This is a genomic window from Kastovskya adunca (assembly GCF_059505785.1).
The window spans coordinates 1-56,728 of sequence record NZ_JCACLG010000002.1 but is presented as its reverse complement, the minus strand read 5'-3'; the positions used below and the strand labels follow the sequence as shown (position 1 = coordinate 56,728).

Sequence of the window (56,728 nt, the reverse complement as noted above, 5' to 3'; positions counted from 1 at the left end):
AACCAAACCCCATAGTATGAGTGTAGTTAGCCAAGTTATTCTCCAAGCCGACGACCAACTCCGTTATCCCAGCTCCGGCGAACTCAAAAATATCCAAGAGTTCTTGCAAACTGGGGTGCAGCGGATGCGGATTGCGTCCACGTTAGCGGAAAACGAAAAAAAGATTGTTCAACAAGCCAGCAAACAGCTTTGGCAGAAACGCCCGGACTTTATTGCTCCGGGGGGGAATGCCTACGGCGAACGTCAACGAGCCTTGTGTCTGCGTGACTACGGCTGGTACCTCCGGCTGATCACCTACGGACTCTTGTCTGGTGACAAAGAACCAATTGAAAAAATTGGTTTAGTTGGCGTGCGGGAAATGTACAACTCCCTCGGCGTCCCTGTAGCTGGTATGGCTGAATCAATCCGTTGCTTGAAAAATGCTTCTCTCGGTTTACTAAGTGAGGATGAGGCTAAAACAGCCGCACCTTACTTCGACTACATTATTCAAGCCATGTCGTGATATCCTCCCCCACCATAATCTCTGATTTGGTGGGGGATTCCCTGGAATTACTTCTAGGGTTTCCTGGTTACTCTCTGGCGAGATTGCGCCACTTCCCACATCAAATAAATTTCCTGCTTGTGCTTGCGTATGTTTGATCTTCAGCGATACCGCTGGAGTCTCTTTTTTTTGGGGAGATTTATTTCCTCAAAGACAAATGCTAACAAAAAACCGACAGTCTCTTGTGCAGAACCTGTCGGCTGGTTGTGTGTTCCCTATTGATGACTCGGCTAGAGTTCAGTCGCCTTTTAGTATGACCACATGGTAAGGATCTGATGGAGATCTAGATCAGTAAGTCAGTGTGAATCCGATCACAGCCAAAAAAGAGGTGATTTTTCTCCCATAGCCATCCTCGATGAGTTAGGAAATATCTAGGGTTGCGGTGTAGGGGTGTATAGCTATATGCCCCTACCCAAGAGTTTGCCAATGATCTAGAACGGCTATAGTCTCTAGTGTTCCTACTATTTTCTTCTCAATACAGGCAACTTTCCTCTTTCTCTGTTTTACAACTTTTGAAAATGGGTTGATTTCGATGGCAACAATCTGTACAAGTTAGGTTGTGGTTTAGTGGTGAGAACGCTTATTGCCCACCAGCACCGCAACAAATGGCATTTATCAAGAACCTGCCACGATTTTCTCTAATACTGCTCCTGTTTACGTACAGTATCTTTGGTTGGTTGTTATCCGCTGTCGAAGTGTCTCCTTGGACATGGTTGATGGGTGCGGTGTATGTTTTACTGATTGCCTCAGCGCTAACGGCTCCTTTAACACTGATGAAAAGCGTGTTTGGGGCTTGGCTAGAGTCAGATACTAGAGCGTTTCTTTCTATAGTCGTCGGGGCACTGATTAGTGTAATCATCCTCAATTGGTTTGAAGTGTTTATGCGTATTTTGGTTTTAATTGCCGCTAGTACCCTGGCAAGACTAGATATGCAGACCGCTGGATATAAGGAATGGCCAGCTTTCTGGGTTTTAGCCATTGTTTCTATAGCTGGATTTGGATTAGGTATAGTGCTCCACCAGCTTGTTAATTTTTATCATTTGGCTAATTACCTACCGCAGATCTTTTTCTCGTCCTCCCAAGTATCGGGGGGGTGAAGGTTCTAGAATGCGGCATCAACTGCATCAGGGACGATAACTTGGTACGGTAGCCAAAAGAGGAGGCGATCGCTACAATACTTAATCGGTCTGGGGAAGTCGAATTTTCACGGTTCCTTCTGGTGTCGTAATTACTTCTCCGCCCAGTTCCTCTACCTGATTAATCGCAATCTGGCGCGATCGCTGATCGGAAACATTACTTAAAACCATTGTCCATGCACTAATTTGAGCCGACTTACTGTCAGGATTATCAGCGAGAAACTCAGCCGTTCGACGCGATATAGCGGCAATTGTCTGACTTTCTTGATCGGGATGCGTACTTGCCCACTCTGCTGCCTTTTCAAAAGACTGCCTTGCCGCCTCAGCATCACCCAAGAACAGCAATTCATCAATTGCCTTTTGCCGCCAAACAATATAAGACTGTCGAGGTGCTTCGGGAGAAAGGGACTCTAGTCCTTTTTCCATGAGTGCAATCGAACGTTCTGGCTTCGCTGCATATAGGGAACCACTGGTTGAGAGATAGAGGTAAGCGTCTAAGAAGTGGGGATCTTGCTCGACAACGACTTCAAAGTATTCTGGGCTGAGTCCGTATCCCGTAACGGCGCGCACTGGCTCATCCCCAAAGTACTGAAGAAAATTTAGAAACGCCCAGTCTGCCAGCAGATTGTCAAAACCAAAGCTGGGAATGTTTTGTAACACTTCAATACGGAGTTTTTCTGCCTCAACGTCTTGCTGGAGATCTTCAGGCGAAGCCGTACTAGCTCGATTACTCAAACGATGGAGCTGCGGCACCTGTAGCAGTCCCACCGCCACAATACACCCCAACGCCACAAGGGATGCCCAAAGGGACTGATTGAGGCGTTGAGTCAACGGTAAAGGCTTTGACATGTTACTGAGGTATCGACTTAAGTTGATTGATATCTTCCCGCCGCCAATTCGGAGTAGGGAATATAGCGGGGGATTCCCAAAATGACGCTTTGGGTTTCCTCTTTCCACGACTCGGCTTGCATTGAGGAGTTGACTCACTCCTTGCAGAGGTCGATGTCTCCAGAAGGGTTAGTTCCTGTGGGGCACAGGGTAGGAAGTGCTAATTTCAGGATACACACACTCTCTCTAGTCTTGTGAGTTTTGGGAAGTTTACGGCACAGGCGTTTAAGCGCTTTCTAAGAGGTTCTGGATTTGACCGGAGTCCCGTGAAAAAGTCAGTCCTACGCTGGCGGCGAACCCGTTGATGAAATTTCTGGAGATGTTCCGGCGGAATGTCTCTACCAGAGATAAATTGTCCTCAGCGATGTGTCTACGGCTATGACGACGGCGTCTGGGGTAGGGATTTGGTGTCGAAGCACCACCATCTGAACCATCTGAGGGAAAGTAGAGAGATATCCCCAGGCAAAACTGTAAATCGTGGTCACGTACCCCCGGCTGAAGCACGGGGGCTGGAATAAGCTCAAGCCATAGAGCGATGTCAGGTTAAACGCGAGACTAGACTACGCCATCAGGCAAGCTGAACGACTTAGCGCGTGGCAGCGCCACCAACGCTAGAGACACCTCCCTCATCCCTAGCCTCTTGAGTCGTTAGCGTCAAAGGGAAGTACATAGTTAGGCTTATCGCCATGCCATCTGTACCTGTTGTCGATAAAAATCAGCGTCCCTTGATGCCCACTACGGCAGAACGCGCAGAGCGCTGGATTCAAGCTGGCAAGGCAACGCCATTTTGGAAACGCGGTGTATTCTGCGTTCGGTTGAATGTCGAGCCGTCATCGCGGTTCACCCAGCCCGTTGCGGTGGGAATTGACCCTGGCTCAAAAAGAGAAGGGTTTACCGTTAAATCTCAATCTCATACCTATCTCAATGTACAAACTTATGCCGTGGATTGGGTCAAAGATGCCGTTGAAGCAAAGCGCCATATGCGACGTGCAAGACGATTTCGTAAAACTCCCTGCCGCCAACCTCGATTTAATCGCCAGCGTGGCGGGCTTCCGCCTTCGACTAAAGCCAGATGGCAATGGAAACTGAGAATTGCCAACTGGCTCACAAAGCTATTTCCGATTACAGCTTTTGTGGTCGAAGACATCAAAGCTCCCACGTTCAAGAAGGGGTGGAAGTGGAATGTGAGGTTTTCCCCGCTTGAGGTTGGGAAGAAATGGTTTTACTCCGAATTAGAACGATTTGCCCCCGTTCATAAGCTGCAAGGACACGAAACCGCAGAGCTTCGCAATCAGCTGGGACTGAAAAAGTCGAAGCAAAAGTTATCCGACAAGTTTGAAGCGCACTGTGTCGATAGCTGGGTGTTAGCCAACTGGTACACCGAAGGTCACGACAAACCGGATAACACCCGATTAATTGTCATCATTCCGCTTCGGTTCCATCGCCGTCAGTTGCACCGATTCCAGCCGGGTAAAGGAGGAGTCCGCTCGCCCTATGGCGGAACGATATCGGCAGGATTTAAGCGGGGCGGAATCGCCAAGCATCCGAAATACGGCGTTGTCTATATCGGAGGTGCATCGAAAGGAAAGGTGAGTTTGCATTCCCTGGAAACGGGGAAACGGTTGTGCCAGAACGCCAAGCCTTCAGATATCAAGTTTTTGTCGTTTAATTCATGGAGAACAATACATGCTGCGAACTAGACGGCGGTCACTGAGCCGGGTCGAAGTGCGGTTGAAACCGTGGTCGTTGACTTGTACTGAGCCTTGTCGAAGTAGCCTAGCCGAAACGCACGAGTCGATGCACCTCCGCCACATCAATGATGGCGGTTTCCAAGCTCCCGGAGGTTCGTGATGAGCTTTTTCGACAAATTAAATGCCGCGATCGCCCGCAATCAATCCTTACTCTATGTAGGACTTGACCCCAATCCCGAATTAATGCCGGAACGTTACTGTTCTGGTGAAGATACTACCCGGCTGATCGATGGGTTGTGGGAGTGGCTGCAATTTATCATCACCGAAACCGCCGATCAAGTCTGTGCCTACAAGCCCACTCTGGGCTTTTATGAAGCTTTGGGCGTTCCGGGACTAGAACTGCTGCACAAGACACTAGCCGCTATTCCTACGGATATCCCGGTGATTTTGGATGCCAAACACGGGGATATAAACACCAGTACTGTCTTTGCCAAAACAGTTTTTCAACAGTGGGACGTTGATGCAATTACCCTCAATCCCTATGCCGGACAAGACCATGTTGCGCCATTTTTGGTTTACCCTGGCAAAGCTGTTTTTATTCTGTCCTGCACCTCTAGTCCGGCGGCTGTCGCGTTGCAGCAATACCCCAATCCTGAAACTCCCTTTTACTTGCAAGTCGTTAATGAAGCTAAAAACTGGGGTACTCCCGAACAAGTCGGCTTAGAAGTTGGCATCTCCAACCCGGAGGTGCTCGCCCGCATCCGTGCGGTTGCGCCTGAGCGAGGGATTTTGGCACGGAGTATCTGGACAGAAGGAGGGAGCGACCTAACGCAACTTTTAGCCGCAGGCTTAGATAAGAATGGGGAGGGACTGCTGATCCCGATTTCTCCAGAATTTTTAGGTAGCGATCGCTTATCTGAGAAAGTGCGATCGCTGCGAGAGCAGGTCAATCAAATTAGACAGGAGATCGTCCGCGAGAGTGTTACCTGTAACTTGTGGATGTCTGATGTCTGTTTGTTAACTCAACACCGCCACCAAGACTTGATTCTGCAACTCTACGACATCGGCTGCATTCTCTTTGGTAGCTTCGTCCAAGCATCAGGAGCAACATTCCCCTACTACATCGATCTCCGCAAAATTATCTCCAATCCCCAAGTTTTCAACTTAATTCTGCTCGCCTACGCAGATATCCTCAAAGACCTGCAATTTGACCGCATCGCCGGGATTCCTTACGGTTCTTTACCCACCGCTACTGGGCTAGCACTGCGCCTCAATTACCCGATGATATTCCCCCGTAAGGAAGTCAAAGCCCACGGCACTCGCAGGCTAATTGAAGGCAACTTTGAGTTGGGGGAAACCGTGGTGGTAGTCGATGATATTCTCATCAGTGGCAAAAGTGCCATAGAAGGTGCAGAAAAAATCAAATCGGCGGGCTTAAAGGTCGAGGATATTGTGGTGTTTATGGATCACGAACAAGGAGTTAAAGACCGATTAAGAGCCAGTGGCTACCGTCCCCATTCCGTCTTAACAATTTCTGAAGTCACAGAAATCCTCTATCAAGCCGGACGGATTGATGAAGAACAGTTTACATCTATGGCCAAATTGTAGAACTGATATTACAACAGTTGTTCGGCTTACTAAAAATATCACATCTTTCTTTTGTTAGATTCACCTAGCTATTTTTCCCAGTAAATCTCTATCCTTTTGCAGAAGAATTTCAGTCAGCCTTACACCTTTAATCTTTAGGGGGAAGATGTTGCTGAAATTATTAGCCATTTATCCTTGATGATTGGCTCTACTTTTAAACTGGTATTTAACAGATTTGGCTCAAGAAAATAATTGTTATTTTTTGGTTGTCAAGTCAAATGTTAATCAGTCTAGAAAACTTCTATCCCTAGAACGGAACTCAGAAGAATAGAGCCAAGCATGTAAAGCTGCCCTCAATTTACAGGAGAATATCTGTGGCAACAAATACCGTCAGCCAAGTTGTAACTTCATTTAAAACCTTATCAGAAGCCGATCAGCTAGGGGCGATGGCGTTAATCTTTCAAGAAAAAGCGAACGACATCCCTACAGAAGTGAAAAATGCTTCTGTTATTCCTGCTGAAGTGATAGCACAAATGAAAGAACTGGCTCCCGAAGAACAGCTTAAACAATTGAGCCTGCTTCTGAGTAATGATATTGGCATAGCTGAATACAAATCTCTAGATGCGGCTTCTAAGCTCACCATTTGGACTCAGATTGCTCAAGAATTAGGAAATACCTTTCCGGCACTTACAGATGACTATAGACCAACTGCACCAACAATGGATGTATTGAATGCGGTGAAGTCATTTGATCGTGAGCAATTTCTTTCTTTTCTCAGCGATGTGATCTAAAAATTAATTGCCTTAACTATTAAGTGATGCTAGCCCTACCTAGGCTTACCACTTTGTAGTTAGGGTGATTTTAATAGCGAAATATTTGACTTGAAATAAACCGCGAAGACGCTAAGTTGCCCAAAAAAGAACATTAAGAGAGTTTTCTTAAGCAGGTTTCATCCGATCGGAGTTTGAGACAGACTCTAGCCTATGGGAGCCTGAGTGAGCTGAACAAAGGGTTAGAAAAATCGGGATAGCTTGAGCTAAGGTGACGCGAACTGCTAATCTATTGCTATTCAATAGCGTCTAATGCCCTGAAAAGCCAGATTGACCAATCTTTACGCTCCTCAAAAGCTGAAGTGCGATCGCTCCTGGGGGTCTAAATTCCCAGGGCGAAGATTCTAGTCTGGAGCGGATAAAAAATGGTAACGCTCTAGCCACTCCAGCTTGCTACGGCAAGACAGGTGGGGTGGCTAATGTTTTGGGTTGCCATCAAACCCAAAGTTCAGTATCGATCACTTATGTCTCATAACTTAATTACTGCCGGGATTATTGATCCCACTCAATTCCCTTTAGATCGGGTGCAACGGGAAGTCGCGGTTTGGCTCAGGATTTCCCTCTACAAAATCGAACGTCTGGAGTGCTGGCATCACCAAGCCTGGGTGAAAATTGTTGGCGTGGGTGTCAAGTTTGTCAGTTATCGTTGCTTGCCAATTTGGACAGAACTGGGGCTAGATGCGATCGCTGACTGTAGTGATCGCCCCAGCTTGGAGGAGTTGGGTGAGATTTTGGCGACGGAAACGAAGCTTTATAGCGATCGCTATCAGCCCAAAACCTTGCAGCAATGGCGGGACGCCTGGGCAGAACAATCCCAGAATCTGCGAGAAGAAGCTGCCCTGAAAGCCGCAGAAGAAGAACGCCTCAAGCCATTTCGCGCTCATCAGCAGGAGGGGTTAAAGTGGCAGGAAAGTTGGCAGCATGTATTGCGCTACTGCCAAGATTGCAAGTCCCTGGAGTATTTAGCGCCAGAAATTAAGCGGCAAAGCGAGACGTTTGCTGATTTGCCGGAAGTCATTGGGGCAATCCAAACGCGATGGCATCAACGCTGGCACGAACTTAGTCAAGCCACTGCCTAACCTTACTTACAGAAGCCCTCAGTCTGTCTAGATCTGGGAAGGCAATAGCCCCAGGCTGACAACCTGTGGGCATTTTTGTAGCTATCTTTCCTGTACTTCCCAGCGCAGAAGTCGTGGAAGCTGTGCCAAATCTAAGGCATAGTTTCCAATCCACAGCACAATTTCTACTACTAATAAATACCGTACCCACATCAGTTCGTTTCCTGGACTGAGAATTGTCCAGCCCTCATACAACTGCCAAAAACGGTAAGGCAGGTATAAATAAGGAACCATCACCCACACGACTGAACGAAATCGCCTCAGGGTTAAACTCTCTGAAAGAATTTGCAGCGCCAGCATGATGAAGTAGGGAATAAATACCGTCAGCACGCTGGTATAACCCTGCCACGCACCCCAGACTATTGCCACTAAAGGAGGTACGACTCCTATAAATTGCACCGTTCCAAACCAAATACGAAACCAGCCGGGTAAATGTTCAGGAAGAGTGTAAGGTTTTGCCTGTCGCCATGCCCAACCCACAATTGCTAAAAAAGCGGTTGCCAGTACAAAGAAGATGAGGTTTTCTAGGAGCAGGTAAGTTTCGGTGTTCAAGGAAGTCATTTAGAGTACTCTCAGACTCTGGTTTTTCCTATGTTCTCAGGTTGAGGGCAAGATCATACTGATTGGGTGGGAGATGGGCTACGGTGTACACACAAGTCCGACGAGACGGCTTCGCCTCATAGATATCCTCTCTAACCTCCCTTGAAAAATGGGGAACAGAAATCTTAGTTCCCCTCTTGATGCTTTCTGATTCGGAGGAACCGGACGTGTCCTAGCAGACGCTCGTAAACTCGCTACCGCTTCGCTAACGCTTTTTAAGGGGGATCGAGGGAGATCAGACAACCTTTTGCATCGGTTAATTTTCCTGACTGAAGGAATTATCGCTGTCAATCTTATTCGGAGAGTAAGAGAGATAGCTAATGAGTGACCTGAGTCTGCTGACTGTTGCTGTCTTAACAGCCGGAAAAACGTCTCCCCTAGAAGCGCTGCCACCTTTTCCTAATCTGCCAGTGAACTCATTCCCCGACTCATCTGAGGATGAATTATCACAACGGGAGTTACCGAGTGTAGAGGCAACGATACCGGAATTTAGCGCGATCGCGTTTAGTTCTGAGTCTCTGCAATTAGAACCAGCAACATCATCGAACTCTACTGAGATTCCAGGTTTTCAGGATACCCGCGATCGCGTCTTGGGTTCCGACGAGGAACGTAAGGCATCAGTACCTGTAATAGCGATCGCTAAACCGATAACAGAAGAGCAACCCACACCGGAATTTTCTTCCTCGCTTACAGAACCGAAGGCGGCGATGGCTCAAGTTACCTCCATAGACCAATTATCGGATGTGCTTCCCACTGACTGGGCTTACCAAGCCCTCCAGAACCTTGTCAAACGCTATGGGGTACTATCCGGCTATCCTGACGGGACATTCCGGGGCGATCGCCCAATTTCTCGCTACGAGTTTGCCGCCGCTTTGCAAGCCACGCTAGATACGCTTTCTAAAATCATTGCCGAACAACAGCAAACCCAGGTTTCCCAAGCAGATCTACTCGTTCTGGAACGTTTGCAAGCCAACTACGCCATCGAATTAGCAGATTTAAAAAGTCGAATTGATGGTGTAGAAGCTCGCACTACTCAACTAGAAACGCAGCAGTTTTCCACCACTACTCGACTATTTGGTCAAGCGATCGTTGGTTTACAGGGCAGCAATCAAGTAGATGTAGATTTGTTTCCCAGAGATGGAGTGCCAGAACGTTCTGGCGAGGCACAGCTCAATTTAGCAGGTAATGTTCAGCTATCTCTGGCAACCTCGTTCACAGGACGCGACTTGCTGCTGACGGGGTTACAAGCGGGGAATCTTGTCTCTTTTGCACCGCTTGTCTTTACTAATATGGGGCGCTTATCGACGGAGTTAGATAGCGGTAATGACTTGGTTTTGAGCGATTTATCCTACCGTTTTCCCCTTTCTCCTAACTTCGGCGTTATCGTTGGCCCGGCGGGAGTCAATGCTATCAATACTTTTCGCGGTATTAATCCCCTAGAAGGAGCTGGGGAGGGGGCGATTTCCTTATTAGGTCAGCGCAACCCGATTTTGGGAATCGGGAATGGTACGGGCGGTATTGGCTTAGACTGGCAAGTTAACCGACGCTTGAGCGTACAAGGGGTATATAGTGCCGAAAATCCCAGTCGTACAGGCATTTTTAGCGGGAGAACTACTGCGGGGGTGCAGGTAGCGATCGCTCCTACAAATAATCTCGACCTCGGCTTACACTACCTCTACTCTCACTCTCCCGATGGCTTTCTCAGCATCGGTACGGGCGATAACCAACTACTCTCACCCCTAGCCCCCATCATCTCGCCTGAGACATCCTTTGCCTTCAATACTCACGCCATCGGAGCCACCTTAGCGTGGCGTGTCAACCCTCGCTGGACTATGGGAACTTGGGGAGGCTGGACTCACTCCGCTCCAGTCAACCTTTCAGGTGCTGTGGAAACCACTAACTGGATGGTATTTTCTGCCTTTCCTGACCTATTTAGTAATGGCAACATGGGCGGAATTTTATTCGGACAGCCGCCTAAAATCACCTCCAGCACCTTGCCGGATGGCTTCAACTTTCCCAACTTTTTACGCGACTTAAGTGGGACACCAGGAGGGCGTGCGGATACAGCCTTGCATCTAGAACTTTTTTATCGCGCCAGAGTTACCAACAACATTTCCCTGACTCCAGGTGTTTTAGTGATTTTCAATCCCGACCACAATGCCGCTAATGATGCTTTAGTGATCGGGACACTCAGAGCCTCATTTCAGTTTTAAGCCAAATCGTTTTTCCAGTTTCCGGTTTGGGCGCATCTGCTCGGTAGATCTAAATCGAAGGCAGATAAGGAACATCTAGCAATGCAGCCGATTTCATCCCGAACCCAACTAGGCTTGAGAGTGTTGGCTAGCGGCAGTTTCGCTGCCACGATTCTGAGCTTGGGGACATCAGGGGCTTTTGCCCAGATCATTATTAACGGCACTGGCACGGTAACGGGTACATTTACGCCTCCACCTGGCAACCCAAATTTCAATCGAAGCACGACAAGAGTAGACACGAATGCCGCAGGTCAATATTTCCGCAACGGTGTTTTGGTTTATTCTGCCCCCGATCCTAGTTATGTCGGAACGAGAGCCGATGGCAGGCACTATGTAGACTTTCGGGGAATCCCTGTTGTCTCTACGAATGGAACGATTACCTCTGATGTATTTACTAGCGGTAATCTTCAACCCCGCACCCGCACGGGACAGGCAGGAACCACATTATTTGGGACAGTTCAAGACGAGTTTGTTGCCAGAGGCTACTGGGAAGGGATTGTGACTGATCCAGCCACAGGGCAACAATATCAAGGTGTATTTGAGTTTCGGGGACAAGGCCCACGATACAGCGATGCCAATGGGGGTACTAGTCCAACGGTGTTTGATTTTGGCTCTGAGTACAATTTTGCTAATGGGCTACGTCCCACAATGCCAAATCCTCTCCCTTCATTTACTATCCCTGCGAGTGGGATGCCTGTGAGGTTACGGGTAACGGTGCCTGCGGGGGTTAATCCGGTTAATCCAGTTAATCCTCCTGTTAATCCAGTTAATCCGGTTAATCCTCCGGTTAATCCGGTTAATCCGGTTAATCCTCCGGTTAATCCAGTTAATCCAGTTAATCCTCCTGTCAATCCGGTTAATCCGGTTAATCCTCCTGTCAATCCGGTTAATCCAGTTAATCCTCCTGTCAATCCGGTCAATCCGGTTAATCCTCCTGTCAATCCAGTCAATCCGGTTAATCCTCCTGTCAATCCAGTTAATCCGGTTAATCCTGGAGGTGTTACCAGCCCTGAACCTGTCACGGGTGGGGGTGCTATGGCTCCGGCACCGATTGCAGGTGGAGGTAATATGGCTCCAGGAGGCGGGAACGTAACGCCGCCAACTAGCGTTGATGCGCCTGTTTTCAGCAGTAATGGGACATTGAACGTTAGCCGTGTTGTTCTGGATTATTCCGCTTGTGCGTCTTTGCCACCGGATAAGGCAGAGGAAAATAATGCTAGTTGCGGGATTGAGCCACCTACAGATCAACCGATTGTTGGCCCTCGCAGTCGGGTGCTGTTGCGTTGAGCAAATCGCCTAAAAAAAAGGATGTCACCCGACAATGGTGACATCCCTGTTAAGTTTTCCGGACAGGTGTAAGACTCATCTGTGTGAGGTGTCAGGATAATTTTAAATGCTGCTTTAGTCGAGGCGAAGGTAGCTGGCTTCTGCTTCTAGCTGCCGGATCAAGGATTCGTCACCATTGGCTCTCGCTACTTCTATGCGGTGCTGCAAGTTTTTCCGAAGATTCTCGCGATGGGCAGTGGCAGCTATTTGTGCTTTGTTATGCAGATTTTTGTTCACGGTAAACATTCCCTCGCTTTTAATTCAGATATAGTCTCTATCCCAAATTAACATGGACAGAATTAGGCTGTGTAGAGCAACTGTGTTATTTGATACAGAAATTAGCAAATATTTAAGTATAAGCGATCGCTACTGATTTATTTCGCCACAGGTTGAATGAACTGAGTCTGTCTGGTTGACTTTGGCAAAAAGCCGATTAGATATCCTAAGGTGAAGCGCCAAGCATGACAACTGGCGATTGGCGATCGCTCTAATCCTTACCTGCAATAATGCCCAAAAGTACGATTCTCACACTTCTAAGTGACTTTGGTTTAAGCGATGTTTATGTGGGGGTGATGAAGGGAATTATTGCTCAAATTAACCCACAGTTAATGGTTATAGATTTGACCCACCAGATTCCGCCTCAAGATTTGGCAGCGGGTCGATTTTGTCTGATGAGTGCCTGCCCATACTTTCCAACGGAGACGGTGCATGTGGCGGTTGTCGATCCGGGTGTGGGGAGTCGTCGTCGAGCGATCGCGCTGCAATTGGAATCCGGTTTTTTTGTCGGCCCTGATAATGGTCTTTTTAGTGGTGTATTGAGTCAAAGTTCAGCTATCGCTGTGGTGGAGTTAACTAATTCCCAATACTGGCGCTCCCCTACCCCCAGCACCACGTTTCACGGTCGAGATATCTTTGCCCCGGTAGGAGCGCATCTTGCTAGTGGTGTTCCTCTAGAAAAACTGGGAAAACTTATCGCTCCAGACTCTCTAGTTCAACTAGAAATTCCTGTCAGGAAAGTCACACAGACAACAGTTACAGGTTGCATTCAGTACAGCGATCGCTTCGGTAATTTAGTCACAAATATTCCGGCGGCTGATGTGGCAGGAAAGACCTGGTCAGTTGCCATCGGCGATCGCCTCATTCCCAGCGGTCAAACCTACAGTGAAAGCCAAGTGGGAAGCCTGATTGCCTTAGTGGGTAGTCACGGCTGGGTGGAAGTTGCTGTTCATGGCGGTAATGCTCAATCCCAGTTGCAGCTCAATTGGGGTGCAGCCGTTGAAGTCGTGTTGACCACAGCCGAGGAGTATTGAAGCTAAAGTAAAAAAAGACCTAGATAATGTAGAAACATAACAGGCTACGCCTCTACATTTAGTAATAAACGACGATTAGAAGTAGGAATATACGACTTTTTATGACATTACAACAGCCGTTGCAACCAGAAGTTTACCAGGGACAATTTGGGGAATTTACGATTACCGATCGCGATCGCCAGGGCGTGATCATCTACCGCGCGGCTCTCATGGTGGCGGCGTTAAGCTTCGCCTTGGGTAGCGCTTTGGTGCTGGTGCAGGGAAACAATCCAGCCGTTTTATCAGCTCTGACTCCCCTCTATGTGGTGTTTTCTCTGGGGTTAGGGGTGAGTTTGCTGACGATTCACATTTACATGGCATCCCTGCATCGACTGCTGCAACTCTTCTGGCTGATTGGCAGTGTGGCAGCTGTGGTAGTGGCGTTGCAGAGCCGCGAACCGTTGGCGTTGTATGTGTACGAACACCCTTTAACCATTTTAGGTATCGGCTTTACTTTTGCTACCTTGACAGGCATTTACTTCAAGGAAGCCTTCTGCTTTAATCGCTTTGAAACTAAGTTTCTCGCTCCCTTAGTACCCGCGTTGCTTTTAGGACATCTCGCAGGTGTCTTACCCCCAGCATGGGGAGCAAATTTATTAGGAGCTTGGGCAGTGCTATTTCTAGTGTTTGCCCTACGCAAAACCGTGCAACCGATTCCACCGGATATTGGTGATAAGTCGGTTTTTGCTTATCTTAAAGAACAGCAAACGGCTCATTCTTGAGGAGAAATCATGAGTTTGCAGGGGAAGGTGGCAATTGTCACCGGAGGTGGACAGGGAATTGGCAAGGCGATCGCGCAGCGATTTTTGATAGAAGGGCTAAAAGTCGTTATTGCTGAAGTTGACGAAGCAGCCGGAGAGGAAACCGCAGCGGAATATGAGAATTTAGGAGCGATCGCTTTTATTCCTACAGATGTTTCCGATCAGGAGTCTGTTAAAAACTTGGTGGAAAAAACCAGCAATAAATTTGGCGGCATTGATATTTTAGTCAACAATGCGGCTCTGGCAAATCCTGAAAATCCTCCGATTACAGAACTCAGTTTAGAGGATTGGAATCAAACGCTTGCGGTTAATCTTACAGGCGCATTCTTGTGTACAAAACACGCGGTTCCTTACTTGAGAAAAAATAAAGGCGCAATTGTTAATATTGCTTCTACAAGAGCGTTAATGTCAGAGCCGGATACTGAAGCTTATGCTGCCACAAAAGGTGGAATTGTTGCCCTAACTCACGCTTTGGCAATTAGTTTAGGCTCAGATATCCGCGTCAACTGCATTAGCCCAGGATGGATAGAAGTTAGTAACTGGAAAAAGCAATCCTCTAAACAAGAACCACAACTGAAAGAACAAGATCATCAACAACATCCAGCCGGAAGAGTCGGGACACCTGAAGATGTGGCTTCCCTGGTGGTTTATTTAGTCTCCGAGGAAGCAGGATTCATTACGGGGACAAACATGATCGTTGATGGAGGCGTGACGCGGAAGATGATTTATGTCTAATCTTCTTACCCCCTCTCAAACAATCAGCCCAATTGTCTAGCAATCGCCACATAGGTTAGGACATTCCTGATTCTCTAAAAGCAAGTGCTAGTTGAATCTTAAACTCACTGACTCAGGACTTTGTTATAAAAGTTAGTTTCAATGCCATAAAAAAAGGAAGAGAACTGAAGTCTCTTCCCTTATTTTTATGGGGTTTGTCTGCTTTTTCGCTCTCTCTGAGCTTTTTACGCAGCAGTTGAGTTTGTTTCTTGAGCTGTCGCTGTCTCGCCGAGCCGCCTTTACCTTTATCGTTTCGCCCCTGGCGACGAGGAGATTCCCACCGCTTGAGTCGCTGTGTCATGGTAGTTTTTTCTGAATTGGAGTGGGCGGGGAGAGACTCGAACTCTCACGACCAAAGGTCGCCACATTTTGAGTGTGGTGCGTCTACCAATTCCGCCATCCGCCCTTGTTTTCAACCTTCTCATTATAACCGATTGATTGCTGTTGTAGCAAGGATTGATAAGCGGGAGAACTTGCCCAGCGATCGATTTCTCTTGCCCGGATTACGGGGACGGGGTGGGTGAGTTGGGCCGTTTGGGCAGATTTGAGCATTTGTCCTAACTCCGTTTGGCTGATGTCATCGTAAGCGCGAGCTTGCTCAATGAACGCATCCAAATTGAGTTGGGGGGCGAGGGTGGGGGAACCGCCAGCGAGTTTCATCAGCACTGACATCACAACTCTGGGATTTTGCGTTGCCAAAAGTGCCGCGCGATCGCAACTAAATTCTGCACAACGTATCCATTCCAGCATTTGCCCTTGGATGCTTTGAGCGATAACACTACCCCAGTTCGGGATTAGATTGGCTGCCAGAATCAGGATATTGATTGGCGTCAGATAAACACTGTGTTCGCACTTCAAGTGTCCCAACTCATGGGCAATTACCGCCTGAACCTCTTCTGGTGTCAGTATCTCGATCAAAGAGGTGTGAATCACAATAAAAGGCTGCTTTCCTCGCATTGCAAAGGTGTAAGCATTGGGGGCTGGATGCTGCTGCACATACAACTGAGGCGGATCTAAATCCAAGGTTTTGCAGGCTTCCAGCAGGAGTTTATGGAGGTGGGGAAGTTGATTCTCTCCAACTAAGACGCTAGAGGCAATATTGTTTAAGTAAAAAAACTGTTCTGCCAGAGGGCCTAGTAAATTTCGCACCATCAAGTCCAACCCTGGTATCTGCTTGAGAGACTGGGTGGCTTCCAAATCTAAGGGATGACGAAAGCGATCGGCTTTTAGACCAACTAAGGGAGGTTTTGAAAATTCCATGCGGGCAATAATTTTAGGTTAAATGAGGGGATTGAGCGGTGCTGTTGAGAGGAGCGGCTCTTGATCTGCGGCGGTAATAACAAGGATGGCTTTGCCGCTATCTCGCTCAGTAGTGCTGATAAAACCACTATATCGAGAACCACTCAATGTCTGCCGGAATTTGTGGGAAAAAAAGTCCTGAGTCCTGAGTCCTGAGTCGGGGAGGAAGAGATTAGGGGGATGAGGAAGAAAAGTAGGGGAGTAGGGGAGCAGGCTTCGACGTGAGACTTCGGCGTGAGCGCTCAGTCGAACGCTCAGCCGAACGGGAGCAGGGGAGCAGGGGAGAAAATAACCAACCCTATTCATACTTCACCCTTCATACTTCATACTTCATACTTCATCCTTCATCCTTCCTCCCCGACTCAGCCCTCAAGACTCCCACCTTTCAAACAACCAGTTCTTGATGCGTGCGAGGCTGTTCCAGTCTGGTTTGCGTGTTAGCCCGTCTTCTATACTTTCCGCTAATTCATTCCGGACTTCTGGCTCAATCGCCATCGCTTGTTTAACGACATCAATATGTTTGCGAACTCCGGTTTGCTTAGTTTCTAGCATCGCCAGCGCCAGATTCACCCTACCTTGGGGGGCAGTGGGGTCTAATTTAACGCCTTTGATCGCCACTTTATAGGCTTGTTCTGGTTTGTCGTCCAAGAGGTACAACCAAGCTAGGCAACTCCAGGCAGCAGCTGTTTTGGGGGAGCGATCGCAAACGTCTTTAAACACGGGAATTAACGTCTCTGGTCCTTCACCCGCGTTGTAGCGCTCCAGTCCTGTATCAAAAAGAGAAGTAACAGTGTCGTTCATCGGCAGTTTTAGTGATTAGTTTTCAGAAGGTTTGTTTCCACAAACAAAGGCAGGCAAAATTAGCCTGCCCTGAAGAAGTGAAATCGAGCTAAAGGCTTCAGAGTCAAGCGTTTAGACGGTGAAAGATTTACCGCAGCCACAGCTTTGAGTGGCATTGGGGTTAGTGAACTGGAAGCCACCGCCAATCATGGAGTTGCTGTAGTCCAATACCAAACCATAAAGATAAAGCATACTCTTGGGGTCACAGACAATTTTGAAGCCATCGTAGTCATAGACTTCATCGTTATCTTTAACTTTGCTGGGGTCTTCAAAGTCCATTAGGTAGGACATTCCAGAACAGCCCCCTTGACGGACACCAACTCGTAGGAAAAGGTCTTCGCCTTGGCTGTCCCGCAGCGCCAAAATATGCTTAAGGGCAGCTTCTGTTAGTTGGATTCCTTTTTGTTGTGGCTGAGTTGCTTGTGTCATGAGTTGCTTATGACTCCTAAAAAAATTGCTTTTGGGTTTTTAATAACTTGACTGTCACTTGCTCACCCTACAGCCTCAAGGGACAGGCGATCGCTGTTCTCGTAGGGGTAAATGATCCAGATCAAAGCTTTTTATCTTTTATCTTAACGAGTTTAGATTTTACCGTCATTGCACAATGGTGGCTTTGGTCTAACTTAATCTTAATAGCAATAGCAGTCCAGAAAGTATTACGGTTTAATAGTGGGGTATCTAGAAATTATCTGCTAGTTCCCTAGATTTGGTTTTATTTTTTCTGGCACATGTCTATTTCTGTTCTGCCTGATACCACTCGTCGTCGGCTCAAAAATTTACAACAGATTCCCAGTGTCTGGGAAGGCGATCGCCGTCCTTTGACAGGCTTGGCAGACAGCTTAGATTCAGACGCTAAAGAAGGCGGTGAGTGCATTCTTTGGGTTGATGGTTCAGAAGGCGTGGTACGGGCGATGGATATGGTGCCCGCAGAAGCAGGTACTGAAGCAATAGTGCGTGCCTTGTTGCGAGCGATGGAGCATCCCCATAGCCCAGCTAGACCTGCCCGACCCCAAAAAATTGTAGTACGGGACAGGGAAGTGCAGTTCTTCCTCCGGGGCGTGCTGCAAGAACTAGACATTGCCATCGATTATGTGCCGGAATTACCGCTGATCGACGAGTTGTTCCGGGGCTTTGAGGAACTTGCGGGTACCCGTCAGCCCAAGCTACCGCCTCAGTATGCTCCTCTGCTAGAAGAAAAAGCTGCCCAGATGTGGCAGGAAGCTCCCTGGGAAGTCCTGGAGGATCACGATATCTTGGCGATTGAAATTAACCGTTGGGGTGTTGAGACGCTATATGCCTCAGTTTTAGGCATGTTGGGGATGGAGTACGGAGTTCTGTTGTATCGTTCCCTAGAGTCCCTAAAACGGTTTCGGCAAGCCGTGATGGCAGAAGAGTCACTAGAGGAAATGGAACAAGCCTTTTTAGGGCAAGATTGCTTGTTTATTACCTACGGACACCTAGATGCCGAGTTGGAGGAGGATGAAGACGATGAGGTATTCGATTTAGCCGATTTGCCTGTTTCAGAAATTACTCCTAACTTCGGGATTGTGCATCCCTTTGAGGGAATGCGCCAGGTGCTTTATGACGAAGAAGCGATCGCCGTTTATGTTGCCCTCGAAGCGTTACTGCGCTTTTTCAAAGCCATCTATCAGAAGGGGGAACCCGACCTCACAGAGACGATTAGCAAGCGCTATCGCATTCCTGTCCCAGAGACAACACCGAAAGAAACTATTTCGGTGACAGTATCTACCCTGCCGGAATTATCCTCAGAACTGCTTAATCTGGCGCAATCCGCAGCCGAAAATTTAGAGAACCTTTTCCCTTCCTCTGAGACAACGTTAGCCCTACGGGATGACTTAGTCCCCGACGGATGTTTCCTGAGCCTTGGTTTCTTGAACTGGGAGGAAGTAGAGATAATGCGCTCCCGTTCTCGCACTCATAGTCAGACTCAGGATTTTCCAGAATCCGGCGACGGTTTGCCCATCCTCCTCATTCAAGCCTCCCGTCCCAAAGCTCAGGAAATGATTGAGAAAATTCAGACTGATGGCGGGTTGAAGGGAATTGCCTTTAATCCAGGAGCAGATCCCTTTGGCGGAAATAGCTACGATTTAGGAATTCTGCAAACAGAGAACGGGCAAATGTATCTGTTTGGCGAGTTTTTGGAAGATGAACAGCACATAGCAGATCGAAAGCAGTGGGAACAGCGTTGCCAAAAAACCCAAGGCTACTGTGGTTTAGTCATCGCTAGGGGGTTGAAGGGGGCGTCTAGTGGTAATCCAACCCAGCGTGACATGATGGCATTGTTTGAAACGCGATCGCTTTCCACTCAAGAACTGGGACTAGGGATGCTGCAACTGTTGCCACAGTTGTCTTTTGAGTCGGAATAAGGATTGGCGAACTGGCGATCGCTAATTCTGAAAAATACTATTTTCTGCCTACACGAGAATATCTATGAGTAGGCAAGGAAACAGGATAAGTAGGGTTTGAAGGGCTGCTTATCCTAATTTTGTCATTCCTGAAACTGATGCTCATTTAACCAGTTTGCTAAATCCGCGATCGCCTCAAAATCCAACAGCGCCTCGCTCAACTCCTCCAACTGAGCAATTGATAATCCTCGAATCCGCTCTTGCAACGAAGGCTCGACTATCCCGAACCGACGAGTTAGCTGACGCACAATCAACGTCACCTCTCCTTGTTGTAGTCCTTGTTGTCGCCCTTGTTGCAGTCCTTGTTGGAGAATATCTTGATAAATTACCGACTCACGCATAATTTCCTCCCGAAACAGTTGACGAATTAAATTCTTATCAAACCTTAGACCTGCCAACACCTCTACACAAGCCGTCAGGTTCTCCCTCTGGCGGGGTTCTTCAATCATATCGATCTGGGTAGCGATCTGCTGGAGCAAGCGATTGGGAGCATTAGTCCTAGCGAGAGTGGCAAGTGGCAGTAGTGCCGGGTTAGCCAGCAATGGGGCAGGATCTTGCTCCCACAGGCGAATTATTCGATAGCGGTGTCTGGTGTTGGTTTCTTCAAAGTGATCGGTAAATACCGCTTCTGACGTGGTGGCGGTCAAAAAAATCACAACCTGCTCGATGGGACACCAGTACAGCCGCTTCAGCCTTACCCAGTAGTCGAGCATCCTGAAGGGTAGTGGTGGCTGGGAAGCGGGTAGGGTTTGAAATTCTATGTGCAGAATTTGGTTTGTTGTTTGTAGCAGAGTCAAGGAATCAGCGCGAATGGGTTCTACACTCAATTCGGTTTTGAGTATTTGAATATCCGTTGCCTCTTCTTCCGAAAGCCAGCGAATAAACTCGGCTGGGTATTCCTCCGCCAGATATTTACAGATGTTGTCGTAAGCCAAGGGAAAATGCCTTGTGAGACTACTACGATCGCAATTTACAGGGTATGGGGACAGACTGCGATCGCTGGATCTAATCTCTTCTGTTGTATGGGTATGGGGAGCGATCGCACTATTTTCTTACCCGCACAACCTTTGAACTCATTTGGTGTCAAATATTCTTTTAAAATATGTAAAGAAACTGAAAAGGAAAGGCTGAATGCGCGTTGCAATTGTCGGGGCGGGACTGGCTGGAATGGCGACGGCAGTCGATTTGGTCGATGCCGGACATGAAGTAGAAATTTTTGAATCTCGCCCATTTGTCGGCGGTAAAGTCGGCAGTTGGGTAGATGCAGACGGCAACCACCTAGAGATGGGATTGCACGTCTTTTTTGGCTGCTACTACCAGCTCTTTGACTTGATGAAGAAGGTGGGGGCGATTGAAAACCTGCGGCTCAAAGACCATACCCACACATTTGTTAACAAAGGGGGTCAGGTTGGTGAGTTGGACTTTCGCTTCATCACAGGTGCGCCTTTCAATGGATTAAAGGCGTTTTTCACCACCTCTCAACTCTCGCTCCAAGATAAATTACAAAACTCCCTAGCCCTCGGTACTAGCCCAATTGTGCGCGGGTTGATCGACTTTGATGGGGCAATGAAAACGATCCGCAAGTTGGATGCGATTAGCTTTGCCGACTGGTTCCGTAAGCATGGCGGTTCTGAAGGCAGCTTGAAGCGGATGTGGAATCCCATTGCCTATGCACTGGGTTTTATCGACACGGAAAATATTTCTGCTCGCTGCATGTTGACAATTTTTCAGTTTTTTGCAGTCAAGTCAGAGGCATCAGTATTACGAATGCTGGAAGGTTCCCCTGACGAGTATCTGCACAAGCCGATTATTAATTATTTAGAAGCACGGGGAGCGAAGATTTATACCCGCCGCCGCGTCCGAGAAATCCTCTTCAGTGAGACCCAGGGAGAGACGCGAGTCAACGGTATTGTGATTGCCAAGGGAGAAGAGGAAGAAACAATTACGGCGGATGCTTATGTCTGTGCCTGTGATATTCCTGGGATTCAGCGCCTTTTGCCTCAACAATGGCGCAAGTGGTCGGAGTTCGACAATATTTATCACCTTGATGCAGTGCCTGTGGCAACGGTGCAACTGCGCTTTGATGGCTGGGTGACAGAGTTACATAATGCTGAGAAGCGTCAGCAACTGCAAGAGGCAGCAGGGCTAGACAACTTGCTTTATACTCCTGATGCTGACTTTTCTTGTTTTGCTGACTTAGCGTTGACGAGTCCCGGAAATTATTACAAAGAAGGTCAAGGCTCGCTGTTGCAGTTGGTGCTGACTCCAGGCGATCCGTTTGTGAAGCAAAGTAATGAAGCGATCGCTACTCACGTCCTCAAGCAAGTTCACGAACTCTTCCCTTCCTCACGGGAGCTGAACATGACTTGGTACAGTGTGGTCAAACTCGCTCAGTCTCTCTACCGGGAAGCACCGGGAATGGATATCTATCGCCCTGAGCAAAAAACACCGATTCCGAACTTCTTTTTGGCGGGTAGTTACACTCAGCAGGACTACATCGACAGTATGGAAGGGGCGACGCTGTCCGGTCGTCAAGCGGCGAAGGCAATTCTGGAGAATGCGGAAAAGCTGGCAAGTGCAGGTCAGTTATCGGCTGTGTAAGGTTAATGAACGAACCGCAAAGACACAAAGAACGCGAAGGAAGAAAGAAAATTTAATGGCAAATTGGCTGGAACACAGCGTACAGGTTGAGGTGGATGCATCGATTGACCTGGTTTGGGGGCTTTGGTCGGATTTAGAACAAATGCCTCGGTGGATGAAATGGATCGATTCGGTGAAGGTGCTGGAGGATGATCCAGAACTTTCCCGGTGGAAGCTGACAACTGGGGGGTTGGAATTTAGCTGGCTATCGCGCGTCAATAAACTAATTCCCAAACAGATTATTCAGTGGGAATCTGTGGATGGCTTGCCTAACCGGGGAGCCGTGCGATTTTATGACCGCAAAGAAGGTACCAGTATTGTTAAGTTAACTGTGGCTTACGCGATTCCTGGGATTATCGGAAAACTGATGGATGATTTATTCCTCGGTCGCGCCGTAGAATCAACGATTCAAGCCGATTTGGAGCGGTTTCGGGAGTATGCCCTCAAGGTGAAATCTGAAGTTTAGGATTTTCGTGCTGGCATATTCAGCTGAGGTGGGGCAGTCTACGGATTCTGTACTGTATTCTGGATGCGATGCCTTTTGGGAAATCAAGCGCATGGAAGACTATCTGCAAGCGACTGATATTATTGACTGGCGACATCCTAGAGTTTTAGAGCTGGCGAAGAAGATTGCATCAGAACAGCAAACATTAGAAGCGATCGCCAAAGCCTGTTTTGAGTGGGTTCGAGATGAAATTCGTCACAGCGTTGACTATCGGATGAGTCCTGTCACCTGTCGAGCTTCGGATGTCCTCCAGTCCAAAACAGGTTATTGCTACGCAAAAAGCCACTTGCTAGCCGCATTACTCCGGGCAAATAGCATTCCAACAGGCTTCTGCTACCAGCGATTGAGCATTAATGACCAAGGCGCGCCCTACAGCTTGCATGGTTTCAATGCAGTTTACTTAGCCGCAGTAGGTTGGTATCGCCTTGATGCGAGGGGAAATCGAGAAGGTGTCAATGCTCAGTTCACACCACCAAAGGAGCAGTTAGCCTTTGAAGTGCAGTTTCCTGGAGAAGCAGACTTTCAAACCATATTCTCTGAACCCCTTTCAGTAGTTGTAGAGGCTTTACAAGCTGGGAGTACATGGGACGAAATGCTCCTTCATCTTCCAGACGTTCCCTTGGAGTTTGCCCAAAAGTATGGTCTTGTTTCAGGGGTTGATGCGCCCTATAGGACTACGCCAGCTTGACGTACAGGAAGAAATTTGGCGGCAAGTGAGCTGCTAACGAACTACCACAAGGGGTCAGCGTAGAGATTGATTGTCAGCTCTTCAGAGCCTGGCGGTACAGCACTGATGCAAGCGCAGACAGCATTTCCCTCTCCGATTTCTACCTCACAGGCATGACAGGAACCCATCAAGCAACCTGTAGGAATAAACACACCCGCGCGTTCTGCCACTTGTAATATCGGTTCTCCCACCTGGGCTTGCACCGTAACATCATCGGGTAAAAATCGAATTTGAATCATGATTAGTAAAATCTAGAGAGCTAGGGGGAGCCGGGGTGCAGGGGTGCGGGGGTGCGGGGGTGCAGAAGATAACTACACTTACCCTTCATACTTCACCCTTCATCCTTTCCCCCCTACTCAGGACTCAGCACTCAGCACTCAGGACTCTCTCTATACTTCACTACCTTGGTAAAACAGGTGTCAAATCCAGGTGTTTTTCTACCATATTTGCTAAGGAGTCGAGAAGGGCTTCTCGTTCTTCGCGGTAGTTGGCAACACCTGTGGGAAGAGAGGAGAGTCCTCGCTGCTGGCGGATGTGGTTCAACCAGGAACGCCGCCAGGGCCCATTATCGAAAAGACCGTGCAGGTAGGTGCCCCAAACTGATTGATTAGCATCAACGACTCCCAGTCCCGCATCATCAAATAGAGGATGATAGGTGGCTTTGACACTATCTCGTTCCGACTCAACCAACCGGGTACGTCCTTGATGAATTTCATACCCTGTAACGGGTAAGCCAGGTTGGGGATAGTTGGAATTGACGACGCGTTGACGGGCAACTTTGTTACCTGTGATCACTGTTTGCAGAGGTAATAAGTCTAGTCCTTTAAAGCGTCCTTCTTGACCTTCAACACCTTCTGGGTCAGCGAGTATTCTTCCCAGCATTTGAAAGCCGCCACAGATACCGAGAATTGTTCCCCCAGCAGCCGCGTAGTTTTGCAGTTCTGTTGCCATTCCGGTTTGGTGAAGTAGCAGTAGGTCAGAAATGGTGGTTTTGGAACCGGGGATAATTACGGCATCCGGATGACCTAAAGGTTGATTGGGGCTGACGTATTTGACCGTGACAGTGGATTCAGTTTCTAAGGGGTCAAAGTCTGTAAAGTTGGAAATCCGGGGTAGACGAATGACAGCAATTGTTATTTCGCTATCTACCTTCTTGGAAGAACTCCGCTCTAGTAAGTTGAGGGAGTCCTCGGCGGGGAACAATTGATCCATCCAGGGTAGGACACCTACTACAGGAATATTGGTGCGCTGTTCAAGCCAGGTGATGCCAGATTCTAAAAGCGATCGCTGCCCTCTAAACTTATTAATTACCACACCCTTGACTAAGGCACGTTCATCAGGATCTAACAGTTCTAAAGTGCCGACAACATGGGCAAAAGCTCCTCCCCGGTCGATGTCTACAATCAACAGGGTTGGCGCATTGAGATGCTTTGCCACCCGCATATTCGTCAAGTCTCGGTGCTTGAGATTAATTTCGGCAGGACTGCCTGCTCCTTCGCAAATGACGATGTCAAACTCCTCGCCAAGACGCCGTAAGGATTCTTCAATCGCCTGCCAACCCAGGTCAAAATACTGCTCGTAGTAGTCCGATGCCTTGACTCGACCGACGGCTTTGCCTTTGATAATCACCTGGGATGTCATATCGCCTTGTGGCTTGAGTAAAATCGGGTTCATCTCCACCCAAGGCATCACCCCGGCTGCCCAAGCTTGCACGGCTTGCGCGTGACCTATTTCTCCACCATTAGCGGTGACGTAGGCATTTAAAGCCATGTTTTGCCCTTTGAAGGGGGCAACCCGCCAACCCCGCCGCGAGAGAATCCGACACAATGCTGTAACTAAGAGAGATTTACCTGCGTGGGATGTTGTACCCACAACCATGATTGCTTTCATCGCTCAACCCTCCTGGAGACTACCATCACATTTGACAATCGGTACTCCGATTTAACGAGGGATGTCAAATCGGCAATCTTAACCAACGATTCAAGGCATTGTAGAGGCGCTCTTGCCATGTGGGGTCTGACCACAACTCGCCTCGTTGTTCCCAGTTGCTTACCAACTGCCGCCCCAAAGGAGTTAAGCGAAAACTATCTGTAATGCCCTGACCATCAACTTCTCGTCGCAATAGACCGACTTGAATCAGCCACAGCAAGGTGTTTTCAGCAGCAAGTTCTGAGACAGAATGCCGCGTGTACTGGTGCTGAATGCCATTATCTCCCGCGATCGCGGATAAGGGAACACTCTGAGAACCCATGGCGACAAACAACGACAACTGAAACGGCGAACAACGCATTGCTCGCTTTGCTCGTTCTACAGTGCGTGGGGAGTATTGGATTGTTGGAGCTGCTTGATTTTGAGTTGAGGTCATTGCCACGATTAACAAAATATTAGGGGCAAGGGATGAGCAAATGCTAAGAGAATCTTTAGTCTGCTTTCTTGTTCTCTATCTTAGGCACTTTCTTGGTTCGTATACCTAGAGTCCTGTTAGCTGTCTTCGTGATCGCCAAACCGCTGCGATCAAATATTGTAAAGTTTGTAAGGTTTAACGTTGTCCATAATCTCCAATTAAAAAGGAAACAAAATCTATGTCTTTATCCGTTGGTACAGTTGCCCCAGACTTTAATGTCAAAGACACTAATGGCAACACCGTCTCCTTGTCAGATTACAGTGGTAAAACCGTCGTTTTGTACTTTTATCCTAAAGATGACACCCCTGGCTGCACCAAGGAAGCTCACGGCTTCCGAGATAATTATGCCGACTTCCAAAACAAAGATGCTGTGATCCTCGGCGTCAGTATGGATGATGAAGCCTCTCACAAGCAGTTCACCGAAAAGTACAATCTTCCCTTTAATCTCCTAGCTGATGTTGATGGCACATTAGCAAAGGCTTACGACGTTCAGGGTGACAAATATGCCAAGCGTGTCACCTACATCATCGACCCCACAGGCAAAATCGCTCAAGTTTACAGCGAAGTCAAGACTGATACCCACGCCCAAGATGTCTTGGCAGCATTGGGTTAAAAAACCACGTTATATACTGCTAGATAGGCAAAAAAAAGTCGGACACGGGATGCCGTATCCGACTAGGTAGTTGCAGTGATTGACGATGAGAACGCCTTAACTGCAACTACTTACCCCCAACTCATTCAGCCGGAAACTTCAGCGGAGAATTACCTGTAGAGGGTGTTTGCAGGTCGCGGAGCCGCTGTTGTCGCAGGCGCAGGTACTCCGTCGCACTATTATCAATATTCTGCCGCTGTTCGAGGATGAACTCATTCGAGCTACGCTGACCGCCGAGTCGGAGGTTGTGAATCATGTCAAAGACGCTTACTGAACCCCCACCCAAAGTTCCTGATAAAGAGTTGGGTTCACTTGGCGAAGCCTGAAAGTCTCTTAAAGGTTGAGCCTCTGTGCTTTGTGCTAGGGTAGCTTGCGGGAATAAGCCTGAGGCGATACCGAAGACGGTGAAAGCACCAACGCCTATAGCCAGACGAGTCAAAGGCGTTACAGAAGATGTCAGAAACGGGTATTTCTTCATAGCAATTGAGGTGAGAGTTTTTGACTCAGAAACGATAGTTAAGCAAAGCGACGGCGCAGTAGTGGTTGGATTGCCAGTAATACTACAACGTCAAACCCCAGAAGAACCAAGAGGGCAGTGCCAAACGTAATGGAAGCCCAGGGAGCTTGCATCACAACGCTACTCAATGCCCAGTCGCTGTGAGTATAGAGGTACCGAATCGGCTCAATCGCATAGCTCAGGGGATTGAGAGAGGCTACAATTTGCAACCATCTTGGCATAAAAGCAAGGGGCGCAAGGGCAGTACTGGCAAACAACAACGGTAGGTTAGTGACGAAAATTACTGCAATTAGTTCGATGTGACCGGGCAATGCAAAGGCTAAACCTAAACTCAGGGCGGTCACACCTAAAACCAACAGAAAGATAATTAACCCGATACTTGCTAACCCTAGAACGTCGGGTAGCCCGATACCTAAAAAGGCACTGGCAGTAACAATCACAGTCACTTGCACTAAGCTCAGGGCAACAATGTAAATTGCGGAAGCGGCAACAATCGAGAATCGAGAGGCGAGTGGTGCAACCAATAAGCGGTTGAGGAAACCAAACTCCCGGTCAAACATCACGGGTAAGCCTGCATTTAGCGCCCCAGCAAAGGCAGTAAAAACAATGATTCCGGCTCCCAGAAATTGACCGTAGCTCGATGTGTTGCCAAATAGTCCTTGAGGGGCATTTTGGAATAAAGCACCGAACAGCAACAACCACATCAAGGGCTGGATGATGCCAGCAACGAGGGTAGAAGGGCGGCGTTGTAGTTGAATAAACAGGCGCTTGGTTAAGGCAACGGTTTCCTGGATGAATTCACCGACAGTTGCCTTGTCGCTAACTGGAATTTGAGTGGCGGTGTCTTGTTGCCAGCTCAAGTCAGATTTGGAAGGGGTAACAGTAGGACTCATTAGTAGTTTTTCGTTATGGGTTGTTAATTTTTGGAGAAATTTAGCGCATATTTTTTTTCCGCTCTGCCTTGGGGTCGCGACTTCCTGCACCAGCAATTTCAGCATCCATCAGGGTACGACCTGTCGCCGCTAGATATACGTCATCCAAGCTTGGTCTAGCTTGGGCAATCCCAAAGATTGGTAAACCTGCGTCCTTTAAAGATTGCTGAATCGTCATTAAGGCGTCACTTTGGGGTTTGACGACTAAGTTGAGGGAGTTGCCTTGTGATCCATTAACGATCGCTTCTTGGACAAAGGGCAGAGCTTGCAGCATTTCTTTGGCAATTTCAGCTTCTTCTTTGGGAGAAAATTCCCGGATGCGGAGGGTGATGCGATCGCCTCCTACTTTATCCTTTAACTCAGAAGGGGTTCCCTGATCAATGACCACTCCTCGGTCAATAATTGCTACCCGGTTGGCTAGGGCGTCAATTTCTTCTAAATAGTGACTGGTAATTAAAACCGTCGTCCCGGCTTCCCGCAGTTGACGCAAAAAATCCCAAACGACAAAGCGGCTTTCGATATCCAGCCCCACGGTTGGTTCGTCCAATACCAGGACATTCGGTTGATGCAGCAACCCGGCGGCTAAATCTAGACGTTTACGCAAACCGCCAGAGTAGCTGCCTGTCTTTGTATCTGCGTATTCCTCCAACCCCAGAATCTCTAACATTTTGTTGACTCTTGCTTTGGCGGCGTTCTTGGGGATGTGGTAAAGTGCCGCTTGCAACTCTAGTAGTTCCCGACCCGTGAGTACCTTATCCAGAGCGACTTCTTGGGCGACATAACCTAGGCGACGGCGTACGGCTCTGGGATTGGTGATCGCATCAATGCCTGAAACTTCAATTTTGCCAGCATTGGGGGCGCTGAGGGTACACAGACAGCGAATTGTTGTTGTTTTGCCTGCACCGTTTGGCCCCAGCAGACCAAAAATTTCCCCCGGTTGCACCTCAAAGGAGATGTCCTTGACAGCTTCAATATCCCCGTAGCGTTTTTGGAGGTTTTCAATTAAAACAGCGGCAACCATATAATTTCTCTGCCTAGGTAGGCTACACAAATCTAAACAATCTTTATTTCTATTTTAAGCCGTCAGCAGCAAGAGGGGGTTAAGTGCAGCGATCCCTCAATAGACCTCTTGCATAAGTCGAATAGACCCCCCTTAATCCCCCCTTAGTAAGGGGGGAGACTTGAAATCTTGCCCCCTCCCCTTACTAAGGGGAGGGTTGGGGAGGGGTCTGGTACATTTTTGCAAGAGGTCTAATGATCGGTGAAGGCGAGATCCCCGATTTAGAGAAGTTGGGGATCTGAGGCGATCGCATCTCATAACTCAAAAAGGATTGCTATATCAATTGTGGGGTAGTTAATTCTGTTACCCTAGAACACTTCCTGATCTAAAAGGAGCGATCGCGCTTCTGGAATTACCCCCGCGATCGCTCCTTTGTTTAGATCCCCTGTATTAACCCGTTAGCTACTGACTAAAATCGTACTCATCAAGGTTTGCAGATTTTCCGTCAAGCCAATTGTTAGCTGATGGGTGATGGGCAAGCTATCAACGACAATGCCCGTACAGAGCAGCATCATGTAGAGGATGGAATACTTAAACAGGGAGCGGGCAAGTTTTTGATCAAAGGGGGCTTGCAAAAGCTGCCAGGCTTTTTTAATGAAGATACTGCCTAATAAAAAGGCGATCGCTCCATAAATTACCCCCGATACTCCCAAGGGATAAACCAGTAAAAAGGACGCGGGTACAACAAGTAAGGTATAAAACCAAATTTGCCGAGTTGTGGACTCTTCTCCCTCGATCACAGGCAGCATGGGGATACCCACTGACGCGTAATCTTCGCGAATCATCAAGGCGAGAGACCAGAAATGGGGAGGCGTCCACAAAAAGACAATCGCAAACAGTAACCACGCCGCCCAACTCAACTCACCTGTCACGGCTGCCCAGCCTACGAGGGCGGGAATGGCTCCAGCTGCGCCACCAATAACAATGTTTTGGGTGGTGTGGCGTTTGAGCAAGTGAGTATAAATGCCCATGTAGAAAACGATGCCAGACAGTGCTAAGAGGGCACTGAGCAAATTTGCAAAGACTGTTAGTAGGGTGAAGGACAAAACAGCGAGGGCGATCGCAAAAATCATGGCATCGCGAGGCTGCACGCGACCAGAGGGGATCGGACGATGACGAGTCCGCATCATGTCGTAGTCGATGTCACGGTCGTAAATGCAGTTCAATGTCTGAGCCGAAGCTGCTGATAAAGTCCCCCCCACCAGAGTAACCAGTAGGAGTAACGGGTCTACTTGTCCATCTGCGGCTAGCCACATTCCGGCGGCGGTTGTAATCAGTAATAGCGGGATAATCCGAGGTTTAGTGAGCTGATAGTAGCTTTGAATAACTTGTAGGAAGTTCTCATTTCGGCGGGAAACACTCGTCCCAATCATTATTTACACCAATTCCTTTATTTCAAACAACACGCCCGTTGGTTTCACGCCGCTACGGTGTGCCGACTCTATAGGGCGTCGGTGGCAGACGCGATCGCCTTAGCAACAGCGCGATCGCGTAGCGCCAAAACTGTAAAAGCAACCAGCGTACCGAGTAAAGCCGCTCCCACTGCCTGATGAGCAACGGTGAGAATCTCGACTTGCAGATGTAGGCGAAAGGTCGCTACGCCGAGTAATACTTGAGCCACGAGTAAACCTCCGGCAGCATTAGCTAACTTTCGTAGTACTGGGTGCAGTGCTGGGGTACGCCATGCCATGACGACAACGGCCAAAGTTGCCAGGGTTGCCGGGACAACGCCGATGATGTGACTATTCATCACGGTACACAACTGAGAAGCACCAAAGCACTGATGTAGCGCCCAACGGGAGGCAACCAATCCCCCCAAGAGGCTTTGGAGGTAGACCAGAATTGCCGCGCTCAAACTGACCCAAGGTAAATTTTCAACGACACCAGTGCCTTTGTAAGGGGTTAGTGACAGACCAATGACGAGCAGGGTTGTAAAAAACAGTAAGGCAGTCCCTAAGTGAGCGGTAACAATGTCAAAGCGCAATAGTTCTGTTACGGTTAGTCCGCCGAGAATGCCTTGAAACACAATTAACCCTAAGGCGAAGGTGGCAGCCCAAGGCAGCCAGGAGGGTAAGGCGCGCCGATACCACCACGATAGACCAGCTAGAGCTAGAGCGCTCAAGCCAATCAAAGCGGCATCAAGACGGTGAAACCATTCTAGAAAGACTTGCAGATTCATCTGCTGCCTGGGTACGAGCTGACCGTAGCATAAAGGCCAATCCGGGCAAGCTAGTCCGGCATTCATCACCCGCGTTGCACTGCCCACTGCCATCAAAAGCAAGGTGGCGATCGCAATTTTCCAAACTAATCGACGAATTCGTTCCGGAGGTTCGGGCGGCTCTTGGGTCGGAAGATATCGGTTTCGATGAAGAACTGATTCAGCCATAAAAGCAATTGCAAAAGCAACAAAATTTAGTGAAGTCCTGAGTAGTGGCTCATTCATCAACCTAGCACTGACGATGATTGCTAACCCGGCACCCTACTACCACTCTAATCAGCTTGCGCCAGTAACTGCATAGCTTTAGAGATTTTTCAGATTGCAGCAGGGTTCGCCAACTCATGTCTTAAGTTTCCCGATCAGACTTTTACATTTCTTAAGGATCTCTGAAAACGTGATTGGGTATTGGCTTTTAGTCGGTTGACTCGGTAAGCAATCCCGAAAAAAAACATAAAAATCCTTGATTTTCACCTCTTTGAGGCTTTACCTGCTTTACCGTGGTAGTTAAGCAAAACCGCTCGTCAAGGATTAGGTCGTTCCTGGTTAGGGCAACTAGTAGACAAGAGAAAGTGCTACCTTGACTAGGCGCAAAACTTGCCTAAGCTTCAACTCAGATCGACCATTGAGATTTTGCATTTAGAAGTCTTCTAGTCTAAACCCGTGAACATTCCAAGCTCGATTACAACTCTTATTGCTGGTATTGCGCTGACCCTGATTAGCCTCTGGTACGGTCAGAACCACGGTCTATTGCCCATGGCTGCCTCTGAGGAAGCCGCTCAAGTAGACGCCCTGTTCAACATGATGATGACTGTGGCGACGGGTTTATTTCTAATCGTTCAGGGAGTGGTACTCTATTCGGCATTCCGATTTCGCCGCCAGAAAGGCGATAACACAGATGGGCCGCCAGTTCATGGCAATATTCCTCTAGAAATTGTCTGGACAGCAATTCCGGCAGTGATCTTGTTTATTGTTTCCATCTACAGTTTTGAGATTTATAACGCCATGGGTGGACTTGACCCGATGGCATCTCATGACGATCACGGACGGCAAGGAATTGAGCAAGTCGGTAAGCCGTCGGAGGGGTCTCCTGAGAAGAATCTGCTTGCCCTCGATCCCAATCAGGCGATCGCTTTGGGATTGGGAGCCTCTCCTGAAAAACGAGGGCAACCCGTGCCACTCACCATTGATGTTACGGCTCTTCAGTATGCCTGGTTGTTCAACTACACCGATAGTGGGATCACTACTGGAGAAATGCACTTGCCCGTTGGACAAGAAGTGCAGCTCAACATCTCAGCTCAAGACGTGATCCACGCCTTCTGGTTACCTGAGTTTCGGTTGAAACAAGATGCCGTCCCCGGTCGGTTAGCGCAAATGCGCTTTACGCCGACTAAAGAAGGACAGTATCCGATCATCTGCGCTGAGCTGTGTGGGCCATACCACGGGGCGATGAATGCCCAGCTCTACGTTCAGTCACCCGAAGAGTACCAAAACTGGGTGAGTGAGCAGCAAGTGGCTAGCACCAACGGCATGGAAAAAGCGATCGCTACTAATCCAGCCGACTTATCAGAAGGTGAGTTTCTGGCTCCCTATGTCAAAGATCTGGGGATCGATGCTCACACCCTTGAGCAACTGCACGCTACTCACCATCACCCAAACCAGTAGCTGTCCGCTATAAGAAGTGGGCGATCATTCAAGTACTGATGATTCCATGGTGAGAGTGCCAAGGTAAACAGTGAGTAATGAACAACCCACTCCTAAGACTGATCGCATCTGTCTAGAGAAAATTTCCTATGACAATACAAGCAGACATTCAAGAGGAAGCAAATAAGCCAGCTGCAGGGGATGAACCCGCTCAGCGACATTGGCGAGAATATTTTGGCTTCAGTACAGACCACAAAGTAATTGGTATTCAATACCTAGTTTCCTCGTTTGTGTTCTATTGCATCGGCGGACTAATGGCTGATGTAATTCGCACAGAACTGGCGACACCAGCATCGGATCTGGTCAGCCCGGAGCTTTACAACCAGCTCTTCACCGTTCATGCCACCATCATGATTTTCCTGTGGATTGTTCCGGCGGGTTCGGGCTTCGCCAACTACCTGATCCCCTTATTAATTGGGGCGAAGGACATGGCATTCCCCCGACTAAATGCCGTTGCCTTTTGGATGATCCCACCCGGTGGCTTGTTGCTGTTGAGCAGCTTTTTCGTAGGTGCGCCCCAAGCGGGTTGGACGTCCTATCCACCCCTGAGCCTATTAATGGGGAAAGCTGGTGAGGCATTCTGGATTTTTAGCCTGCTGATCCTGGGGACTTCCTCGATTTTGGGCGGACTGAATTTTCTGGTCACCATCCTGAAGATGCGGACGCCAGGGATGGGACTCAATCAAATGCCGCTGTTTTGCTGGTCGATGATGGCAACTTCATCCCTGCAACTGATTGCTACACCTGTGCTGGCAGCCGCTTTGATTCTTTTGTCCTTTGACCTAATTGCTGGAACTGCCTTTTTTAATCCCACAGGTGGGGGTGACCCAATTGTCTACCAGCACATGTTCTGGTTTTACTCTCACCCCGCTGTCTACATCATGATCCTGCCGTTCTTTGGGATCATTTCAGAGGTGTTACCAGTCCACGCCCGGAAGCCGATTTTTGGTTACCGAGCGATCGCCTATTCTAGTATGGCGATCGCCTTTATCGGTTTATTGGTTTGGGCACACCATATGTTCACCAGCGGTACCCCTGGCTGGCTGCGGATGTTCTTCATGGCGATGACCATGATTATTGCCGTACCGACTGGAATAAAAGTCTTTAGCTGGTGTGCAACCATCTGGGGCGGCAAAATTAGCCTGAATAGTTCCATGCTGTTTGGCATGGGCTTTATTTCAGCCTTCGTCATTGGTGGATTGAGTGGTGTAATGGTGGCAGCAGTGCCCTTTGACATCCACGTTCACGACACTTACTTCATCGTCGCTCACCTCCACTATGTTTTGTTCGGTGGCAGCGTCCTCGGTCTCTTTGCCGGGATTTATCACTGGTTCCCGAAGATGACAGGACGCATGTTGAACGAACCTTGGGGCAGAGTCCACTTTGCCCTGACCTACATCGGTCTGAACCTGACCTTCTTGCCAATGCATGAGTTGGGGTTGTTGGGGATGAATCGGCGGATTGCTCTGTACGATCCCAAATTCCAACCCCTGAACATCATCTGCACCATTGGAGCCTACACGCTTGCGGTTTCCACTCTTCCCTTCATCGTCAATGTCATTTGGAGTTGGAGCAGAGGGCCAAAAGCCGGAAACAATCCCTGGGATGCATTGACCCTAGAATGGATGACCACCTCGCCGCCCCCGATTGAAAACTTTGAAGGATTCCCGAAACTAGCGACAGGCCCCTACGATTATGGTATGGGCGATCGCAGCACCGAGGTGAATGTAGCCTTTGCTGAGGAGAGGCAACCTGTCTTAGCGGCTGGCCCCAACTCGGCTCTACGTGCTGATCCCGATCCCGCCGTTGCCGCGAATCCTGATGACCGCCAAGGGGAAAGTCAAAATCGCGATTAGTTGTAAGTTATTAGCCACTAGTTACTCAAACTATGGCTGATAACTCGAGACTACTAACCACTGACCACTGAACATAAAAATTCATGCAAGGTTCAACAATTGACGAATCTAAGACAGCTCTGAACTATCACCACAAGGTGGAAGATGCTGTTCATGAGGAACATCCTGATCTCCGCATGACTGGAGTATGGGTATTCCTGGCTGCCGAGAGCATGATTTTCCTCGGCATGTTTGGAGCCTATCTAATTTATCGAACTGTCTCACCGATTTGGCCGCCTGAAGGAACGCCAGAACGGGAACTGCTCCTGCCAGGAATCAACACGCTAATTCTGATTTCCAGCAGTTTTGTAATGCACCGAGGCGACGAGGCAATCAAGAAAAACGATGTCTCAGGTTTGCGGTTCTGGTATACCCTTACTGCCATCATGGGCGCGATTTTCCTAGGAGGACAGGTGTATGAGTATACCAACCTTGAGTTTGGTCTGACGACTAACCTATACGCCAGCTCGTTTTATGTCCTGACGGCTTTCCACGGTCTTCACGTCACCGTTGGGTTGTTACTGATTATCTCTGTCCTGCTCCGCTCCCGGAAGCCAGGACATTACAGCGATGAAGAACACTTTGGTGTCGAAGCCGCAGAGCTGTACTGGCACTTTGTAGACGTTGTGTGGATTATTTTATTTATCCTGGTCTATTTGCTGTAAGCGTTTGACTGTACGCTGAATTCAAAAAGCCCCCAAACTGGGGGCTTCTTTTATGGGTCAATAAATCTGATTAAATATGGCTATACCACCTTGAGTCGAATAAAGTTGAGTCAAGATGGTACAGGCATTGATATGGTTTTTGTTATTTTGACGTACCGCGTCTACTACTTTTGAGCGCTCTGGTTAGGACTTTAGTCCCACCAAATAGTAGTAATGAAGTGGAAGAAGCGAAAAATACTCCACACCACGGCTGTCTAGTTGGATAACTGCACCGTTTGTACATCTAAGGTCGCTCTCCTGCGATGTACAACAATGGACGCTAGCGGCACATTGCTATTCAGGTGCTGTTTTGTTTCCAATTACTAGAATACCAAGGGTTAATCTTTACTGTTGTCGCTCTCCAGATGGAAAGCCTCTCCAACCGAAGAGAGAATTTAAGTTTTTTATATCTGGATGCTCCGCTCTGCCAAACTCTGAACATCAAGGTTTTACTGTTCAAATTAGGCAGCTTGGCTGACGATTGCCCAGGCATAAGTGAGAATTCCCAAAAAAGCAACACCAACAACCGTTTCTCGTTGCTCATTCCAAAAACGACGCGCTCCCAGCCATACATAATTCAATGCCGCTCGTCGTTCGTCACCAAGTTCAGCCATCAGTTCAGAAACTCTGGTATCGACTTCTTCAAGAGAAACTTCGTCTCGCTTGTAAGCCGCTTCTAGCTGGTCTAATTTTTTCCAGTACTCTTTTGTAGCTTCTAGGAGATTAGGCATAATAAACCTTAAATATGTTACTTATTGTTAACTTATATAGACAAATGGTAGCTCAGCAACTCTTTCCAGGGGGTGAGGATTACCTAACCCCTCCACTACTCCAGAAGAGAGACACGGTAGCGTTGAGGCTTTGGGGTAATGGGGAGAGAAGGTAAAGGGAAGTATGTATATCCGTCGGGAGGCTAGGCTCCGCAAGCCCTGATTAGCTAGGCTACTACGCTGTCTTCTTTGCCGATCCCGATGGCATCAAACGGGAATTGGTTCACCTGCCCAATTTGCCCTAGGACATCAACGGATCAAGGAGGCGATCGCTACCTTCACGCTCTACGACCCTCGACATGGAGGAGTGGGAAAACCTATAGCATTTAACTCATTTGAGGTAGTACAGCCCTGGAATTGTGCTGTAGAAAACACTACCCTCTAAAATTGCCCAATCTAATTTTGATTAAAGATGCCGAATTAATTAACAATCCTTAATAAAATAGAAATACGCTAACTGTCAGGAGAACGATGGCTAATATCAAGTTTGTCAACGAAGAGAAGGAAGTGGTTGCTGCTAATGGGGCAAATTTAAGAGAAAAAGCCCTAGAAAATGGCATTGACATCTACACTTTCATGGGCAAGATGATGAACTGTGGAGGTTATGGTCAGTGTGGCACCTGTATTGTCGAAGTGGTGGAAGGGATGGAGGGTCTTTCGCCTCGCACTGACGTGGAAAATCAGAAGCTCAAGAAAAAGCCAGACAACTATCGCTTAGCTTGTCAAACCTTGGTCAATAGTTCTGTAAGCATCAAAACAAAACCATGAGGCTAATACTATCTCCTCAGGAATGTAGATGATATTCTAGAGGGTGGGTTGATCGTAATTTAGAGGCATCGATGTAATGCAAGTTAATGATTTAGGTTTTATTGCTGTTATTCTCTTCGTGCTAGTTCCTACGGTTTTCCTGCTGATTCTGTTCATTCAAACCAGTAGCCGCGAAGGCAATAAAAATCCTTAAGTTGCTAGCAATACACAAAATCCCCTGTCCTTATTTCATTAACTTGGACGGGGGATTTTTTTTGGGGACTGAGTTGTCTCAGCCGCCGTGTTGTTTCAAGGGGCTAAGTAGCTAACCTGCACAGGCAAAAGCGTAAGTCTTCTATAGCTGCACCCTACACGGGTGTCGGCTGCTCACAAAAATGAAGCTGCCCTGTTTAGAGCCTTAGGAAGAAGAGAGCCAAAGATAGGACAAACTCAGTATCTCTTAAGTTGGCATCCGACCCAATATCACTGGGCAGTTTGCGTAAACACGGACATAGTCGGATAAAGAAGACCCTAGTAACCGATCTAAATCAGGTAACCCTCTAGCAATGGAAGGGCGTCTCTCAGGAGAACCAAGGATTAAAAGATCGATATTGCGGTCGTCTGCCAAGCGGCAAATTTCTTCCCCTGCTTTCCCTGTGCGGAGGTGACAGGAATAATTGATCCCTAACTTTTTCGCTTCAGCGGCGGCGGAGGATAAAACGGGGTCTTGTTCAGCTTCGGTTACAGTAGATTCTTCACCGGGTTTATTCTTACCGAAGAGAACGCGAACTAGATGGAGTTGACCTCCTGGGATTTCCCGCAGCAGGAATAACGCTATATCCAGGCAGTATTTGGCATCAGCGGATTTGTCTAAGGCAACCATGATGCGGTTAACTTTCTTGACGTAAACATCGTCTTTAACCAGCAACATCGGGCGAGAAGACAACTGGAAAACGTACTGGCTAACTGAATTAGACAGAATGGATTCTATACGGTTTAGCCCCCTAGAACCCATAATGATTAAGTCAACAGCTTCTTCATCAGCCACTTGGCAAACGACATCTTTGGGATCGCCTTGTTTGAGCCGGACTGTAACTTGTTCGGGTTCTAGTCCTAATGTCTCAATGGCTTGAGCGAGAATCTTGCCTCCTTCTTGTAGCTTGTCGGCCATTGCCTCAGCAGTGACTTGAGGAGGTACGACGTGCAGGACAGTAACGGATGCTTGTCGAATGGAAGGAACTTCCATCAACATCTTGAGCATCTCTTCGTTTTTTCCTAGCCCTGCAACAGCAATCAAAATTTTTTTAATCATGGAAGCGCTTTAATATCGGTTTTCAGCTTGTAATTGTGTGGGGCTTTCCAAGAATAAGGATACTTTGTAATACTGCTAGAAAAATTTGACAATTTATTACTTAAGTATTGCAATCAAAAACATATTAATTTTTTTTGCGATTGCTTGCAAAGTTGAACAAGGCTTGTAGTTAGAAGCTTTGCAAAACAAGAGTTTTTATTAATTTAAATTTTGAACGATCTTCACGTCGAGGAGCGATCGCGACTTAGTTGGCTGTAGCACAAAGAGCATTAGCAGGGAGCCAGCTCAATCTCTGTCGCCTTCGCTGTTCAATTCGACATTTTTTCCTGGAGTTGACTAAGACCTAAAAAATTAGGACGAACTTGGGAACCCTAAAAGAGAATGCGATCGCCCACCAAATACCAGCCAAAAGCAGCGTAGAGCTTAAGACGCATCCCCTTAATACCGCCTTTTATCAGCTCAATTGATTCAAGGCAGCATGACCTTGTTCCTTTATAAACTGGCAGTTACCATGAAATATCGCGTTCTGCGCTTTTTATCCCTTTTCTTCCTCAGCCTAACGCTGATTACCGCGTGTACAGGGACAAAATCTATTGTTTTTAGACCGGAACCTCCACCGCTAAAAATTGCCTATAACCTGTGGCCAGGAACATTTCCGATGGCGATCGCTCAGGAAAAAGGATTTTTCACCCTTCAAGGAGTGAACGTCGAGCACGCTTACACAGTCAACTATCTAGAATCTGTGTCTAACTTTGTGGCTGGCAAATCTGACGGACTTTTCATCGTCTTAGGAAGTCTTATGGGGGTAATTGAAAAAATACCCGATGTGCAGATTACCTTAATCGCGGATGAATCAGCGGGTGCGGATGTGGTGCTGGCGCAGCCTGATATTCGCAACGGAACTGACTTGAAGGGCAAACGGATCGGTGTCAAGTTAGGTGACTATGGAGAATTGTTTGTTACTACCTGGCTAGAGCAGCATGGCTTGACTACCGATAACGTCACACTCGTCAATGTCGAGGGGGAAGCCGTCCCTGCACAGTTTCAAAGCGGTAACATCCAAGCGGGACAAACCTGGGAACCCTATGTGTCTGAAGCGATCAACCAATCCGGCGCAAGTGTGTTATTTACTAGCGAAGAAACACCGGGGTTGATGCCAACTGTGATGATATTTCGCAGCAAGGTGTTACGCGATCGCCCCAATGACGTGCAGGCATTTATCCGTGCTTGGTTCCAAGCGCAAGAGTACTGGCAAGCCAATCAAACTGAAAGCAACGCACTGATTACTAAAGCACTTGATCTTAAGCCAGAAAACCTGTTCACCGATGGAATCAAGTTCTACACCTGGCAAGACAACTTAAAGGCATTTACTCCCGGTTCCACCACCGAGTCGCTGCACCATACTGCCAAATTGTACGCCGACTTCTATATTCGGATAGGAGGGCTAAGTGCTACGCCAGACGTTCAAAAACTGATTAATCCTTCCTTTGTGCAGCAATTGCGCTCCTAACGCTGACCGACTGCCGATCACCCTTGCTCGTTACATACATCAGCAGGTTCTTGTTATGAAACCTCGATTGCTGCGTTTTTTGTTGCTGTTCTTGTTCGCCATTGTGCTAGCTACTGCCTGTAATAGCAGGACAACGGTTACTTCTTCCCCAGAACTACCACCCCTCCGGGTTTCCTACAATCTCTGGCCTGGGGTTTTTCCGCTGGTACTTGCCCAAGAAAAAGGGTTTTTTGTGGATCAAGGGGTGAACGTTAAAGCTGTCTATTCAAACAACTATCTCGAACCTGCATCTGACTTCACAGCTAACAAATATGATGGGGTTTTTTTGGCATTGGGTAGCGTGATGAACATTATCGAGAAAAACCCTAATGCCCAAATTGTCCTAGTAACCGATGACTCGGCGGGGGCTGATGCTGTCGTGGCGCAGCGCGGTATTCAAAGCGTTGCTGAGTTAAAAGGGAAACGAATTGGTATCAAGCGAAATGATTTTGGAGAATTGTTTGTGACTAGGATGCTGGAGGATAACGGTATTAGCGTCAATGATGTCACGCTCGTTAATTTAGAAGCAAAAGCAGTTCCAGAGCGCTTAAAAAGCGGTGACATTCAAGCGGGACATACTTGGGAACCTTACCTATTTAAAGCCGTTGAATTCGGAGCAAAGAAGATATTCAGCAGCAAGCAAACGCCGGGATTGATTTCAGATGTGATGATATTTCATGGCGATGTGTTACGCGATCGCCCCAATGACGTGAAAGCATTTATCCGCGCTTGGTTTCAAGCTCAAGATTACTGGCAGGCACATCCGGCTGAAAGCAATGCACTCATTGCCAAGAAGCTGAACATTACACCAGAAGAAGTTTCTCCCGATGGCATCCATTTAGCGAACTTGCCAGACAACTTAAAGGCATTTACTCCTGGCGAAACTACTCAGTCGTTGTACTATACCGCCAAATTGTATGTAGACTTCTACACTCGAAAAGGAGTGTTGAGTGCCGCACCAGACGTTCAAAAACTGATTAATCCCTCCTTTGTACAGCAATTGGAAGAGGTAAATTAACTGTGGGCATCCAACTCTCTAGCCTTCGCGGTAAGCTGATCTTCTCGTTCCTGGGTGTATCTCTTCTCCCCTTACTTCTACTTGCCTGGGTTAATCAGCGGATGATGCAAAAGACGCTGACAAATAATGCCAACCAAACCCTCTTGACTGCTGCCTCTCAAACTGCCCTTAGTCTCGACAATTTCATGCGATCCAACTTGGATGCTGTGCGAGTCGAGGCTCAATTGCCCGTGCTTGCCAGATATCTGGATTTACCCGTCAGCCAAAGACAAAGTGTTGCCGCAGAAGTTGAGGTCACCTTACTTTCCCTCAGCCGCAAAGATACCTTGAATATCTCATCTTACGCACTGCTCGATCGCCAGGGGAGAGATGTGCTTGATACCTACACACCAGATATTGGGGAAGATCAATCGAACCGGGATTACTTCCAGGAACCGCTTAAAAAGGGATTGCCCTACGTTTCGCCTTTGCGGTATTCGGTCAGCGATCGCGTACCAAGTCTGTACTTTAGCAGTCCAGTGCGAAATGCGTCTGGAGAGATTATTGGTGTCCTGCGCGTCCGTTATAACGCGGCGGCTATCCAGCGACTGGTTGTGCAAAACACTGAGTTGGTAGGAGGACGCGAGTCTTTTGCAATTTTGCTGGATGAAAACTACGTCCGTTTAGCTGAAGGCACCCTAACAGAATTAAATTTTAAATCGGTTACACCGCTCCCACCTGCCCAAGTGAAAGCGCTGCAAGCAGAGGGACGGCTGCCCAATGGGTCAGTGGCAGACCTCTCTACTAACTTACCTACCTTTGAACAAGGTTTAGCTAACTCCAAGAAAACTCCTTTCTTTACAGCTCCCTTAGGATCTGTCAATAACGATCTGTACTCAGCAGCGGTAACCCCGTTAGAGACGAAACCATGGTTTGTAGTTTTTGCCCAGCCGCAAGCCGTATTTCTAGAACCGATTAAATCTCAAATCCGCTATACGCTGTTGCTGGCTCTAATTATTGTTGGTATCGTGATCGTCGCGGCGGTGATGATAGGACAACGGCTCACTAAACCGCTTATTCATCTAGCGAATACGGTGAGTCAATTCACCCGTGGCAATCTTAGTGCTCGAAGTTCGATTCAGTCAAAAGACGAAATTGGACTCTTGGCGTCCAGTTTCAACAGCATGGCAATCCAAGTTGGTAAATTGCTCCAGGGATTGGAGGAACGCACTCAGGAACTGGAAGTGAGCCAGCATGTGACTGTGGCAGTGAGCGAACTTTCCCGTGCTATTCACGACCCCGAACGGTTGTTGCAAGAGGCGATCGCGTTGATGCAAAATCGCTTTGGTTTGCACTACGTGCAAATTTATCTGTTAGACCAAACAACCCGCCAACTGATCCGACGCGCTAACACGGGTAAGCAGGACACCAGACAAGACCAAACTCCCTATCTATCCCTAGATTGTAGTGAGAATCTGATCGTCCGTGCTGCCCAAACCCAAGAGATCGTCTCGGTCGATGATGGCTATTTTGAATCAGCAAACGATTTAAAACCGTCCCTAAACGGCTCTGAGGTAGCCGTTCCGCTAGTCAGTCGTGGCAAGCTGATTGGGGTAATCGATATCCAAAATGACCAGAGCGATCGCTTTAGTCAGATGGATTTGGAAACCTTCAATACCCTAGCAGGACAAATTGCAACCGCCCTAGAGAATGCTCATTTATTTGAGGAAATTCAAAAGGCAGAACTGCAATATCGAGAGAAAGCCTCGGAGCTAGAAGAAGCACTCCACGAACTCAAACGCACCCAAACCCAACTGATTCAAACGGAAAAAATGTCTTCTTTAGGTCAATTGGTTGCCGGGGTTGCCCACGAAATTAATAACCCTGTCAACTTCATTTATGGCAACTTGAGTTATGTCAGTGACTACGCGGAGGATTTGCTCTCGTTAATTGACCTTTATCAGCAATGTTGCCCTGATCACCCCCAAATTCTTGAGCGTACAGAAGAAATTGAGCTTGACTTTCTGATTGAGGATTTACCGAAAACGATATCCTCTATAAAACTTGGTGCTGAACGCATCCGGCAGATTGTGCTGACGTTGCGAAATTTCTCCCGGTTGGACGAAGCTGAGATGAAACCTGTTGATATTCATGAGGGTATCGAATCAACCCTACTGATTCTCCAAAATCGTCTCAAAGCAGCGCCAGAGCGTCCCGGTATTGAAATTGTTAAGGAATACGGGGATTTGCCTGAAGTTGAATGTTACGCCGGACAGCTCAATCAGGTGTTTATGAACCTGATTAGCAATGGGATTGATGCGCTACAGGAATACAGCCAAGAACGCGACCTAGAAACGATTAAGAATCATCCCCCTACCATCACCATCCGCACCCAAGTTTCAGAACAAAATGGGGTTCAAATCAGCATTATAGATAATGGAGCGGGAATTAGCGATCTCGTCAAAGCGCGACTCTTTGACCCTTTCTTTACCACCAAAAAAGTTGGCGAAGGCACAGGATTAGGATTATCGATCAGCTATCAAATTGTTGTCGATAAGCACAGGGGGCAAATGCAGTGTTTCTCCACCAGGGGAGAGGGAGCGGAATTCCGCGTAGAAATTCCGATCAAACAGCAAAAAGTAGCAGCGCTTTCCCGATGATGCCGATGCAACTTCACTCATCCCACCCACTGCACTACAAGTAAGTTTGTAGTGATTTCAGCCCTCAAAATAGTGCCCAAGCTCTGACTACAAAATAAGTTAAAAATACAGGGCAATACAAAGTTTGAATTTATTCTCCCCTACTTACCTTCAACCACTGTGATCTTGGCGTGGGTGTGGGGAAATGGCTTTGTGTAACGTGCCATCAGGAGCAGCAACAACTTCAGGATTGTTTATAGGGTGCGGTTGAATAACGCGGTAGACATCAACCATTTGTTGTTTGCCTTTTAGTGCCAAAGCTCCCCAGGATTCAAACTCATATTGGTCTTTTACATGCACGAAAGTTTCATGACCAATTAGGATGCGACAGTCGCTCTCCTGGCGATGCTTTTCACAGCTTTCCAGACGAGCGGCAATATTGACGCTATCGCCAATGACACCATATTCTAGGCGGTCTTTGCCTCCCAAACTGCCAGCCACAACTGACCCCGTAAAAATCCCAATCCGCATTTGAATCACGGGCAAACCCCGCTGCTGCCAACCTTTATTCTTTTGGTCTAAAATCCTGCTCATTTCCATTGCACAGGCGACGGCGGCTTGAGCATCTTGGCTGACTTCCATTTTATGGAGGCGGGACATCGGGACGCCAAATACTGCCATGATGCCATCCCCAGTAAATTTGTTGACAATCCCCTCCCGGTTTAAGATGGCGTGAGTAATGGCATCTAGCAGTTCGTTTAGCCACTCCAGCAGGGCTTCTGGAGTCATTTGTTCGGAAATAGTGCTGAAGTCTTTGACATCGGCAAAGAGCATCGTGGCGGTGAGACGGATGCCGGGAAGTTTGCCAGATTTGAGCAGGCGATCGCGTCCTCTCCAGAGGGCTTTGGCAATTTCTGGTGAGGTGTTCTGCCCCAGAAGTTTCATGACGATCTGCTGTTGCTGGCGGGCTTGGTGCGCTCGGTAAGTGACAATGGTACCAACGCTGAGGATAAAGCCCATAGCCGGGGCAGATAGGGGCACCCAGCCGGAGCCGAGGACGATTAAAAAGTTGCAGGCAAATAAGGCGACGAGGCCGCTAGTTACCCAAAAACTCAAGGAAATAGGATGATGACTGACCCAACCTAAGATCCCTCCCAAGATCACCCATCCCGCAATCCACACTATTTCCTGGGATTCTGACCAAAACCAAAATAAGGGGCGATCGCCTGTGGCGGCATCAAGAAATTGGCTCACCATTTGGGCATGAACCACAACCCCAGTCATGCGATAATTTTCCTTGAGCGTGGCGCTATAGGGAGTATATAGCGTGTCTTTGAGGCTGGGGGCAGTGCTGCCAATCAAGACGATTTTGTCTGTTACCCAGTCAGGATCAATGTTGCCATTGAGAACATCACTCACCGAGACTTGCGGCGCTACATTGCTGCCAGTACGGTAGTTGAGCAAGATTTGGATGCCATCGGCTTCAATGCTGCGATAGCCGCCAGAATTAGGTTGTAGGGGTTTGTACACCGCTTGACCCAATTGCAGATCATCGGGATTCTCGGCACTGGCTTGGGGCGTAATCCCTTGTTTTTCTAGATAGGCGATCGCGACTTGCAAGCCGAAGGAAAACAACGTCCCCGTACTCCCTTGACTGCTGTTTCCTTCGGCAAATAACAAATTCCGACGAATGATGTTATCGGGGTCAGCAGGAATATTGTTAAAACCTAGGCGTTCTGGCGGAACGCTGGGAGGTGGTGGAGTCCCGGCGAGGGTGTCGAGGTTTTGAATTGCAATTAGATTGGGTTGTTGCAACTGTGTGATCAGTTGCTCATGTCCCGGTGGAACGGGGATATCGCGGTACAAGTCTAAACCAATGACGCGGGGGTTTAGAGACTGTATCTTGCTTAAAACTTGGGCTAAAACTTGGTCAGACAGGGGCCATTTCTGCTGGTCTCGAATGTCCGCTTCGGTGACAGCAACAATCAAAATTCGGGGGTCGGCTGGGGCTTGGGGTCGCCAGCGTACCATCTGGTCAAAGGCAACTAATTCTAAGGGTTGTAGCCATCCAACTTGACGTATTCCCAAGACTAATCCTGTAATGGCAACGGTGGCGATCGCTACGACGCGCACACCACTAGAATCTAGCCAGGAACTGCTCGCCCAGTTCGTTAGTTTCGCGAGGGCTGCTACCTTGGACTTGATAAACTTCATGGCTGCCCCCAAGAAAGATGCTGAGATGCAAAGACGCTTTTAGTCAGACAAGATGAAGGCAACTCTATCTGTCTGGTTCGATAGGGAGAAATAAAAACCAACCACAAAGGCACAGAGGACGCGGAGAGAGGCAAGGGAAGGTTCATGGGCATCTTGTGCGTTTGTGGGCTGAAGAAGAGTGAGATTTGTCTGGTTAATCGTACTAGTGCGAAGCGTCACCACATTATTGCATTTGTGGCAAGGTGGGTGTCACCCTTTATTTGGATAACAGGCGATCGCTATACCGATTAGGACACTCCTGATTTCCTAAAGGTAAGTGAATGCTGAATCTTCAACTCACCAACTCAGCACTTGGCTATAACAGGCAGTCGTGACTTTTTGAGGGGTGCGTATAAGATATAAAAAACGACAATTCTTAAAAAATATTCATGATTGTTTCTAGCTCTGGCTTGGATCGGCTCAAGGAATCCATCAAAAAAAAGGTATTTTTTGGCAATGAGCCAACGCCTGAGTTAATCGCTATCTTAATTGTCTATTTTGTCCAAGGTATCCTAGGACTGGCGCGGCTGGCGATTAGCTTCTTTCTCAAAGATGAGCTTGCCCTCAGCCCTGCCCAAGTGGCAGCATTAATGGGAATTGCCGCTTTACCTTGGGTGATTAAGCCCGTGTTTGGCTTTCTGTCTGATGGTCTGCCCCTCTTTGGCTACCGCAGACGACCGTACTTGATTTTATCGGGATTGCTGGGCACGGCTGCGTGGTTGGCGTTAGCGACGGTTGTCAACACAGCCTGGGCAGCTACAGTGGCGATTCTTCTAAGTTCCCTCTCCGTTGCCATCAGTGACGTGATTGTCGATTCTTTGGTAGTAGAACGGGCGCGCCAAGAATCCCTGAGTGATTCCGGTTCCCTGCAATCACTAACCTGGGGAGCCTCTGCCTTAGGGGGCTTAATTACCGCCTATCTCAGCGGTTGGCTGCTAGAACACTTCAGCACTCAAACGGTCTTTGGAATTACTGCTACATTTCCCTTGCTAGTTTCCGCTGTCGCCTGGTTGATTGCAGAAGAGCCGATTGGCGATCGCTCCAATATTATTTCGGTGAAAAATCAAGTTAAGCAACTGCGAGGTGCTGTCACCCAAAAAGTCATTTGGTTGCCAACAGCCTTTATCTTTATCTGGCAAGCCACTCCAACGGCTGACTCAGCATTTTTCTTTTTCACCACTAATGAACTAGGGTTTCAACCAGAATTTTTGGGACGGGTGCGTTTGGTGACGAGCCTCGCCTCCCTGGTGGGAATTTGGTTATTTCAGCGCTTTTTAAAGCAAATTCCCTTTCGTCAGCTCATGGGTTGGACAACGCTGCTGTCTGCTGTTTTAGGAATGACTGCCTTACTCCTTGTTACCCATGCCAATCGCTCCTTAGGCATTGACGACCATTGGTTCAGCCTGGGAGATAGCCTGATTCTCAGCGTCATGGGACAAGTTGCCTTTATGCCCGTACTCGTGCTTTCTGCACGGCTCTGTCCAGAGGGCGTAGAAGCCACACTCTTTGCCCTGTTGATGTCCGTCTGGAACTTAGCCGGGTTGTTGTCCCACGAAACCGGAGCCTTACTCACCCACTGGCTAGGGGTAACAGAGACTAACTTCGAGAATCTGTGGTTGTTAGTGATGATTACCAACGCCTCTAGTTTGCTGCCCCTCCCCTTTCTCGGCTGGCTACCCGCCGCCGATCCGCAAGCCGAGATCCAGTCGGAAGGTAAGCCGAAAGCCTTACCCACTGCCGCCGTCTTTGAACATCATTCTCTCGGCGCGGAGCCAGAAACATCTCTTTTGCCCAATTTCGTTCCAGATTTTCTCAAACGAGAGTCAGTTCAAGAACACAGTGAATAAAAGTGGTGCTGTGTATTACCTTTAGGCAAATTCATTCTCAGTGCTGAGGCAATTGCTGCAGGGATTAAGGCTTAATTACTAGAGTTTTCAACTGACTTCCTCAAACAAGATGCAGAATTTGCCCACAAAAGAAGCCTTTTCGGTACCAACTTCTGACCTTTCCTACAGCCGCGAAGACTGGCGAAAGGGTTATGAGTCCCAACCGAATGAATATGACTATTGGATTGATGATGTTGAAGGGAAAATTCCTTCTCAACTGCACGGTACACTTTTTCGTAATGGGCCTGGCTTATTAGAGGTTAACGGGATGCGTCTTCATCATCCCTTTGATGGGGATGGGATGATTTGTGCGATCGCCTTTGATCAAGGACGCGCCCACTTCCGCAATCGCTTCGTCCGCACAGAAGGCTTCCTAACCGAACAAGCAGCGGGAAAAATCCTTTATCGGGGCGTCTTCGGTACCCAAAAGCCCGGAGGCTGGTTGGCAAATGCCTTCGACTTCCAACTCAAAAATATCGCCAACACCAACATCATTTATTGGGGCGGGAAACTCCTTGCCCTTTGGGAAGCCGCCGAACCCCATGGCTTAAATCCACACACCTTAGAAACTTTAGGAACAGAGTACCTGGACGGCGTCTTAGCAGAGGGCGATCCTTTTGCCGCCCATCCTTGGATTGACCCCAGTTGCCAAGCTGATGACGGCGAACCCTGTTTAGTCAACTTTGCCATCAAACCCGGTATTTCTAGCACCATCATCATCTACGAATTTAGTCCCACAGGTAAACTGCTGCGACAGCACTCCCATAGCGTTCCTGGTTTTGCCTTTATTCACGACTTCGCGATTACCAAAAATTACTGCTTATTTTTCCAAAACCCTGTGAGCTTTAACCCGATTCCCTTTGCTTTGGGCTTTCGCGGTGCTGGGGAGTGCGTGAAGTTTCAGCCGGATAAACCGACGCGGATTGTCGCGATTCCTCGTTTCTCCTCAGAACCTGTCAAGTTCTTTGAAACTCAAGCGGGGTTTGTTTTCCACCATGCCAACGCCTTTGAGCGAGGGGAGGAAATTTGCATCGACTCGATTTGTTACGAGTCTTTCCCAGAGGTCGAATCTGGTAGCGACTATAAGCAAGTTGATTTTGATGCTTTAGCACCAGGGCAACTCTGGCGATTTACCCTTGATTTGCCTAGCCAAACCGTACAGCGTCGAATTCTAGAAGAACGTTGCTGCGAGTTTCCCTTTGTTCCTCCCCAGCATGCGGGACGCCCTTACCAGTATGTGTTTATGGGTGCTGCCCATGCACCTAGAGGTAATGCTCCTCTACAAGCGATTTTGAAGCTGGATGTAAACAATGGGGAACGCCAACTCTGGAGTGCTGCTCCCCATGGCTTTATCAGCGAACCTATTTTTGTCCCTCGACCCAATTCGACAGAGGCAGATGATGGCTGGGTGCTGACGTTGGTGTATGATGCCAGCGATCACCGTTCTGATATTGTGATTTTAGACGGTCGGGATCTAAATCAAAGCCCTATAGCCCGTTTACACCTCAAGCACCATATTCCCTACGGTTTGCATGGAAGTTGGACATCGGAGTATTTTGAGGCAAGAATGTAGGCATAAGGCGCGATCGCTGTCTGCTGTCTTCTCAGCATTGAGCTGATTTTGGAGCCTCTGGCTAATGTATGTTGTGGTGAAGAGGAATGAAATTTAGCATTGTCATTACGACTTATAATCGCCTATCTCTCCTGCGACGGGCGATTGATACGGCATTAGCACAAACTATTCCTTGTGAAGTGATTGTCGCTGATGACTGTTCGACGGATGGTACTCAAGAATACGTCGAGAATCGCCGCCAATCCCTTTTAGCCATTGGTGACGAACGGCTGATTTATCACCGCAATGCTGAAAATAAAGGTCACTCCGCAACGGTGAATGCTGGAGTGGAAATCGCGACAGGGGACTGGATTAAGCCACTAGATGATGATGACTACTTAGCCCTCAACTGCATTGAGGAGATGTCAAACGCGATCGCCATGCGTCCTGAAGCCGTAATTTGTTCGGTACAAGCCGCACAAGTTGATGAAAATGAAGTCGAACTGTTTAAAACTCGACAAATTGGCCCTGGCAAAGCTTTTTATATTCCCCAAGAAGATATTCACTACGGCATGTTGCTAGAATTAGTTCCCTTCGGAACTCCCGTACAAGTCGCCTTCTGTCGAGACGCCTTCATGAAGACTGGCGGATGGGATTCTAGCTTAGATGCCAACTTTGATGATATTGATTCATGGATAAAAATTGCTCAGTTTGGTGAAGCAATTTTTATTAATGAATGTCTCGCTTACCGAACCATTTGGTCGGGTGCTTACAATCAAAAATTCTCCCTCGAAAAGCGCCTCGAAACAAACATATTAGTCAAGCAAAAAATCTACGCTCTCGTCAGCGAAAAATATCGCGTCAACCTTCCTGATCTGAAGGATATTGAAGCTTATCTGAAGCTTCACTGGAGCCTGGTTGCTTTAAAGCAGGGAAAGATTTTTAGCGCCGCAACAATGGGTTTATTATCGTTCTTTTTGCCCGCTGCCTGGATTTTGCTTTTAGGAAAGTCTAATTTATCACAGGAGGCGCAAAAGCATTTGCCAAAAAAGTATTTAAATACAGAGACACTAGCTCAAGAAAATAGTAAAACTATTGATAAATTTTATCACTTCAACCCTTATCAACCAGATACTTTACATACTTATCTAAAACTGCGCTGGGGCATAACAGCTCTACAGCACGGCCAGTTTTTCAATAGTAGCAAAGCCGCCTTGTCAGCAATCTTATCGCCAGTGGCATGGAAGCTTTTAATCCGGGCAATTTTTCCCTGGCTTTATCGTCAAGAAAATCTCTCGCAACAACAGATAGATGGTAATGCTGTAGTGATGGAGAAAATCTATAACTTAGTCAGTGAAAAACACCATCCAGTCTTACCAAATAAAGAACTACAAACATATCTCAAGCTACGTTGGCTCTTACTAGCTGTGCGACAAAAAAGCTTTCTGCGTGCGATCAAAATTGCGGTTCCCACAGCCTTATCGCCAGTCGCCTGGAAACTATTAGCCAGAGTCTCCCGCTTCCAGAAGCAAAATAAGCAAGAGGCTTTGATTCGTAGATTGGTGTTAATTGACGGCTAGAAGGTAAAACCCGTTGAGTATCAGTAGAAGTTGTGGAGTGAGCGACAGTCCCTCTTCTATCTTTTGCTACGACAACACAGAATACACCAAGGTTATACCAATTTCATAAAATAGCGCTACAAATCAACCCCCCTAACCCCCTTATTAAGGGGGGAAATCACATAGTATCTGTAGTAAACATTCAGGAAATTGGTATTATTTACGGTTCGGGAGAAAATCTTCCTATAAACTAGGTCGTCAGACAGAGTACCTTGCAGGGTAAATATGCTTAGATAAGATATATTATTAAGAATATTTACAGGTGACTTGCATTTTGCCAGAAACCTGTTTCCCCTGCCCTGCATGAGAGGAACACGAGCAGTGACATCACGGCTACAAATTGCTCAAACAACCGAAGACTCATTAATCGCGACATTCTTCCGAGAATCTGCTGGTCAGTGGCGCTCTGAACGACGGTACTATACGTTGCCAGAGGGAGACACAAAAGAAATGGTTAGCCTAATTACTATCCGATTTCTTGAACAAGGCTGCGAAGAATTGATACATTTGGCACACCTGCACCAGATGAGTGATGAAACGGCTTTAATCTGCGGTGCCCATGTGAGTTGGAAAAGCAACGATTCTGTGACTGGAAAAAAGAAATCTCAAGGCTCTACCCTTTTTGGTGCCTTAGGAGATATTCTGTATCGCGATCGCGGTTTTGCCACTCCTAAACCCGTCACCGCCACATTTTACTTCAGTGACCCCAAGACCTTGTGCTTGCATACCGAGTACAAAGGTTCTGCGTTTGAAGAAGAATTGAAACTAGTGGGCGAAAAGTACCGTACCCGCCAAACGATCATTTCCCGTGAGGGTGAACAGCAAATGATCGGTCAATATCTAGAAACGCGAATTTAGCAGCCGATTAGATTTAAGTCCGAAGATGTAGAACCTCTAGGAGACCTTACAGGTAAAGTATCTACTAATCCCCGTCATGTATGGAGTTCTTGGTTATGGCTACTAGAAAACTATCGCCTCTTGCTTTGCTGATTGCATTGGTTTTGTCTGTCACTGTTGGAGCTTGTAATGCTGAAAGGGAGGCTCCTTTAGGTGAAGAAGGAGTAGAAGAGCGGGAGGAACTCGGGGGCGGAGAAATCGAAGAAGGCGAAGAAGGCGAAGAAGTCGAAGAAGAAGGCGAGGATGATGACTAGTAGAGCCGTCAATTTTACAGATTTGGAATAGTCTGGAAAGCCCTAGTTCGTATTAGAGACCTTGGCGGCAATTACTGAGTTAATTGCCGCCATATACTATTAATAATGACTGCCGGATTTGCGGTGATGTACCGCCGTCACTGCGTCGGGTTGAAGTGTTTTACCATTTTTCACTACGGCATAAACTAGCCAGTGATCGCCGCATTCCATCCGGTTTTCTACAGAACACTCTAAATAAGCAAGGGCGTCAGTAAGAATTGGGCAGTCATTTCCTGCTGATTCCGTCGCCACACCTGCAAAGCGGTCTTCACCGGGAGCAAAGGGTTTGAGGAAATGTTTCATCAGCCCTAAGTGCTTCCCTTCGCCGAGGATATTCAAAACAAACTTGCCGTCTGTGTGCATTAAAGACTCAATCGCTCGATCCTTAGCAACCGCAATCGTCAAACCGGGAGGATTGAAGGTGGCTTGAGATACCCAGTCGGCAAGCATTGCACCACTGCGATCGCCTTGTTTTGCTGTGACGACACAGAGAGAACCGACGAGCCGCCCTACCGCTTGTTCAGTACGTGCTGCTTGGGAATCTGCTACAGGTTGCCGAGGGGAACGGGATTTTTTAGCTTTCTTCAAAGCTTGAGCAAAGTCGGTTCCCGCTTCTTCGCATAGTTGCAGAGTGGCATCGGTGGGTTTAAATTTGACTCGAATCGTCTCAAAGCCAAAGGAATATCCGGCATCGCGGAATTTGGCTTCCAGTAAATCAATAGCTTCTCCACTCCAACCGTAGGAACCAAACACTCCTGCCAGTTTGCCCTTGGAGGCGGTAGAAAGCACAATACCGAGGGCTGTTTGGATGGGGGTCGGCGCATGTCCGCCGAGGGTAGGCGAACCCATGATGAAGCCAGCGGATTTTTCTACAGCTTCTTGAATCTCCGTGGGGTCAGCGACTTCACAATTGATGCATTCAGCACCTACCCCTGCCTTGATGATGCCACGAGCGATCGCTTGGGCGAGGGTTGCCGTATTACCATAAGCCGACGCATAGAGGAGCGCCACCGTCGTATCCTGGCTTTTTTGTTCCTGACTCCAGCGCCGATAGGACTGGGTTAAATTAATCAAGCTGTAGCGTACCAAAGGGCCATGAGCCGTAGCATATAGCCGGGCGGGAAAGTCTGTGAGTTTTTCCAGGGCGGTTTCGACTTGCCGTGCATGGGGAGCCATTAGGCAGTCGTAGTAGTAACGGCGGTCTTCACTGAAGCTTGTCCAGCCTTCATCAAATACCTGGTCGCTACAGATATGCGCCCCGAATAACTTATCGCTAAAGAGAATTTCCGTTTGGGGGTCGTAGGTACAAAGGGCATCGGGCCACCGAGGGCTGGGAGTGGGGATAAATTGTAGATGATGACCTGCACCGAGATCGAGGGTTTCTTCCCCCCGCATCACCAGGGTTTTTAATCCTTGTTCTGGGATGGTGTCTTTATGAGTATTCTCAAACAGCGTGCGGAGGGATTTTGCGCCCGGATTGGAGCAGACAAAGGTGATGTGGGGAGCAAGTTGCAGCAGGGCGTTAAGGGTGACTAAGCGGTTGGGGTTGACGTGTCCCAAAATTACATAATCTAGCGTCGTCAGGTCTAGGCGCTGCTGTAGGGCGGCGAGAAAGATCTCTGTGAAAGATTCTCCCGGTGGGTCAATTAAGACGGTTTTATCCCCTTGAATCAGATAGGAGTTGGCGGTGGTGCCGCGTTGCAGGGCGTACTCGATTTCAAATTTGAGCCGATCCCAAGTACGCGATCGCATTACGGTTGTATCGGCACCTAGGGGGAGTACTTGGACATCACGGGGTTTAGTGTTGATCATGGTTTTTTAACGCAGAGGAACAAGAGAGGGACACAGAGTTAGAGGTTATTTGCGTTAAAAAGACTAATAATAATTCCCCACCTTCCGATGATGAACCGCCGTTAAAGAATCTGCCTTAGATACGCGACCATTATTAACCGTGCTGTAAACAATCCAGTGGTCGCTGCATTCCATACGGCTGACAACTTCGCACTCCATAAAAGCCAAGGCATCCGTCAAGATCGGAGAACCATTTTCCGTTGCCTGGGTTTTCACTCCAGCGAATCGGTCAGCACCAGGGGGAAAACGCTTGAGGAAGTGCTTCATCAAGCCTAGGTGATTGCCTTCTTCCAAGACATTGAGGACAAAGCGATCGCCTACTTGCATCATCGACTCAATGGCTCGGTCTTTCGCCACCGCAATTGTCAAGCCTAGGGGTTGGAAACTAGCTTGTGTCACCCAAGACGCCAGCATTGCCCCTTTGATGTCTCCTTTTTGAGCCGTAATAATGTACAAGCCCCCACTCAGGCGTCCCAAGGCTTTGTCTAAATCGTTATCTATAGCTTTGCGTTGCTTGATAGAGCGATCGCGGGTTAGCCACTGTCCTAAGTCAGTCCCCGCCTCATCACAAAGCTGATAGGTGCGTTCTGTCGGGGTTTCTTTGATCCGAATTGAGGGAAACACCTCCGTTAACCCCAAGTCACGAAATTGATTGAGTACCGGATCGATAGGTTCGTCATCACCACCGTAGGATTCAAAGATACCAATCGCTTGCTTGCTCTTGGCAGCCGCTAAGACGGTACTGAGGGCGGCTTTGGTAACTGTTGCGGCAGCACCGGAAGCGGGAGGCATTCCAATGACTAATCCAGCCGAACGGCTAACGATTTCTTGGACTTCCTGAGGATCGGCGGATTTGAGATCGAACATCTCCACCCCCACTCCGGTTTTGCCAATGCCTCTGGCGATCGCTTGGGAGAGGCGATCGCTAAAGCCATAATCAGAAATGTAAAAGACTGTGACAAAGGTCTCTGCCTTGGCTTTCGACTGACTCCAGCGACGATAGCATCCGGTTAGTTCCTCAACGTTGTAACGCAAAATTGGGCCGTGACCGTTAGCAATTTGCTGAATTTCATCTAAGGCATCCATCCGCTTAAAAGCCGACAGCACCGAACGTGCATTAGGAGCCATCAAGCAGTCGTAGTAAAAGCGGTAATCGGCTTCAATTGCCTCTAAATCTTCATCAAACGTGTTGTCGTTGCAATAGTGCAAGCCAAATGCATCGCAAGTGTAGAGAATTTGCGTGCCTGCATCATAGCTAAACATGGTGTCGGGCCAGTGTAAGTTGGGCGCAATCACAAACTCCAACTCATGCCCATCGCCCAAATCCAACTTATCCCCATTCTTGACAATCCGCCGCTCAAATGGCTGATGGACGAAATCTTCGAGAAATTGAATCGCTACCTTTGATCCCACCACCGTGGCTTGCGGCGCAAGCTGTAAGAAATCTCTGACTAACCCACTATGGTCTGGCTCAGTGTGGCTAATAATCAGATAGTCGATGGTTTTGGGGTCAATGAGTCCCGTTAGCGTGTCTAGATATAACTGGCGGAATTTCTCATGGGAGGTGTCAACTAAGGCAATTTTCTCCCCGCGAATCAAAAAAGAATTGTAGGTTGTCCCGTTTTGCAGCCCAAACTCAATGTCAAAGCGATCGCGATCCCAATCCAACGAGCGAATCGCTGTAGTATTTCGACCAATTTCCACTGTTTGTATGGTTAACTGCTTTTCGGCTCTGTTAGCGATCGCTACCATTGTTGACCTCCTAAAATTCCTGATTTTTTAAAGCTTTCTTTTTTCTGTCTTCTTATATGGTAGAAGCCCAAAAGTTTTTTTTCATAATATCTGAGTATAAATGCCTAAACAATTGCGATAGTAACTATAGGTCGTGTTTATTATTCGCGACTTCGGCTATGAGCTGTGACTGACAACAGCATAATATAGTGCAACTTGTGTCAAGTCCAAATTCAATTGCATGACCGCAACCCTGTTGAGGGTGCGTAACTCCTATGGCGACGAAATCTCTAGCAAAATTTCCTGATTTTCTCCTCTGTGCCTTTGTGGTTCGTTAAAAATAGACTCGCAACCCTATACGAACCCATGAATGGACACCACTAAAGTTATTGGGGGCTTATTAGAGAGTCTCCCCACGGGAGCAAAAAAAGATGATTGGATAGGCTTAACGATCGGCAACTCCCGACTACACTGGGCGTGGTTTACCAAAGAAACCCTACAAAAATCTTGGGATACTGTCCATCTCATACCCTCAGAAGTTGAACAGGTGATCCGAAAACTCACCTCTCCTAATTCTGAGCCGCCGCCTCTCTATCTCGCCTCTGTTGTCCCCACACAAATCCCCCTTTGGCAACGCTACCCCGCTACCCATCTGATTACCCTTAACCAGTTACCCCTGAAAGGACTTTATCCTACCTTGGGCATTGACCGCGCCCTAGCGGTATTGGGTGCGGGGGAGAAATTAGGTTTTCCCGTGCTGGTGATTGATGCCGGGACAGCATTAACCTTTACTGGGGCTGATAGTCAGCGAAGTTTAATCGGAGGCGCGATTCTGCCAGGATTTCGCTTGCAATTACAATCCCTTGCTCAAAAAACTGCCGCCTTACCCACTGTAGCTTTGCCTGAGGCATTACCTCCCCGTTGGGCATTGCAAACCGACACGGCAATTGAAAGTGGTGTAATCTATACGGTTTTGGCAGGAGTCCGAGACTTCATCGAACAGTGGCGCGATCGCTTTCCCAATAGTCAGATTGCCCTCACAGGCGGCGACTCGACCATACTCCTGACCTACCTCAAAACCCAATTTTCACAGACAGCAACAGAAATAACCGCTGACCCGAATTTAATTTTTTGGGGAATGCAACGGTTAGTACTGAGAGCTGAGTAGGGAGATGGTGCAGGGGTGCAGGGGAGCGGGGGTGCAGGGGAGCGCTCACAGGTGTAGGTTTTTTACAAAAGAGAGAAGGGCAAAAGTGGAG

At 48.0% G+C, this 56,728-nt stretch carries 54 protein-coding genes, 1 tRNA gene and 1 pseudogene; 32 read left to right on the top strand and 24 right to left on the bottom strand.

The window, feature by feature from the left end; translation table 11 throughout:
- Nucleotides 1–16: 16 nt before the first annotated feature.
- The gene (locus tag AC5JR3_RS00805) at nt 17–502 is read left to right on the top strand and encodes an allophycocyanin (protein WP_495842070.1); all 486 of its coding nucleotides are present in this window, start codon (nt 17–19) and stop codon (nt 500–502) included.
- 644 nt (nt 503–1,146) lie between these two features.
- Complete coding sequence (locus AC5JR3_RS00800) at nt 1,147–1,638, top strand: hypothetical protein (protein ID WP_495842068.1); 492 nt, start codon at nt 1,147–1,149, stop codon at nt 1,636–1,638.
- An 81-nt stretch (nt 1,639–1,719) separates the two neighbouring features.
- On the opposite strand, the gene AC5JR3_RS00795 is transcribed toward AC5JR3_RS00800, so the two are convergent.
- Complete coding sequence (locus AC5JR3_RS00795) at nt 1,720–2,526, bottom strand: hypothetical protein (protein ID WP_495842067.1); 807 nt, start codon at nt 2,524–2,526, stop codon at nt 1,720–1,722.
- A 264-nt stretch (nt 2,527–2,790) separates the two neighbouring features.
- Nucleotides 2,791–3,069: a hypothetical protein gene (locus AC5JR3_RS00790; protein ID WP_495842065.1), complete on the bottom strand. Its 279-nt coding sequence runs from the start codon at nt 3,067–3,069 to the stop codon at nt 2,791–2,793.
- Between the two features lie 182 nt (nt 3,070–3,251).
- Here AC5JR3_RS00790 and AC5JR3_RS00785 point away from each other — a divergent pair, with 182 nt between their 5' ends.
- The 5 genes from AC5JR3_RS00785 to AC5JR3_RS00765 all read left to right on the top strand — a co-directional run bounded on the left by AC5JR3_RS00785 (nt 3,252) and on the right by AC5JR3_RS00765 (nt 7,752).
- Nucleotides 3,252–4,265, top strand: a complete 1,014-nt coding sequence (locus tag AC5JR3_RS00785; protein WP_495842063.1) for an RRXRR domain-containing protein — start codon at nt 3,252–3,254, stop codon at nt 4,263–4,265.
- Complete coding sequence (locus AC5JR3_RS00780; protein ID WP_495842061.1) at nt 4,252–4,416, top strand: hypothetical protein; 165 nt, start codon at nt 4,252–4,254, stop codon at nt 4,414–4,416. Before AC5JR3_RS00785 ends, AC5JR3_RS00780 begins: the two co-directional genes overlap by 14 nt.
- Nucleotides 4,416–5,864, top strand: coding sequence for a bifunctional orotidine-5'-phosphate decarboxylase/orotate phosphoribosyltransferase (locus tag AC5JR3_RS00775; RefSeq protein ID WP_495842059.1), 1,449 nt, complete (start codon nt 4,416–4,418; stop codon nt 5,862–5,864). Before AC5JR3_RS00780 ends, AC5JR3_RS00775 begins: the two co-directional genes overlap by 1 nt.
- A gap of 353 nt (nt 5,865–6,217) precedes the next feature.
- Nucleotides 6,218–6,634, top strand: a complete 417-nt coding sequence (locus AC5JR3_RS00770) for an orange carotenoid protein N-terminal domain-containing protein (RefSeq protein ID WP_495842058.1) — start codon at nt 6,218–6,220, stop codon at nt 6,632–6,634.
- A gap of 503 nt (nt 6,635–7,137) precedes the next feature.
- Nucleotides 7,138–7,752, top strand: a complete 615-nt coding sequence (locus AC5JR3_RS00765) for a hypothetical protein (RefSeq protein ID WP_495842055.1) — start codon at nt 7,138–7,140, stop codon at nt 7,750–7,752.
- Nucleotides 7,753–7,833: 81 nt separating this feature from the next.
- On the opposite strand, the gene AC5JR3_RS00760 is transcribed toward AC5JR3_RS00765, so the two are convergent.
- Entirely contained in the window at nt 7,834–8,352 is a 519-nt protein-coding gene (locus tag AC5JR3_RS00760) for a DUF7733 domain-containing protein (protein ID WP_495842053.1), read from the bottom strand.
- 359 nt (nt 8,353–8,711) lie between these two features.
- On the opposite strand from AC5JR3_RS00760, the gene AC5JR3_RS00755 reads away from it, so the two are divergent.
- On the top strand, nt 8,712–10,604 hold the full coding sequence (locus AC5JR3_RS00755; RefSeq protein ID WP_495842051.1) for an iron uptake porin: 1,893 nt from the start codon (nt 8,712–8,714) through the stop codon (nt 10,602–10,604).
- Between the two features lie 81 nt (nt 10,605–10,685).
- Nucleotides 10,686–11,930: a hypothetical protein gene (locus AC5JR3_RS00750; protein WP_495842049.1), complete on the top strand. Its 1,245-nt coding sequence runs from the start codon at nt 10,686–10,688 to the stop codon at nt 11,928–11,930.
- A 114-nt stretch (nt 11,931–12,044) separates the two neighbouring features.
- On the opposite strand, the gene pirA is transcribed toward AC5JR3_RS00750, so the two are convergent.
- The gene (pirA, locus tag AC5JR3_RS00745) at nt 12,045–12,206 is read right to left on the bottom strand and encodes an arginine synthesis PII-interacting regulator PirA (RefSeq protein WP_495842047.1); all 162 of its coding nucleotides are present in this window, start codon (nt 12,204–12,206) and stop codon (nt 12,045–12,047) included.
- A 269-nt stretch (nt 12,207–12,475) separates the two neighbouring features.
- Here pirA and AC5JR3_RS00740 point away from each other — a divergent pair, with 269 nt between their 5' ends.
- The 3 genes from AC5JR3_RS00740 to AC5JR3_RS00730 all read left to right on the top strand — a co-directional run bounded on the left by AC5JR3_RS00740 (nt 12,476) and on the right by AC5JR3_RS00730 (nt 14,814).
- Entirely contained in the window at nt 12,476–13,279 is an 804-nt protein-coding gene (locus tag AC5JR3_RS00740) for an SAM hydrolase/SAM-dependent halogenase family protein (protein ID WP_495842045.1), read from the top strand.
- 101 nt (nt 13,280–13,380) lie between these two features.
- A complete protein-coding gene (locus AC5JR3_RS00735) occupies nt 13,381–14,040 on the top strand; it encodes a DUF2301 domain-containing membrane protein (protein ID WP_495842043.1) in 660 nt (219 codons plus the stop codon).
- Nucleotides 14,041–14,049: 9 nt separating this feature from the next.
- Nucleotides 14,050–14,814, top strand: coding sequence for a glucose 1-dehydrogenase (locus tag AC5JR3_RS00730; protein WP_495842041.1), 765 nt, complete (start codon nt 14,050–14,052; stop codon nt 14,812–14,814).
- Between the two features lie 112 nt (nt 14,815–14,926).
- On the opposite strand, the gene AC5JR3_RS00725 is transcribed toward AC5JR3_RS00730, so the two are convergent.
- From AC5JR3_RS00725 to AC5JR3_RS00700, 6 genes are all read right to left on the bottom strand, one after another.
- A complete protein-coding gene (locus tag AC5JR3_RS00725; RefSeq protein WP_495842039.1) occupies nt 14,927–15,154 on the bottom strand; it encodes a hypothetical protein in 228 nt (75 codons plus the stop codon).
- Between the two features lie 22 nt (nt 15,155–15,176).
- Nucleotides 15,177–15,259 (bottom strand) — tRNA-Leu (locus tag AC5JR3_RS00720).
- Nucleotides 15,238–16,113: a M48 family metallopeptidase gene (locus tag AC5JR3_RS00715; RefSeq protein WP_495842038.1), complete on the bottom strand. Its 876-nt coding sequence runs from the start codon at nt 16,111–16,113 to the stop codon at nt 15,238–15,240. Before AC5JR3_RS00715 ends, AC5JR3_RS00720 begins: the two co-directional genes overlap by 22 nt.
- Nucleotides 16,114–16,131: 18 nt before the next feature.
- Nucleotides 16,132–16,458 carry a hypothetical protein gene (locus AC5JR3_RS00710; protein WP_495842036.1) on the bottom strand — a complete coding sequence of 109 codons (327 nt, stop codon included), beginning with the start codon at nt 16,456–16,458 and terminating at the stop codon, nt 16,132–16,134.
- A 63-nt stretch (nt 16,459–16,521) separates the two neighbouring features.
- Nucleotides 16,522–16,953: a tetratricopeptide repeat protein gene (locus tag AC5JR3_RS00705; RefSeq protein ID WP_495842034.1), complete on the bottom strand. Its 432-nt coding sequence runs from the start codon at nt 16,951–16,953 to the stop codon at nt 16,522–16,524.
- 111 nt (nt 16,954–17,064) lie between these two features.
- On the bottom strand, nt 17,065–17,421 hold the full coding sequence (locus AC5JR3_RS00700) for a HesB/IscA family protein (RefSeq protein WP_495842032.1): 357 nt from the start codon (nt 17,419–17,421) through the stop codon (nt 17,065–17,067).
- Between the two features lie 299 nt (nt 17,422–17,720).
- Here AC5JR3_RS00700 and AC5JR3_RS00695 point away from each other — a divergent pair, with 299 nt between their 5' ends.
- Entirely contained in the window at nt 17,721–19,379 is a 1,659-nt protein-coding gene (locus tag AC5JR3_RS00695) for a DUF6930 domain-containing protein (RefSeq protein WP_495842030.1), read from the top strand.
- A 122-nt stretch (nt 19,380–19,501) separates the two neighbouring features.
- Here the strand turns inward: AC5JR3_RS00695 and AC5JR3_RS00690 are convergent, their stop codons facing one another.
- The gene (locus AC5JR3_RS00690) at nt 19,502–20,353 is read right to left on the bottom strand and encodes an Rpn family recombination-promoting nuclease/putative transposase (protein WP_495842028.1); all 852 of its coding nucleotides are present in this window, start codon (nt 20,351–20,353) and stop codon (nt 19,502–19,504) included.
- Between the two features lie 196 nt (nt 20,354–20,549).
- Between AC5JR3_RS00690 and zds the strand changes: the two genes are divergently transcribed.
- The 3 genes from zds to AC5JR3_RS00675 all read left to right on the top strand — a co-directional run bounded on the left by zds (nt 20,550) and on the right by AC5JR3_RS00675 (nt 23,251).
- Nucleotides 20,550–22,019 carry a 9,9'-di-cis-zeta-carotene desaturase gene (gene zds / locus AC5JR3_RS00685; protein WP_495842026.1) on the top strand — a complete coding sequence of 490 codons (1,470 nt, stop codon included), beginning with the start codon at nt 20,550–20,552 and terminating at the stop codon, nt 22,017–22,019.
- A gap of 55 nt (nt 22,020–22,074) precedes the next feature.
- Nucleotides 22,075–22,524, top strand: coding sequence for an SRPBCC family protein (locus AC5JR3_RS00680; RefSeq protein ID WP_495842024.1), 450 nt, complete (start codon nt 22,075–22,077; stop codon nt 22,522–22,524).
- Between the two features lie 91 nt (nt 22,525–22,615).
- Nucleotides 22,616–23,251 carry a transglutaminase-like domain-containing protein gene (locus AC5JR3_RS00675; protein WP_495842155.1) on the top strand — a complete coding sequence of 212 codons (636 nt, stop codon included), beginning with the start codon at nt 22,616–22,618 and terminating at the stop codon, nt 23,249–23,251.
- A 41-nt stretch (nt 23,252–23,292) separates the two neighbouring features.
- Here the strand turns inward: AC5JR3_RS00675 and AC5JR3_RS00670 are convergent, their stop codons facing one another.
- From AC5JR3_RS00670 to AC5JR3_RS00660, 3 genes are all read right to left on the bottom strand, one after another.
- The gene (locus AC5JR3_RS00670; protein ID WP_495842022.1) at nt 23,293–23,529 is read right to left on the bottom strand and encodes a 2Fe-2S iron-sulfur cluster-binding protein; all 237 of its coding nucleotides are present in this window, start codon (nt 23,527–23,529) and stop codon (nt 23,293–23,295) included.
- A 160-nt stretch (nt 23,530–23,689) separates the two neighbouring features.
- Entirely contained in the window at nt 23,690–25,180 is a 1,491-nt protein-coding gene (cobQ, locus tag AC5JR3_RS00665) for a cobyric acid synthase CobQ (RefSeq protein ID WP_495842020.1), read from the bottom strand.
- A 64-nt stretch (nt 25,181–25,244) separates the two neighbouring features.
- Entirely contained in the window at nt 25,245–25,655 is a 411-nt protein-coding gene (locus AC5JR3_RS00660; RefSeq protein ID WP_495842018.1) for an Npun_F0494 family protein, read from the bottom strand.
- 217 nt (nt 25,656–25,872) lie between these two features.
- On the opposite strand from AC5JR3_RS00660, the gene AC5JR3_RS00655 reads away from it, so the two are divergent.
- Nucleotides 25,873–26,307 carry a peroxiredoxin gene (locus tag AC5JR3_RS00655; RefSeq protein WP_495842017.1) on the top strand — a complete coding sequence of 145 codons (435 nt, stop codon included), beginning with the start codon at nt 25,873–25,875 and terminating at the stop codon, nt 26,305–26,307.
- Between the two features lie 121 nt (nt 26,308–26,428).
- Here the strand turns inward: AC5JR3_RS00655 and AC5JR3_RS00650 are convergent, their stop codons facing one another.
- The 5 genes from AC5JR3_RS00650 to AC5JR3_RS00630 form a co-directional block, all read right to left on the bottom strand.
- Complete coding sequence (locus AC5JR3_RS00650; RefSeq protein ID WP_495842015.1) at nt 26,429–26,824, bottom strand: hypothetical protein; 396 nt, start codon at nt 26,822–26,824, stop codon at nt 26,429–26,431.
- A gap of 38 nt (nt 26,825–26,862) precedes the next feature.
- Entirely contained in the window at nt 26,863–27,756 is an 894-nt protein-coding gene (locus tag AC5JR3_RS00645; protein ID WP_495842013.1) for an ABC transporter permease, read from the bottom strand.
- 40 nt (nt 27,757–27,796) lie between these two features.
- Nucleotides 27,797–28,816: an ABC transporter ATP-binding protein gene (locus AC5JR3_RS00640; protein ID WP_495842011.1), complete on the bottom strand. Its 1,020-nt coding sequence runs from the start codon at nt 28,814–28,816 to the stop codon at nt 27,797–27,799.
- A 437-nt stretch (nt 28,817–29,253) separates the two neighbouring features.
- Nucleotides 29,254–30,228 carry a heme o synthase gene (locus AC5JR3_RS00635; protein ID WP_495842009.1) on the bottom strand — a complete coding sequence of 325 codons (975 nt, stop codon included), beginning with the start codon at nt 30,226–30,228 and terminating at the stop codon, nt 29,254–29,256.
- Between the two features lie 68 nt (nt 30,229–30,296).
- Complete coding sequence (locus AC5JR3_RS00630) at nt 30,297–31,241, bottom strand: COX15/CtaA family protein (RefSeq protein WP_495842007.1); 945 nt, start codon at nt 31,239–31,241, stop codon at nt 30,297–30,299.
- A gap of 492 nt (nt 31,242–31,733) precedes the next feature.
- On the opposite strand from AC5JR3_RS00630, the gene AC5JR3_RS00625 reads away from it, so the two are divergent.
- The 3 genes from AC5JR3_RS00625 to AC5JR3_RS00615 all read left to right on the top strand — a co-directional run bounded on the left by AC5JR3_RS00625 (nt 31,734) and on the right by AC5JR3_RS00615 (nt 35,334).
- Nucleotides 31,734–32,735 (top strand): cytochrome c oxidase subunit II, encoded by a 1,002-nt coding sequence (locus AC5JR3_RS00625; protein ID WP_495842005.1) that lies wholly within the window; start codon nt 31,734–31,736, stop codon nt 32,733–32,735.
- A gap of 128 nt (nt 32,736–32,863) precedes the next feature.
- Nucleotides 32,864–34,630 (top strand): cytochrome c oxidase subunit I, encoded by a 1,767-nt coding sequence (gene ctaD / locus AC5JR3_RS00620; RefSeq protein ID WP_495842004.1) that lies wholly within the window; start codon nt 32,864–32,866, stop codon nt 34,628–34,630.
- A gap of 83 nt (nt 34,631–34,713) precedes the next feature.
- On the top strand, nt 34,714–35,334 hold the full coding sequence (locus AC5JR3_RS00615) for a cytochrome c oxidase subunit 3 (protein WP_495842002.1): 621 nt from the start codon (nt 34,714–34,716) through the stop codon (nt 35,332–35,334).
- Nucleotides 35,335–35,834: 500 nt separating this feature from the next.
- On the opposite strand, the gene AC5JR3_RS00610 is transcribed toward AC5JR3_RS00615, so the two are convergent.
- Complete coding sequence (locus tag AC5JR3_RS00610; RefSeq protein WP_495842000.1) at nt 35,835–36,104, bottom strand: hypothetical protein; 270 nt, start codon at nt 36,102–36,104, stop codon at nt 35,835–35,837.
- Between the two features lie 510 nt (nt 36,105–36,614).
- On the opposite strand from AC5JR3_RS00610, the gene AC5JR3_RS00605 reads away from it, so the two are divergent.
- A complete protein-coding gene (locus tag AC5JR3_RS00605; RefSeq protein WP_495841998.1) occupies nt 36,615–36,911 on the top strand; it encodes a 2Fe-2S iron-sulfur cluster-binding protein in 297 nt (98 codons plus the stop codon).
- A gap of 76 nt (nt 36,912–36,987) precedes the next feature.
- A complete protein-coding gene (psbM, locus tag AC5JR3_RS00600) occupies nt 36,988–37,104 on the top strand; it encodes a photosystem II reaction center protein PsbM (RefSeq protein WP_495841997.1) in 117 nt (38 codons plus the stop codon).
- 246 nt (nt 37,105–37,350) lie between these two features.
- Here the strand turns inward: psbM and AC5JR3_RS00595 are convergent, their stop codons facing one another.
- The gene (locus tag AC5JR3_RS00595) at nt 37,351–38,202 is read right to left on the bottom strand and encodes a universal stress protein (RefSeq protein WP_495841995.1); all 852 of its coding nucleotides are present in this window, start codon (nt 38,200–38,202) and stop codon (nt 37,351–37,353) included.
- 511 nt (nt 38,203–38,713) lie between these two features.
- Between AC5JR3_RS00595 and AC5JR3_RS00590 the strand changes: the two genes are divergently transcribed.
- From AC5JR3_RS00590 to AC5JR3_RS00580, 3 genes are read left to right on the top strand one after another with little or no spacing between them, the layout of a single operon-like run.
- Nucleotides 38,714–39,712 (top strand): ABC transporter substrate-binding protein, encoded by a 999-nt coding sequence (locus AC5JR3_RS00590; RefSeq protein WP_495841993.1) that lies wholly within the window; start codon nt 38,714–38,716, stop codon nt 39,710–39,712.
- Nucleotides 39,713–39,767: 55 nt separating this feature from the next.
- The gene (locus tag AC5JR3_RS00585) at nt 39,768–40,769 is read left to right on the top strand and encodes an ABC transporter substrate-binding protein (protein ID WP_495841991.1); all 1,002 of its coding nucleotides are present in this window, start codon (nt 39,768–39,770) and stop codon (nt 40,767–40,769) included.
- A gap of 2 nt (nt 40,770–40,771) precedes the next feature.
- Nucleotides 40,772–43,408, top strand: a complete 2,637-nt coding sequence (locus tag AC5JR3_RS00580; RefSeq protein WP_495841989.1) for an ATP-binding protein — start codon at nt 40,772–40,774, stop codon at nt 43,406–43,408.
- Between the two features lie 150 nt (nt 43,409–43,558).
- Here the strand turns inward: AC5JR3_RS00580 and AC5JR3_RS00575 are convergent, their stop codons facing one another.
- The gene (locus AC5JR3_RS00575) at nt 43,559–45,601 is read right to left on the bottom strand and encodes a CHASE2 domain-containing protein (protein ID WP_495841987.1); all 2,043 of its coding nucleotides are present in this window, start codon (nt 45,599–45,601) and stop codon (nt 43,559–43,561) included.
- A 144-nt stretch (nt 45,602–45,745) separates the two neighbouring features.
- Here AC5JR3_RS00575 and AC5JR3_RS00570 point away from each other — a divergent pair, with 144 nt between their 5' ends.
- From AC5JR3_RS00570 to AC5JR3_RS00545, 6 genes and pseudogenes are all read left to right on the top strand, one after another.
- Nucleotides 45,746–45,892, top strand: a complete 147-nt coding sequence (locus AC5JR3_RS00570; protein WP_495841985.1) for a hypothetical protein — start codon at nt 45,746–45,748, stop codon at nt 45,890–45,892.
- A gap of 137 nt (nt 45,893–46,029) precedes the next feature.
- Nucleotides 46,030–47,487 carry a folate/biopterin family MFS transporter gene (locus AC5JR3_RS00565; RefSeq protein WP_495841983.1) on the top strand — a complete coding sequence of 486 codons (1,458 nt, stop codon included), beginning with the start codon at nt 46,030–46,032 and terminating at the stop codon, nt 47,485–47,487.
- Nucleotides 47,488–47,596: 109 nt separating this feature from the next.
- Entirely contained in the window at nt 47,597–49,099 is a 1,503-nt protein-coding gene (locus AC5JR3_RS00560; protein ID WP_495841982.1) for a carotenoid oxygenase family protein, read from the top strand.
- 86 nt (nt 49,100–49,185) lie between these two features.
- Nucleotides 49,186–50,082, top strand: a pseudogene (locus AC5JR3_RS00555) (glycosyltransferase family 2 protein); the annotation flags it as partial.
- 936 nt (nt 50,083–51,018) lie between these two features.
- Nucleotides 51,019–51,555: a phycobiliprotein lyase gene (locus tag AC5JR3_RS00550; protein WP_495841980.1), complete on the top strand. Its 537-nt coding sequence runs from the start codon at nt 51,019–51,021 to the stop codon at nt 51,553–51,555.
- A gap of 95 nt (nt 51,556–51,650) precedes the next feature.
- Nucleotides 51,651–51,848, top strand: coding sequence for a hypothetical protein (locus tag AC5JR3_RS00545; protein ID WP_495841979.1), 198 nt, complete (start codon nt 51,651–51,653; stop codon nt 51,846–51,848).
- Between the two features lie 99 nt (nt 51,849–51,947).
- Here AC5JR3_RS00545 and AC5JR3_RS00540 read toward each other — a convergent pair whose 3' ends face one another.
- Both AC5JR3_RS00540 and AC5JR3_RS00535 read right to left on the bottom strand, forming a co-directional pair.
- Entirely contained in the window at nt 51,948–53,699 is a 1,752-nt protein-coding gene (locus AC5JR3_RS00540) for a diflavin flavoprotein (protein WP_495841978.1), read from the bottom strand.
- 63 nt (nt 53,700–53,762) lie between these two features.
- Nucleotides 53,763–55,490, bottom strand: a complete 1,728-nt coding sequence (locus AC5JR3_RS00535; protein WP_495841976.1) for a diflavin flavoprotein — start codon at nt 55,488–55,490, stop codon at nt 53,763–53,765.
- 349 nt (nt 55,491–55,839) lie between these two features.
- Between AC5JR3_RS00535 and AC5JR3_RS00530 the strand changes: the two genes are divergently transcribed.
- On the top strand, nt 55,840–56,637 hold the full coding sequence (locus AC5JR3_RS00530) for a pantothenate kinase (RefSeq protein ID WP_495841974.1): 798 nt from the start codon (nt 55,840–55,842) through the stop codon (nt 56,635–56,637).
- The last annotated feature ends 91 nt before the right edge of the window (nt 56,638–56,728 follow it).

What these genes read in the sequence shown, in the direction of transcription:
- AC5JR3_RS00660 (WP_495842018.1), bottom strand. Translation starts at nt 25,655, where the DNA reads ATGACCTCAACTCAAAATCAAGCAGCTCCAACAATCCAATACTCCCCA.
- AC5JR3_RS00650 (WP_495842015.1), bottom strand. Translation starts at nt 26,824, where the DNA reads ATGAAGAAATACCCGTTTCTGACATCTTCTGTAACGCCTTTGACTCGT.
- AC5JR3_RS00675 (WP_495842155.1), top strand. Translation starts at nt 22,616, where the DNA reads ATGGAAGACTATCTGCAAGCGACTGATATTATTGACTGGCGACATCCT.
- AC5JR3_RS00775 (WP_495842059.1), top strand. Translation starts at nt 4,416, where the DNA reads ATGAGCTTTTTCGACAAATTAAATGCCGCGATCGCCCGCAATCAATCC.
- AC5JR3_RS00545 (WP_495841979.1), top strand. Translation starts at nt 51,651, where the DNA reads ATGGCTACTAGAAAACTATCGCCTCTTGCTTTGCTGATTGCATTGGTT.
- ctaD (WP_495842004.1), top strand. Translation starts at nt 32,864, where the DNA reads ATGACAATACAAGCAGACATTCAAGAGGAAGCAAATAAGCCAGCTGCA.
- AC5JR3_RS00570 (WP_495841985.1), top strand. Translation starts at nt 45,746, where the DNA reads ATGGGCATCTTGTGCGTTTGTGGGCTGAAGAAGAGTGAGATTTGTCTG.
- AC5JR3_RS00750 (WP_495842049.1), top strand. Translation starts at nt 10,686, where the DNA reads ATGCAGCCGATTTCATCCCGAACCCAACTAGGCTTGAGAGTGTTGGCT.
- AC5JR3_RS00715 (WP_495842038.1), bottom strand. Translation starts at nt 16,113, where the DNA reads ATGGAATTTTCAAAACCTCCCTTAGTTGGTCTAAAAGCCGATCGCTTT.
- AC5JR3_RS00640 (WP_495842011.1), bottom strand. Translation starts at nt 28,816, where the DNA reads ATGGTTGCCGCTGTTTTAATTGAAAACCTCCAAAAACGCTACGGGGAT.
- AC5JR3_RS00710 (WP_495842036.1), bottom strand. Translation starts at nt 16,458, where the DNA reads ATGAATAGGGTTGGTTATTTTCTCCCCTGCTCCCCTGCTCCCGTTCGG.
- AC5JR3_RS00780 (WP_495842061.1), top strand. Translation starts at nt 4,252, where the DNA reads ATGCTGCGAACTAGACGGCGGTCACTGAGCCGGGTCGAAGTGCGGTTG.
- AC5JR3_RS00630 (WP_495842007.1), bottom strand. Translation starts at nt 31,241, where the DNA reads ATGGCTGAATCAGTTCTTCATCGAAACCGATATCTTCCGACCCAAGAG.
- AC5JR3_RS00615 (WP_495842002.1), top strand. Translation starts at nt 34,714, where the DNA reads ATGCAAGGTTCAACAATTGACGAATCTAAGACAGCTCTGAACTATCAC.
- AC5JR3_RS00705 (WP_495842034.1), bottom strand. Translation starts at nt 16,953, where the DNA reads ATGAACGACACTGTTACTTCTCTTTTTGATACAGGACTGGAGCGCTAC.
- AC5JR3_RS00725 (WP_495842039.1), bottom strand. Translation starts at nt 15,154, where the DNA reads ATGACACAGCGACTCAAGCGGTGGGAATCTCCTCGTCGCCAGGGGCGA.
- AC5JR3_RS00575 (WP_495841987.1), bottom strand. Translation starts at nt 45,601, where the DNA reads ATGAAGTTTATCAAGTCCAAGGTAGCAGCCCTCGCGAAACTAACGAAC.
- AC5JR3_RS00765 (WP_495842055.1), top strand. Translation starts at nt 7,138, where the DNA reads ATGTCTCATAACTTAATTACTGCCGGGATTATTGATCCCACTCAATTC.
- AC5JR3_RS00635 (WP_495842009.1), bottom strand. Translation starts at nt 30,228, where the DNA reads ATGATTGGGACGAGTGTTTCCCGCCGAAATGAGAACTTCCTACAAGTT.
- AC5JR3_RS00605 (WP_495841998.1), top strand. Translation starts at nt 36,615, where the DNA reads ATGGCTAATATCAAGTTTGTCAACGAAGAGAAGGAAGTGGTTGCTGCT.
- AC5JR3_RS00760 (WP_495842053.1), bottom strand. Translation starts at nt 8,352, where the DNA reads ATGACTTCCTTGAACACCGAAACTTACCTGCTCCTAGAAAACCTCATC.
- psbM (WP_495841997.1), top strand. Translation starts at nt 36,988, where the DNA reads ATGCAAGTTAATGATTTAGGTTTTATTGCTGTTATTCTCTTCGTGCTA.
- AC5JR3_RS00645 (WP_495842013.1), bottom strand. Translation starts at nt 27,756, where the DNA reads ATGAGTCCTACTGTTACCCCTTCCAAATCTGACTTGAGCTGGCAACAA.
- AC5JR3_RS00740 (WP_495842045.1), top strand. Translation starts at nt 12,476, where the DNA reads ATGCCCAAAAGTACGATTCTCACACTTCTAAGTGACTTTGGTTTAAGC.
- AC5JR3_RS00595 (WP_495841995.1), bottom strand. Translation starts at nt 38,202, where the DNA reads ATGATTAAAAAAATTTTGATTGCTGTTGCAGGGCTAGGAAAAAACGAA.
- AC5JR3_RS00700 (WP_495842032.1), bottom strand. Translation starts at nt 17,421, where the DNA reads ATGACACAAGCAACTCAGCCACAACAAAAAGGAATCCAACTAACAGAA.
- AC5JR3_RS00610 (WP_495842000.1), bottom strand. Translation starts at nt 36,104, where the DNA reads ATGCCTAATCTCCTAGAAGCTACAAAAGAGTACTGGAAAAAATTAGAC.
- AC5JR3_RS00670 (WP_495842022.1), bottom strand. Translation starts at nt 23,529, where the DNA reads ATGATTCAAATTCGATTTTTACCCGATGATGTTACGGTGCAAGCCCAG.
- AC5JR3_RS00680 (WP_495842024.1), top strand. Translation starts at nt 22,075, where the DNA reads ATGGCAAATTGGCTGGAACACAGCGTACAGGTTGAGGTGGATGCATCG.
- AC5JR3_RS00730 (WP_495842041.1), top strand. Translation starts at nt 14,050, where the DNA reads ATGAGTTTGCAGGGGAAGGTGGCAATTGTCACCGGAGGTGGACAGGGA.
- AC5JR3_RS00785 (WP_495842063.1), top strand. Translation starts at nt 3,252, where the DNA reads ATGCCATCTGTACCTGTTGTCGATAAAAATCAGCGTCCCTTGATGCCC.
- AC5JR3_RS00565 (WP_495841983.1), top strand. Translation starts at nt 46,030, where the DNA reads ATGATTGTTTCTAGCTCTGGCTTGGATCGGCTCAAGGAATCCATCAAA.
- AC5JR3_RS00735 (WP_495842043.1), top strand. Translation starts at nt 13,381, where the DNA reads ATGACATTACAACAGCCGTTGCAACCAGAAGTTTACCAGGGACAATTT.
- AC5JR3_RS00805 (WP_495842070.1), top strand. Translation starts at nt 17, where the DNA reads ATGAGTGTAGTTAGCCAAGTTATTCTCCAAGCCGACGACCAACTCCGT.
- AC5JR3_RS00535 (WP_495841976.1), bottom strand. Translation starts at nt 55,490, where the DNA reads ATGGTAGCGATCGCTAACAGAGCCGAAAAGCAGTTAACCATACAAACA.
- AC5JR3_RS00585 (WP_495841991.1), top strand. Translation starts at nt 39,768, where the DNA reads ATGAAACCTCGATTGCTGCGTTTTTTGTTGCTGTTCTTGTTCGCCATT.
- AC5JR3_RS00560 (WP_495841982.1), top strand. Translation starts at nt 47,597, where the DNA reads ATGCAGAATTTGCCCACAAAAGAAGCCTTTTCGGTACCAACTTCTGAC.
- AC5JR3_RS00695 (WP_495842030.1), top strand. Translation starts at nt 17,721, where the DNA reads ATGTCTATTTCTGTTCTGCCTGATACCACTCGTCGTCGGCTCAAAAAT.
- AC5JR3_RS00755 (WP_495842051.1), top strand. Translation starts at nt 8,712, where the DNA reads ATGAGTGACCTGAGTCTGCTGACTGTTGCTGTCTTAACAGCCGGAAAA.
- AC5JR3_RS00530 (WP_495841974.1), top strand. Translation starts at nt 55,840, where the DNA reads ATGGACACCACTAAAGTTATTGGGGGCTTATTAGAGAGTCTCCCCACG.
- zds (WP_495842026.1), top strand. Translation starts at nt 20,550, where the DNA reads ATGCGCGTTGCAATTGTCGGGGCGGGACTGGCTGGAATGGCGACGGCA.
- cobQ (WP_495842020.1), bottom strand. Translation starts at nt 25,180, where the DNA reads ATGAAAGCAATCATGGTTGTGGGTACAACATCCCACGCAGGTAAATCT.
- AC5JR3_RS00795 (WP_495842067.1), bottom strand. Translation starts at nt 2,526, where the DNA reads ATGTCAAAGCCTTTACCGTTGACTCAACGCCTCAATCAGTCCCTTTGG.
- AC5JR3_RS00800 (WP_495842068.1), top strand. Translation starts at nt 1,147, where the DNA reads ATGGCATTTATCAAGAACCTGCCACGATTTTCTCTAATACTGCTCCTG.
- AC5JR3_RS00655 (WP_495842017.1), top strand. Translation starts at nt 25,873, where the DNA reads ATGTCTTTATCCGTTGGTACAGTTGCCCCAGACTTTAATGTCAAAGAC.
- AC5JR3_RS00540 (WP_495841978.1), bottom strand. Translation starts at nt 53,699, where the DNA reads ATGATCAACACTAAACCCCGTGATGTCCAAGTACTCCCCCTAGGTGCC.
- AC5JR3_RS00590 (WP_495841993.1), top strand. Translation starts at nt 38,714, where the DNA reads ATGAAATATCGCGTTCTGCGCTTTTTATCCCTTTTCTTCCTCAGCCTA.